This window comes from Akkermansia sp. N21116, from assembly GCF_029854705.2.
Taxonomy (GTDB): domain Bacteria; phylum Verrucomicrobiota; class Verrucomicrobiia; order Verrucomicrobiales; family Akkermansiaceae; genus Akkermansia.
This window is the reverse complement of the sequence record NZ_CP139035.1, coordinates 749,729-807,399: the sequence shown is the minus strand read 5'-3', so window position 1 is coordinate 807,399 and position 57,671 is coordinate 749,729. Positions and strand designations below refer to the sequence as shown.

Sequence of the window (57,671 nt, the reverse complement as noted above, 5' to 3'; positions counted from 1 at the left end):
CAAGCCCGACTCCTTTCCCTACCCACTCCCCCCCCCGGACGCAAGCGCAATATGTTTCACTCCTGTCATCGCGCGTAAGGAAAGCTGCCGGATTTACCCCTCAAATCGGGACAAATCGCCTCATAATTCGTCTTTTTTACACTCTTCGCTTGACATTACATCGATTTCAACCTAATTCAACCGCTCACAAATACGTTTTTTTAGCCATGGCAACGATGGAAGTTATTCTCGCAACAAAGATCGAAGGGCTCGGCGCAGAAGCCGATCTCGTGACTGTTAAGGCTGGCTATGGCCGCAACTGTCTTATCCCCAAGGGCCTCGCCTACGAAGCCACCAATTCCAACAAGCGTTTTATCACCAGCCTCAAGGCCAAGCGTGCCGAACGCGAAGCCGCTGAAAAGGCTGCTGCTGAAGAAGTCGCCAAAAAGATTAACGCTCTTTCCCTTGACCTCAATCTGGAATCCGGTCAGGACGGCAAGACATTCGGTGCTATTACCAACCACAATATCCAGGAAGCTCTTGCTGCCAAGGGTGTCGAAATCGATCGCCGCATGATCGACATCGAAAAACCCATCAAGCAAGGTGGTCTGCACGAAGTATCCGTCAAACTGCACACTCAGGTAACCGCTATCCTTAAGGTCAACGTCAAGGTCGAAGGCGCCGAAAACGCCCCCGCCCCTGCTCCCGAAGCAGCCGCCGAATAAAGGCTCCGTTTTCATTACCTTTTCCAAGCCTCTGTTTCCGTTCATACGGGACAGAGGCTTTTTCCTTTCTCATTCACCTGTTTTTCCTTCCCATTTCACGCAATCGGAGTCATAATACACGACAGGAAAGTATCGTGCCTCCGCAATCGTCTTTCCAAGAGCCTCACATCAACCCTGGGCTCCGCCCACGTTCGTATGATCCGGATTTATCGACAGACCGACAACGGAATCGACCGCACCACCAATGTGGACGTGGAGGAACTTGATTTTGAATCCATCTTCTGGGTGGATCTCCTCACTCCGGATCAGGACGAAATCCGCTACACCGAGAGCCTCTTCGGCATTGAAATGCCGACCTACGATGAAATGCGCGAGATTGAGGCCACTAGCCGTCTCTACTCGGAAGACGGAGCCCGTTTCATGACGACTACCGTCCTGAGCCGTGTCGACACGGAATCCCCCTCCTTGTCTGAAATTACCTTCGTTCTGATCGGACCGCGCATCATCACCATTCGCCATTCGGATTCTTACTCGTTTCGCGTCTTCTCTCACCAGCTCCTGCGTCGTTCGGAAATCTCGCGAGACCAAGTCTTCATCGGTCTCCTAGAAACCATTGTCGACCGTCAGGCAGACGTTCTCGAACGTTTCGGAGCCGAACTCGACCGCCTCTCAAAAACCATCTTCTCCCGGCAGGAAACCGAAGGAGGACGCCGCAAGAAAACCCCGGCAACCAGTACCCTCCGCCTCATCCTCCAGGATCTCGGCCGCGTCGGCGACCTTCTGACCCGGCAGCGAGACTGCCTCGTCAACCTGCTGCGCCTCCTTACCTTCGCCAGCAACCAGGAAGCCTACGACGATTCCGGTACCAACCTCTACGTCAAACTGCGCCCGCTGAGCCGCGACGTATCCTCCCTTTCCGAATACGCCACCTTCCTCTCCGGCAACGTCAACTTCATGCTCGACGCCGTCCTCGGACTCATCAACATCGAGCAAAACGAAATCGTCAAAATCTTCACCGTCGCTTCCGTCATCTTCATGCCCCCTACGCTCATTGCCAGCGTATACGGGATGAACTTCAAAAACATGCCGGAACTGGAAACCTCCTACGGTTACTTTTTTGCCCTCTTCGGCATGGCTATTTCCATCATCCTTCCCTTGGCCTACTTCCGCGCGCGAAGACTCATTTGAGCCATTCTCCCTACCGCAACAGCGCTATCCGGCCCGCTTCCGCTCTTTATACTTATCTTACCAACACCATTCCCTACCTTCTATCATGCCCGAAACTCTTGAAAGCCTCGTTGACAAAGCATCCGTCGTCGTCAATGCCCTGCCCTATCTTCAGGCTTATCGTAACAAAATCTTCCTGATCAAATTCGGCGGCAGCGCCATGGATAACCCCGATCTCGTCCGTATCCTCTTGAAAGACATCGTCTTGCTCGAAGTACTCGGCATCAATCCCGTCGTCGTTCACGGCGGAGGCAAGGCCATTTCCAAAGCCATGGCCGACTCCGGCCTCGAAGCCCGTTTCGTCAACGGCCTTCGCGTCACCAGTCCCGAAGCCATCTCCATCGTCGAACGTACCCTCTCCGGAATCATTAACCCTGGCCTCGTCCAGACCATGCGTGAATTCGGAGGCAAAGCCGTCGGTATCCCCGGTACGGATATCTTCATCGGCGAACGCCTACAGGAAAAAGACGAAAACGGCACCCCCATCGATATCGGAGAAGTCGGCAATGTCATTGGCTCCCTTCTGCCCCGTATCACGGAAGCCCTCGATATGGAGATCACCCCGGTCATTTCCCCTCTAGCCCGCGAACTGGGAACCCATAAATCTCTTAACGTCAATGCAGACCTTGCAGCAGCAGCTCTTGCCAAAGAACTCAAACCCGTCAAATTGATCTATATCTCCGACGTTCCCGGTGTCCTTAGGGACCCCAGTGAACCCACCAGCCTCATCAACTCCCTGACTCGTTCTGAAGCCCTAGAGCTCATTGAGGACGGAACCGTCAAAGGCGGCATGATTCCCAAGATCTGCTCCGCTGTCGATGCCCTCAATGCCGGAGTTCGCAAAGTCCACTTCGTCGACGGCAGAGTCCCTCACAGCCTTCTTCTGGAGATCTTCACCAACGAAGGCATCGGCACAGAAATCATTCGCCAGCAACGCTAAAAAAACTACATGCTATCCTAAAAGCCGGAAGCTCCCCAGCTCCCGGCTTTTCTTGTAACTAAGCAAAACATCAGCGTGGAGACAGATATGAAAACGATGATGATTTTCCCAATTTTTTAGCAAATAAACGCTGAAGCTCTTCTTTACTCATTTTGTCTACCAATCCGGTAGATTACAGTTTCCCGCCGATTTTCTGGCTCCCCACTCCTCCTCCGCAAAAGGGACAGTTCCTCGGGCTCCATTTATATACTAGCGACGAACGCTAATACTCTTCGCGAATATCCTGACGGCAGGAGCAGATTAAACGGCAATGTCAAATACACGGCCCCCAGCCAATGCGGATTATCTTGTCATAGGTTTTCCATATTTCTTCATTAAACAACAACAGCATTATCCGTCTCCCGCCATCTTCTTACCTACTCCAACAGAAAGAGGGCCATGAAAATACAAACTTCCACACAGTCCTACGAAGAACCAAAAAATTCGCTTTCAGAATCATCCTATAGTCAGGGATAGTATAATTCGTCAGCAAATCAACTCTTTGGAAAAATTTATTTTACCGCTGATTAAAATCTGGCACAGATTCCACCAAATACCTGTTTTCTGCAAAAAAATTGACATTAGGAAAAATAAACAAATACTGTAGTAGTGGGTTGAGAGAAATCCCTATTTCCCGTCACCCGCTTATTATGAATAATTTAATAAAATAAAACGATCATGTCTACCACTATTGCCCTAGTTGCCGTTCTGGCTCTGCCTCTGGGATCCCAGGCCGTTTGTGCACAGAAAAACGATCCCTCTACATACACTCAGACGTCCCCTCAATGGAGCATTCTGGTTTCACCTGGAACATCCGAATCATCAACTCCTTTGGAATATACTGCCCCCGACGGACAGAAAGCATATTTCAAGCAAATCACCTTCCGCAATCAGAATGGGAAAAACATCTCCGTCATGATTCCGGATGGCAATACCGAACACAAAATCCTCGTCAACGACAAGCTCAATATGGCCTTTATCGGAGACCAGACGGACAATGCAACAGCCGAGTTTTTCATCATTGATCTGGCTCAAGGAAAAACCTATGCCATTGATACAAAAAAACTCTATGTCGAAATGGAAAAAAATGAAGCTGACATATCCAGGAGTATTCCACGGTATGCCCTGACACAAGTTACCCTGAAGAACACCACCGCGTGTGCTACCATCATACGCCGCTACACTCCAAAAGGCGGCAGTCAAAAGGAAGAAGCGACATTCCACGCTCAGATCAGCCTGGAAATACCCAAGGATATCTCCTGCGAACCCACCGCCTTCAAGCCAGTTCATTCCGGTCCCGAAGTACAAATCCTGCACAGTCCCCAACTGCAGATGGATCCTGTTCCTGCCCTTTGAACAATAGCTCCCTTGCTACCAATTAATCTCAAAAGCCGTTCCCTCCGACATGGAAGGAACGGCTTTTGGCAAAACGACTGAAAGCCGAGACTTTAGAAGTGTCCGTTGCAAGGACCGGTAGCCCACTTCCAAGCGGTTTCCACGACAGCCTTGGCATCCTTGTAGCGGGCTTCCCATCCGAGGATGTCCTTGGCCTTCTTGGGGTTGGCAATGAGGCGGGCAGGATCGCCTTCTCGGCGGTCTCCATACTGGACGGGAACTTTTTTACCGGTAACCTGTTCGGCCATATCGATGATTTCCTTGACGGAGAGACCGATACCGGTACCGAGGTTGAACCAGTTGGTTTCTCCTCCCTTCATGAGGTAATCGACAGCACGCAGGTGGGCGTCGGCCAAATCATCAACATGGATATAGTCGCGGATGCAAGTGCCGTCCGGGGTATCGTAATCGGTACCGAAAACAGTGATGAACTCGCGGTCTCCGGTCAATGTCTGAAGGATGATCGGGATAAGATGCGTTTCCGGAGAGTGATCTTCACCGATCATGCTGTCCAGGCTGGCCCCGGAAGCGTTGAAGTAGCGAAGGAACACGCTCTTAAGCCCCCAGGCGCGGTCACAGTCCTTGCAGACGCGTTCGAGCATAAACTTGGAGCTGCCGTAGGGGTTGATAGGATCCTGCTTTTCCGTTTCGGGAATCGGGATCTGAGATGGCACACCATAGGTGGCACAAGTGGATGAAAAGACAAAGCGCTTAACGCCGGCATCCTTCATAGCGCCCAGAAGGACGAGAGGACGAGCGATGTTATTCGTGTAATACTTCAGCGGATCTTTGACGGATTCTCCTACTTCGATGAAAGCAGCAAAATGAATCACGGCATCAAAACCGGCGCCCATCAGCAGGGGATAGACCACGGAAGGATCTCCCAAATTACCGCGGACGAATTTGACCTCGGGATCGACAATGGCCTCACGGTGCCCGTAGGAAAGATCGTCAAGAACCGTCACATCATGCCCCGCCTTCACAAGCTGACGCACCGTGTGCGAACCAATATATCCGGCGCCGCCGGTCACAAGTACTTTCATGGTGAGAGAAAATTCGTTCTGAGGTCATTATGCACTCTGCCGGGGCGGGGCGTCAACGCAATCCCGCCGCCCGGACGGAGATAATTCGGCAATCGTAGAGGGATTTCCATGTCAGTCCACCCACTCAAGCCGGTTGAACTCATGAATTTGGCTGGAGATTAGAACGGACATCACGGATACTCGCAGCTATGAAGTCCCGGGATATCCGTTCTGTCCTCGATCACCATGATGTCAAGCCGAGCAAATCGCTCGGACAAAACTTTTTGACGGATGAAAATGTCGCCCGCTGGATCGTGGATCAATTGGAAATCACCCCCGGCGATTGCGTTGTGGAAGTAGGTCCGGGAACGGGTGCCCTGACGGAACACGTGGCCCCGCTATGCAGGAAACTCGTTCTCGTCGAGTTCGATGCCCGTCTGGCGGCCTATCAGCGCGAACGTTGGCAGGATTCCCCGCATGTGGAAGTCCACCATGCCGACGGGGCCTCGTGGGATCCCCGAGGTCTCTTTGCCGAAGCCCCCGTAAAGTTTCTAGGCAACCTCCCCTATTCCGCCGGAGGAGCCATCCTTCAGAATTTCCTTGCGAAACCCAGCTCCGTTTCCCGGGCTGTCGTCATGCTGCAAAAAGAATTCATCGACCGCATTCTGGCAACGGACGGCGACGATGCCTACGGACTCCTCTCCTTGAGAATTCAAAAGAATTGGATTCCCAAAGCCCTGAAAACCATCCCCCCGGAAGCCTTCCACCCGCGGCCCCGCATCGACTCCACCGTCATGCTGCTCACACCCCGAGACCCGGCGGAATTCCCCCCCTACGACGACCGCCTCCTGGACGAATTGATGCGGAAAGCCTTTGCCCAGAGGCGCAAGCAGATCAAAAAGCAACTGCCCCAGGCCCCCCCCTGGAACGAAGTCGCCGCCGCCATCGGAGTGCCGGAAACAGCCAGGCCTGAAGAACTCTCTCTGGCCCAATGGATCAAGCTGTCCACCCTGTACGATACACATCCCCTGGCTGCTATCCCCCAGAAAGACGATGAACTCCTCAGCATCGTCGATGTACACGACATAGTCGTTGGAGAAGCCTCGCGCAAAGCCGTTCATAACGAAGGCATGATCCACCGGGCCGTCCACATCTTCGTCCGCAACAAGCATGGAGACATTCTGCTCCAGAAGCGTTCTCCGTGGAAAGACCGCCATCCGTCCGTGTGGGATTCTTCCGCCGCCGGGCATGTCGATTCCGGAGAAACCTACAACCAGTCCGCCCGACGGGAATTGCAGGAAGAACTCGGCATTGTCGACGCTCCCCTGCTCCGCGTCGGACACCTGCCCCCATCGGAAGAAAACGGACAGGAACACGTAGAACTCTACCTCGCCGAACATTCCGGAAAAATCAAATTCCCGGCAGCAGAAATCGAGGCCGTCCAATGGCTGCCCGTTGCCACCATCCGGGCATGGATGCAACGCAGACCGCAAGACTTCGCCGGTTCCTTCCTGGAATGCTGGGATTTGTTCCTGACCGCAGGACAAAACCTCTCCGTTCCGTCCGAAAACAAACCATCCCCCCCTCCTCACCCCAGTCATCAACCTTCAAACAATCCGTATTATGATTAATTCAAAAAATATTACGCCGGAACAAACGGAACTTCTGCGCCAATGGGCAGCCGAAGGGCTTGATCTGAACCAGATTCAGAAAAAAATCAATCAGGAATTCGGCATCAGCATCACCTACATGGACACCCGTTTCCTGCTTATGGATCTGGATATCCAGCTCATCCAGCCCAAGAAGGAGGAAGAATCGCCAGCCAATGCTACCGACACACCGCTCGGAAATACCTCCCCTTCGCTCCCGGGATCAACCTCGGTCACCATCGACGAAATTACCCCCCCTCATGCCTTGCTGACCGGCAAAGTTACTTTCAAGAGCGGTCACACGGGAACTTGGAGCATCGACAAAATGGGCCGTATCGACTGGGCTCCTATCTCCGGAGAACCCACCGACGATGACCTGCAAGCTTTCCAGACAGAACTCCAAAAAGTCCTGCGCCAGCAAATGGGCGGATTCTAACCCTCGCCGCCATCATGGAAATCCCCGACGACATCATTGCCGACCTCATCCCTGCCGTCCGCTCGCAGTTGGATAACGCCGAACCTCCATTCGTCAAAAACACACTGGACCGCCTTCTCAAGGAAGGCATGGACGAAGATGAGGCTCTCTTCATGATGGCACAAATCCTGGCCATCGTCGGAAACGATATGCTCATATCGGGCAAGTCATTCGATATCAAATCATACGAGAAATTATTAAAGAGTCTTCCCCTGCTTCCTGACGAATCCGGCGACATGAACTGACGGGCTTCAGGATATACGCTCGACATTTCTCTTTAATACCCATAATATTTCTTATCTAGATTTTATGGCCAAGAAAACATCAGAAGCCGCCACACCGGAAGAAAAACCGGTCAAAAAGACTGCGACTCGCAAGACCACGACGACAGCTAAAGAAAAAGCTCCCAAGGTTGACAAGAAAGCTGCCGGGAAAGACACAGCTTCCAAAAAAGAAGCAAAGTCCTCCACTGCATCGCGCAAGTCCGTTGCCGCCACGAAGAAAGCCGATGCCGACAAGGCAACCAAGGCTGCCGTGACCGCCCTTGAAACCAAATCCGCCCCCGCCGAAACGGCATCGCAGGAAAAGGTTCAATCAGCCCCTGCCGCTCCCTCCAAAAAGAACAGGCAGAGAAAACAACCGGCTCCCCAGCAGACACAATCCGAAACGCAAGCTCCCGAAACATCGGCAACCCCGGAGCCGGCTCCTCAAAACCAGGCAGTTCCTGTCCAGGCCCCCAAGAGCACGGTTGCTTCGGAACAGCGTTCCGACGATTCTGCTCAGCCGCAGAAACAACAGAAACATCAAATCAAGGTTCGCCGGGAATCCTTCCCTCCCAAACATCAACAGTCCCAGCAACACCAGGAACAGCCCCGCACTGCCACGGTTGATGCCGAAGTAACCGATCAGGAAGCCGGCTACTTCGCCCAGCCCGAAACAGTAGGAGGAGGAGATCTCGGCGCCGGCAAACGCAACAAACGCCGCCGCAACCGCAATAAACAGCGGGGCAACGGTAATGAAGAACAGCGCCAACCGCAACAACAGTCGGATTCTCGCGGAATTAACGCCAAAAAGCTCGCTAAAAAGGCATGGAAAATCTTCCTCGGAGAAGTCACGGAAGAAGGCCTTGCCCTGATGGATGACAATACATCCCGCGAAGCCGCCAAACGTGCCTTCCGCGTGGCCGAATTCTTCCTGCAAGAAGAATCACGCCGCAGAAACGCTGAAAAATTCCAATCCCGGGACCAACGGCCCGCACCCGTCCAGCAACCTGCCGAAGCAGATACGGACGAATCCCAGACCGAAGAAGCCTGAGAACGGAAGCAAACTTCCAAAAACAGCAAACAGCCTCTTTTCCACATCGGGAAGGAGGCTGTTTCTTATCACAACTCCGTTTGACAACTTATTCCCTGTTCCGGGAATCCATCACAATTGTCACGGGACCGTCATTGCACAGGGAAACCTCCATATCGGCTCCGAAACGCCCGCAAGCAACCCTGCCGGGCATCTCCTCCCGCAGCAGTCCTAGAAGTTCTTCATACAAAGGTACGGCATAATCGGGCCTGGCAGCACGGATGAAAGACGGACGGTTCCCCTTCTTCGTCGAGGCATGCAGGGTAAACTGACTCACCACCAGGATCTCGCCCCGGACATCGCGGAGGGAACAATTCATCTTTCCCTCATCATCGGAAAAAATCCGCATATCCAGCATCTTCCGGACAAGCCACTCCGCATCTTCCCGGGCATCCGCCTCCTCAATCCCGACCAGCACCATCAGGCCCTTCCCGATCTTGGCCACAAGCACCCCGTCAATAGTCACGGAAGCCTCGCTCACGCGTTGAATAACAACTCTCATACTTGCCTGAGACTATTTGTTGACGATCTGAACTGCATTCCCCTGACGAACCAGCAGGGCCACCTCATTGCAATCCTCCCGGCGCAAATAGAACCCCGGAGACCTCATTTTACCATCCTTGCTGACGTCAATCACCCATGAACGCTCCTTGGTGCCGATCACGAGCTGCTTGTCCGCAGCGGCAAATTCGGGAGAATAGCTCCGCAGATCTTTCCCCGCTTCAATAGCATTTTTGGCTTTAACCGTCACGGCGGCATTTTCCTTCCCCACATCGCGCATCATCAGAATAGGATAGGATTTGATAAACTTCTCTCCATCCCAAATGGAAAGTTCTTTGGCGGGCACATTAATCAGGAGCCGAAAGTTCAAATCCCTTACTTTCAGTTTCTGCCCCTGCACCAGAGCGGGACGGTCCACAAACTGGTTCAAATGCATGATAAAATCCAGCGGGCATTTCGTCTTGTTGGAAATGCCTATCCAGGAGTCGCCCCGTTTGACCACATATGTTTCACTGGCACAACGGGCTGGATCCAAGACCTCGCGGATACGCAAGGAGCCCAGCATGTCACGAGCTTCCTGGCCGATCACCCCCTTTCTTCCAATCAAAGGTTCCAGCATGGAAGCGGCTTCCTCCGTCTTCCCCTCTGCCGCCAGTATGGCCGCCTGCTGTAATGCCTCGGGCCTACGGGGCCACAGTGAATAGTTCTCCTCCGCAACCACGACAGAACACCCAAACAGGCATATCGCCAGCCCCCATTTACAGCAGGCCTTTGCGACGGAAATCGAAAATATTGATTTCATGTGATTTTTGTACCATCTCTACCGTAAACTTCAAGAGGCAGACTTCCCAGGCATCGTCAACACCCTCCACCACGGCCCTCAGGGGATCTCCCGATGCCCTAACCTCGTCCACAAGACGTCCCTTAACAGCCTCGAACGGCTCGTGCACCAATTCCTCGGTTACCTCGGAACGCCGAAACTGAAAGCCATATTGCAAAAGTGTCTGCAGAGCGGCCCCATGGCGTGCAAGCCAATCGAAAAACTGCCGGGCGTCATCCCCGAACCCATCCATTTCAATCTGCTTATACATATCGGGGCGGATAATTTTCGGCTTTTCCGCTTCTACCCATCCGCTACGGATGCGAGTCACATTGGAATCATCCATTAATCCGCTCACAAGGAGGAAGGAAAAACGAGTATCACCAAACGTGTCAATGCGGCGATCCGGAACATACAAGATGTTCGTGGATTCGAGGGCGTACTGGATATCGTCTTCGGAGTACATAGGGGGGAAACTCTCGTGAATGAAGCCACTGGGAACCAGTCGACAATAAAAAGGCGGTCCCGCGTTGACCGGGGAACCGCCAGTGGGAAATTATTTTCCCGTCATGGGAAAAGTAAAATGCTTATTATTCGGCTTGGGCTTTTTCGATATAAGCAACGACGTCCGCAACGGACTGAAGCTTTTCAGCATCGCTATCGGGCACTTCGATGTCGAACGCGTCTTCAAAAGCCATCACGAGTTCTACGGTATCCAGAGAGTCGGCACCGAGGTCCTCGATGAACTTTGCGTTAGTGGTCACTTTATCGGCTTCAGCGCCGAGTTGCTCGACGATGATTTCCTTCACCTTTTCTTCGATGCTATCAGACATTGTGTTAGGTTGTTAGAGTTACCCGCTTTTACAGTGGCACTCTATGTTTGGCAACACATTTTTCAGACTTCCTTCAAGAAAGGGACGAGCAAGATCCCTTCTACGAAAAGAGTTTTCCACCGTCAGGCAGGGGGATTTAACCCGGCGATCACTCTCAATCCATTGAGTGTCAGCAAAGGATCAACGTGGTCGATTCGGGGTACGCCCTGTGCAATCAATTCGGCGTCGCCACCTGTTGCAATGACAATCGGAACTCCATCCATCTCCTTCTCCAAGCATTCCAAAATCTCTTTCACCAAACCGCGGTAGCCGTAAACGGCCCCGGAATGCATAGCCTCCTCCGTACTTCTCCCGATAGCATACTTGGGTTCATGGGGATCAATTGCCGGAAGAAGGGCCGTATTCCTGGCAAGGTAATCGCCCATCGACGCCAGCCCGGGAGCAATAGCTCCCCCCTTGTAACCGGTCTCACGGGAAACAACATCGAACGTCACTGCCGTCCCGAAATCCACTACAATGGCGGGCGCTCTGTAAAAAGCAACCGCACCGGCCGCATTCACCAACCGATCCGCTCCAATCTGACGAGGAAGGGGGTAATCAATGCCTACCCCCAAATTCGATTGCCACGTCACCATATGGTAGGGACGAGGCAGCCAATCTGCCAGTAATTCCGATACCCGGGGTACCACGGATGAAAAAACGGCATAATCATATCGCAAATGGCCTAGTTCCCTGGTCAGGCGTTCTTCGTTAATCTCGCGAGTCGGGATGACGATGCGCGTCTCCAGAAGGCGATCCGGCTCGGAGAGAACAAACTTTGTCCTCGTATTTGAATTATCAATCAGCAGGTAGCTCACAACCCACTTCAATTAGAACGGGAGGAGCACAACTGCAAGGCCAAAGAAGCCACCATGCCGCTTCCTCCTGTCATCCCCGCATCCAGCAGGTTTTGGTGCATGCGGCGCCACAGCTCGCCGTCATCGCCCAGCATCGCCCTCAAAGAGTCTTCCATTTCACCGGAAGATCCTACGTAACGCCCTCCGCCAAGAATCTCCAGCAGAGCGACATTGCCCTCTTCCTGTCCTGGAACCAGATAATTCACCAGCATGGGACGTCCTGAGGCAATCACCTCATGCGTCGTCGCTCCGCCCGCCTTGCCGATGACAAGGTGGTGGCTCGCCAGAAAATCAGGCACGCGATTCGTCCAGCCGACAAGACGAAAACGGGCAGGATAGTCCAGGTTCTGCCGGATCTTGTGCAGAACAGGATACAGATGCCGGCTACGCCTTCCCATGATGCACGTTACCCGAATATCCGGATGAGCATGGAAAATTGCCCTGAGATCGGATTTGATCCTCTCAGTTCCCCCTCCGGCAAAATACAGGATACGGAAGGGACTCCCCGGTTGCCACACCATCCTTTCACCGCGGCTCCGTTGCACGACCGAGGGAGACACAGGAAAACCCGTCACCTTGATCTTCTCCTCGGGTACATCACGCCGGACGAGAACATCCCGGGTCCATGGATCCGTCACACACCACATCTCGCTCCTGCTGCACAGCCACGTTTTGTTAATTTCCAGAGAATCCGTCACAACCGTCATATAGGGCACACTTCTTCCCCCCGTCTGGAAAATCTTGTCCAGCAAATGAGGATACAGCATATAGGTACACACAATCGCATCCGGCCTCCATCCGCGAACCAAACTGGACAAGTAATTTTTCACGGCAGCCATCATCGGATACTCCGATCGGGAAAGATCCAGACTATCCGTCCAGTCGTAAGCCTGACGCCACAACAAAGGTGCCCGCCGAATCGTCCATAAATACCCGGCACGGGACCAACGGAAAAAAAACGGCATACTCTCCTTGCATGGATCGACAATGCGGCATTCGGCCTTTCCGTCCAAAGCTTCGGCCACACCACGTGCCGCGCTATTATGGCCATCACCGTAGCCGGATGTCAGAATCAGGATGCGAGGGCTGGAATTCATCAGGGAAAAGCATGAAGAAATTTACCTCCGGACACAACCTAAATCGGCAAACATTGTCACACCCCGGTCGCAATCCCCTCCAAAACAACATTCCGGTCAGCTGTCAGAACTTCTCCCTGATAAATAGATCCCTTCTTGAAAATCGCCTTGCCTGTTCCAGGAAGACTCCCCTTCACCTCAACCCCCGGACCAATAACCCAATTCCCCCGGAACGGTACACCCCTCCCCTTCTTCGACATTCCTTGGCCGACCTCGGTAAAATCGACGGCAGCATGCTTCCCGGAAGAAGAAGCGTCTGTATTCATGATGAAAATATCCGCCTGTCCCGTCAAAGCCGCCATACCACCCTTAACATCCGGTCTTGCAACCGCCACACAAGATCCGCCCGACAATTTCCACTCCTGACGACCGGATAGTTGCAATGCCGAGGCAATCAGCAATTTCCTTCCCTGCTGTACTTCAATCCCGCCCGGACCTACAACCAAACGTTGCGAAGCGCCACCGGCAATAGCAACCGTATTCACAGACGGATCCTCGACACGGATGCCAAAAGCCTTGAACGAATCCACACCTTCTCCAATCCGGCTCGGCAAAATAGAAGAAGCCAAATCCCATACACACACCTTCTTTACAGGTACTTTCCCATCCATCCAGGCGTCGGGAGCATTCAAAGGCAGATCATAGCGTCCACTCCGGACACTCCCCACCGATTTCCCTTTCAGATGCCCCATAGCATAGGCAAAACGCGCTCCGATCACCAATTGAGAACATCCATCATAGTGTACCCCCATCGAATCGCCGGAAGTCAACTTGGGAAGATCCCTCGTAGGAGCATAACCGAGAGCAGGAGAAGATGCCGCGAGAGAACGCATCACCTGCCAAGTCGTCTTGCCATCCACCTCCGTATCGCGGCCATTCAGCATCCCGTTCGTATTCCCGGTTAAAGAGTCCGTCACATTCTTCGTCCCCCAATTCGCATTCTCTCCAATCACAGCACACGATTTTGCCAAAGGCGCAGTATCTCCCCATCCTTTCAAATCTTCCGCCAAATGCTTGAGAAGTTCCTTGAAACGCAGGGCGGCAGCCGGCACAGCATCCCCTGAATCACTCTCACCCTGCAGATAAAGAAGTCCGGCAAATTCAATTTTCCCATACTTTTTTCCCTTCAAGGCAGAACTTGCATTCTTCACGGCCCCCACCAGCAACCGGTAAGCCTGTCCATTCCGCATCCAATGTCCATTGTCGCCACCATCGCGCGACGCCTTCACAATCGCCACATCGGCATCGTCAAACCATCCCTTTTTCTCCAAAACCGCGGCAAATCCATACTCTGGCCCCATACACAAATTGCCATTATAAGAAGGGACCGCAGGAACAACCATTCCCCATTCTTGGGAGGCTCCGGAAAAGACTCCCTCCTTCTGTCCGAAATTTTCATGCCAGTACATCGTCCTTTTCGGCTTGTACTTTTCCAACATTTCCGCAGATGCAGGAGATCCCTTCACGGCTCCCAGTGAATTCGATTGCCCAGTCAGTAAAAAAATCTTCAAATCCCGGCCATTGACCGGTATCGCAAAACACCCCAGCAAGAAAAACAACAACAGCTTCATGATAATGGAATGGAAAAATAGTTCAAAACAGCTCCAGAGTCCATATCTTTTCCGCTCTTCCCGAGATCATTTCGATTTTTCTGCATTTGTCACATTTCGCGGGGATGAGGATTCGAGTATAAACAGAGAAGCCCCGCCTTGCATGGTGACAAGGCGGGGCTTCATAATCAATCCCGGCGACGACCTACTCTCACAAGAGCTATACTCTCACTACCATCGGCGCGCCAGCGTTTCACTGCCGGGTTCGGAACGGGACCGGGTGGGACCACTGGGCTAAGATCACCGGGCTTCAGGGCGGAGGCTCCCGTTTTCTGGGGAGGGGGGGGTGTCCGTTCTGCCTGCCCGGGGGTCTCTCGGGGGGGGGATGATGGGGATTGATCTTCTTCTGTTTTGGACGCGGAGGCAAGGGAAAAAGGGGAGGAAGCCGGGCTCGAAGCCTGACATCCGCGTGGCGGGGTGTTTCTGCTGTTATGGGTCTTACTTTCCACTCTTTCATACCATGCAAGGCTTCTTCACAATACCTTCACATGAGGATTGCTCCCTTTCCTAAAAGGGAGGAATCAAGTCTTTCGGAGTTTAGTATCGCTCGGCTCAACACATTGCTGCGCTTCCACCTGCGACCTATCGACGTGGTCGTCTTCCACGTTCCTATGGGGAAAATTCATCTTGGGAGGGACTTGGCGCTTAGATGCTTTCAGCGCTTATTCCTTCCGCACTTAGCTACCCGGCCGTGCATTTGACAATACAACCGGTGCACCAGTGGTGCGTCAGACCCGGTCCTCTCGTACTAAGGTCTGAACCCCTCAATTTTCCAACGCCCACAGAGGATAGAGGACCGAACTGTCTCGCGACGTTCTGAACCCAGCTCGCGTGCCGCTTTAACCGGCGAACAGCCGGACCCTTGGGACCTTCTCCAGCCCCAGGATGCGACGAGCCGACATCGAGGTGCCAAACCACGCCGTCGATATGAACTCTTGGGCGTGATCAGCCTGTTATCCCTAAGGTACCTTTTATCCGTTGAGCGACGGCAATTCCACTTTCTACCGCCGGATCACTTGGGCCTGCTTTCGCATCTGATCGACTTGTCGGTCTCACAGTTAGGCTGGTTTATGCCCATGCACTCGTCACGCGGTTGCCAACCGCGCTGAACCAACCTTCGCGCTCCTCCGTTACTCTTTGGGAGGATACCGCCCCAGTAAAACTGACCGGCTGACACGGTCCCCTGGCCGGTTTCACGGCTCAGCGTTAGATTCTCCAGTCTCAAAGGGTGGTGTCTCATTGATGACTCTTCCGGCCCCTAAAGGCCGGCTTCAACGTCTCCCACTTACTCTGAGCATTGAGACCGAAGAAACAATGACAGCTTACAGTTAAGGTCTATAGGGTCTTTCCGTCCTTCTGCGGGTAGGCGGCATCTTCACCGCCACTACAATTTCACTGAGCGTCTGGTTGAGACAGTGCCCAACTCGTTTCACGATTCGTGCAGGTCGGAACTTACCCGACAAGGAATTTCGCTACCTTAGGACCGTTATAGTTACGGCCGACATTCACCGGGACTTGGGTTCAGAGCTTCGCCTTGCGGCTAACACCTTGCCTTAATCTTTCGGCATTGGTCACGTGTCACACCCTATACTTCGACTTGCGTCTTTGCAGAGTGCTGTGTTTTTGATAAACAGTCGGTTGGGCCATTTCTCTGCGGCCTGCATCTCTGCAGGCACCCCTTCTTCCGAAGTTACGGGGCTAATTTGCCGAGTTCCTTAACCAGAGTTCACTCTTGCGCCTTGGTATATTCTACCCACCCACCTGTGTCGGTTTGCGGTACGGGTTCCTTAGCATACGCTGGGGCTTTTCTTGGCACTCGCTTTGATGGTGCGGCCAGTCCGTAAACCGGCCTCGGAATTCAATAACCTGTCCATCTCTACTCATGCGTCCCCCCAGTTTAAGGGTCGGAAGCTCAGGATTATTAACCTGATGTCCATCGCCTACGCCTCTCGGCCTCGGCTTAGGTCCCGGCTAACCCAGGGACGAATCTCGTTGCCCTGGAAACCTCGGGTTTACGGCGGCCGGGGATTTCACCCGGCTTAACGTTACTCATGTCTGCATACTCACTTCCGTGCTCTCCAGGGTCAGTCGCCATCGCCCTTCAACGTACACGGAACGCTCTTCTACCACTCCTCCCTTGCAGGAGAAATCCAGAGCTTCGGTACAACGTTTCATCGCCAATCATTTTCGGCGCAGGATCACTCGATGAGTAAGCTATTACGCATTTTTTAAATGGTGGCTGCTTCTAAGCCAACATCCTCACTGTCTGTGTAATCCCACATCCTTTCCACTCAACGTTGTTTGGGCACCTTAGCTGCTGGTCTGGGTTGTTTCCCTCTCGACAATGAAGCTTATCCCCCACTGTCTCACTGCTACGCTCCATTGTGCGGTATTCGGAGTTTGATAAGGGTTGGTAGGCGGGTGTGCCCCCTAGCCTTGTCAGTGCTCTACCCCCGCACATCAGCACGTAACGCTGCACCTAAATGCATTTCGAAGAGAACCAGCTATCACGGGGTTTGATTAGCCTTTCACTCCTACCCTCAGCTCATCAGAGAACTTTTCAACGTTCACCTGTTCGGTCCTCCACGGCGTTTTACCGACGCTTCAACCTGGCCAAGGGTAGGTCACCTCCGCTTCGGGTCCAGTACCTGCGACTAAAAACCGCCCTGTTCGGACTTGCTTTCGCTTCGACTCCGGGCCGGAAGCCCTTAGTCTTGCCACAGACACTGACTCGCAGACTCATTAAACAAAAGGCACGCCATCGCAGCTTGCGCTGCTCTGACACTTTGTAGACATACGGTTTCAGGTTCTATTTCACTCCGCTCACAGCGGTTCTTTTCACCTTTCCCTCGCGGTACTTGTTCACTATCGGTCGCCGACTAGTATTTAGCCTTGCGCGGTGGTCCGCGCGGATTCATACACCGTTCCACGTGTGGTGTATTACTCAGGAGTCCACTAGATCTCACAAAAGATTTCGCTTACGAGGCTTTCACTCTCTCCGGCCAGTCTTTCCAAACTGTTCTGCTATCTTTCATGATCGATCATGGCGTGGTCCTACAACCCCGAAAGAAGTACTTTCGGTTTGGGCTCTTCCGCTTTCGCTCGCCACTACTTACGGAATCGATTTCTCTTTCTTTTCCTCCGCTTACTGAGATGTTTCACTTCAGCGGGTCTCGCGATCGTTGTCCTATGTATTCAGACAACGTCAACCGGGCTTTCCCCCGGTTAGGTTACCCCATTCGGATACCCCCGGATCGTAGCTCATTTGCAGCTCCCCGAGGCTTTTCGCAGCTTATCGCGTCCTTCTTCGCCTGTCGGCACCAAGGCATTCACCGTACGCCCTTGGTTTCTTGATTCCATTCCTTCAGAAAGGAAAGCAAGTCCCCATGTGATGATACTGTTAAATCTTGTATGCTTGCGTGTTATTCAATATGTGTTTTGTAGTTTCCCACTTCAGGGTTTTCTTGATCTCCTTTGAAAATGTCTCACGACTTTCTCCTAGGTACAAGAACCCTTTTGCCACGCGGATGTCAATCTTCGCTTCGCTTCTTTTCTTCTCCGGGCTTATGAGCCGGCTTGTCTTTATATGGTGGGCCTGACAGGACTTGAACCTGTGACCCCGCGCTTATCAAGCGCGTGCTCTAACCAACTGAGCTACAGGCCCATGGTTTTCTCTATAGGCCAAGTCTTCCTTACATGCCTTTTTCCTTAAACTTCCTACCTTTCAAGGGCTTTACGAGGTTTGGGGTGGTGGAGGCACGGGGACTCGAACCCCGGACATCCAGCTTGCAAAGCTGGCGCTCTACCAACTGAGCTATACCCCCAATTGGATCCGGTTACGGGTTGGTTTTTACAGGAAAGGTCGTCACGCACGTCGTACTTGCCTTGCGCTTGCGCTTCAAGGACTTCTTTTTCTTACACATCTTGTAATATCGTTGCCGGGCCTTGCGAACCCGGCTTTCCCGTCCCTAAAGAACGGGATCGACCTGGACAGGAACTCTCGCCCCTGTCTTTTCTCCATAGAAAGGAGGTGATCCAGCCGCAGGTTCCCCTACGGCTACCTTGTTACGACTTCATCCCAGTTACCAGTCTCACCTTAGGACCCTGCCTCCTTGCGGTTGGCTCTAGATACTTCGGGTGCGACCGGCTTCCATGATGTGACGGGCGGTGTGTACAAGACCCGGGAACGTATTCACGGCGCCGTAGCTGATGCGCCATTACTAGCGATTCCGGCTTCGTGTAGGCGGGTTGCAGCCTACAGTCCGAACTGGGCCCAGTTTTCAGGATTTCCTCCGCCTCACGGCTTCGGCCCCCTCTGTTCTGGGCATTGTAGTACGTGTGCAGCCCTGGGCATAAGGGCCATACTGACCTGACGTCGTCCCCACCTTCCTCCCAGTTGATCTGGGCAGTCTTGCCAGAGTCCCCACCATAACGTGCTGGTAACTGGCCACAGGGGTTGCGCTCGTTGCTGGACTTAACCAAACATCTCACGACACGAGCTGACGACGGCCATGCAGCACCTGTGTAACGCCTCCGAAGAGTCGCATGCTTTCACATGTTGTTCATTACATGTCAAGCCCAGGTAAGGTTCTTCGCGTTGCATCGAATTAAGCCACATACTCCACCGCTTGTGCGGGTCCCCGTCAATTTCTTTGAGTTTTAATCTTGCGACCGTACTCCCCAGGCGGCACGCTTAACGCGTTAGCTCCGGCACGAGGGGGGTCGAGTCCCCTCACACCAAGCGTGCACCGTTTACTGCCAGGACTACAGGGGTATCTAATCCCTTTCGCTACCCTGGCCTTCGTACCTCAGCGTCAGTTAATGTCCAGGAACCCGCCTTCGCCACGAGTGTTCCTCTCGATATCTACGCATTTCACTGCTACACCGAGAATTCCGGTTCCCCCTCCATTACTCCAGTCTCCCAGTATCATGTGCAGTCCAGGGGTTGAGCCCCTGCCTTTCACACCTGACTTAGAAAACAGCCTACGTACTCTTTACGCCCAGTGATTCCGAACAACGCTTGAGACCTCTGTATTACCGCGGCTGCTGGCACAGAGTTAGCCGTCTCTTCCTCTTGTGGTACTATCAACATTGCTGCTTGCTCCCACATGACAGGGGTTTACAATCCGAAGACCTTCTTCCCCCACGCGGCGTCGCACCATCAGGGTTGCCCCCATTGTGAATGATTCTCGACTGCTGCCACCCGTAGGTGTCTGGACCGTGTCTCAGTTCCAGTGTGGCCGGACATCCTCTCAGACCGGCTACCCGTCATCGCCTTGGTGAGCCGTTACCTCACCAACTAACTAATAGGACGCGAGCCCATCTTCAAGCGCATTGCTGCTTTGATCTTTCGACCTCATGCGGTATTAATCCCAGTTTCCCGGGGCTATCCCCCACTCGAAGGTAGGTTGCTCACGTGTTACTCACCCGTGCGCCACTGAAGAATATTAGCAAGCTAGCATTCTTCCGTTCGACTTGCATGTCTTATCCACGCCGCCAGCGTTCGTTCTGAGCCAGAATCAAACTCTCCATCAAATAATCTATCTATTTGAAATTGCTGGACCAACAGGATCCATTTCCTGGATTCTGTCAGCGCCATGCCCTTTCGCTACACCAGGGATTCTCAACCCTGGCTTCTTCGCTGAAAACAAGCACGGCGCGCGTCACGACCTTCCCTTCCCCATTTCCTCCTCCAAACGCTCCCTCTCAGACAGGTTGTCCTTGTGCTCGAAATCTCGCTCACCTCGCGGCTCGCTCAACCCCTCGCATCTCGGCGTTTCGGAAGTCATTCCCTTTGACAAGCTTCTCTCCGCTCCGGACAAGCGCCCCTTTCTCGGAACCTTTTCCTTCGCTCTCACCCGGCCGGCCAGCCCTCCGTCCCTCTCGCTTTCTTCAAGCTCCGGGTCGTTGCAGGTCTGCCCTTTCGGCGTGATCCCCTCGGTTGGGGTGCCGAGAAATCTACATGAATCCCGGAAAACGTCAACATCTTTTGAAAGTTTTTTTCTCCACCAAATCCTCATCACCTACAAAATACTCTCGATATCAATCAGATATAAAAAAATTATTTTTCTCCAACAACTCTGCCGTTTATACGATTCACGGTTCGTTTCCACTCCAGACTGTATCTTTTTCCATATTTTGCCTGCCTTCTTGACCCAAGGCACAAAAACAGCCATGATAGAGGCCATGGAATTATTGTCCCTCCAGGAATTGATCGCTCTTCCCGCCGACTCTCCGATAGCCGCAGAAATTCATGTTCAATTGACTCAGTGTCTGAAAAAGACGACTCGGAACAACAAGCCTTATCTGGACGTCACCCTGGCCGACGGAGAACAATCCCTGACGTTGAAAGTCTGGGAGGACAAGCCATGGTTCACCGATTTCATCCAGTCCCAGCCAAAATCTTTCCTCTCCATCAAAGGAATTTGGAATAAAAACAGTTACGGGCACGAGGGCAATGATTTGCAAATCCGCCCCCTCTCTCCGGAGGAAACCGATATGCTTTTTTTAGGCAGTCCGGAGTTGAAGAACAAGCAGGATCGCGACTGGGAATCTATCGTGGAGCTGATAGGCAGCATGAGCGACCCCCGCTTGCATGCTCTTTGTACCCTATTTTGCACCAAATTCAGAGATCGACTGAAGAGAACGGCAGCCGCCCGCAACTACCATCATGCCCGAAGGGGAGGAATTATCGAACACATCGGGGGGATGATGCGTTGTGCTCACGCGGTTTGTTCCGTGTATCCGGACTTAAACCGCGACCTCGTTCTTGCCGGATGCCTCTTCCACGATTGCGGAAAACTCTGGGAAAATTGCTATCCCGAAGGCGATTTCTCCATGCCTTATACGGAAGTAGGCGAACTGCTCGGCCACATTCCATTCGGCATTGAACTGGTCAATAAACTCTGGGCGGAGATTATGGACAGCCCGGAAAGTTCCGGATGGCTGGCTCTTGACCCTCCATCGGCTCTCGTACGCCTGCACCTCCTGCATATGATTGCTTCCCATCACGGCGAGCTGGCTTTCGGCTCCCCCGTCCCCCCCAAGACACCGGAAGCAGCTGTCCTGCACTACATCGACAACCTTGACGCCAAGGTGGAAATGTTTCGTTCCGCCTACACGACGAGCGAACAACTCTCCCCCCATGTCTTCCAGCGCAAAGCTCCGTTGGCAGGCAACGAAGTCCTCCCTCTGCCCGCCTATACAGAACTTCCCCCGGCACCCGCATACACGGAACCGGAGGAAGAACCAAACGGGGAAACCTTATTCTGACAAAAGCGCCTCATCACTCCTTCAGACACGGAGCGTTTCGACGGCCGTTGCCATTCTTTCCAAAGCATCCAGCATGGAGCTTCGCTGGGTGCCGAAGTTAAACCGTACACACTGGGGAGACCCGAAATCTGCACCATCGTTCAAAAAAACACCGGCTTTCTCTATGAAAAATTCCTGCGGATTGGAAAGCCCCAGTGCCGAGCAATCCAGCCAAGCCAGATAAGTGGCCTGCATCGGCACCATACGAATATCAGGCATGCGTTCGGACACGAACGCATAGAGAGTCTCGCAATTTTTCCGCAGGTAAGCCAGCAGGGCATTGCGCCAAGGTTCCCCCTGTGAATAGGCGGCACGGGCGGACAGGTAGGCGAAACAGTGGATGGAGGGCTGGAGATGGTCGCGCGTGCGATCAAATTTCTTCCGTAATTCCGGGGATGGAATCACAACCATGGTATAGCCGATACCGGCGATATTGTAAGTCTTGCTGGGCGCCGTCATCATGATGGTACGCTTGAGGTAGCGCTCCGGCAGAGAAACAGCCGTCTCGTGAGTGACCGAGGTATCCATCATGAGGTCACAATGGATTTCGTCCGAGCATAGAATCAAATCATGGCGTTCGCAGAAGTCGGCCACACGCAACACTTCCTCGCGCGACAAAACTTTCCCCAATGGATTCTGAGGATTGCAGAGAATGAACATCTTCGTGTCCGGGCGTACGGCTTCTTCCATGGCATCCCAGTCGAACAACCATTCTCCCGCTCGGAAAATATGAGGAACTTCGATAGACTCGCATTTGCCATGGGCATGCGCATGACGGATCGGAGGATACACGGGCGTACAGCACATCACCGAGTCTCCGGGATCGCACACGGCCATGACCGATGTGCTCAAGGCCGGAACGCAGCCTCCCATGTGCAGGATCCATGAAGGATCAATATCTGCGCTATGGTTACGCTTCATGTAGGAGACAAGGACGTCCGCCATATCGTCGGGAGGCAGGGTGTAACCGAACACGCCGTGCTCCACCCTGTCCTTGAGGGCATCAATGACACAAGCCGGAGATTGAAAATCCATATCGGCAATCCAGGCCGGCGTCGTTTCGGGATGAAGATCCCACTTGACGCTGTCGGTTTTCCGACGGTTAATACAGCATTCGAAAATAGAGTCGTCGATATTATTGTGCATTGGTTTTTAATGATTCAAAAGTTGACTGCCACAACGCAGCAAAACGGTTGCCGAACTCACGGACAAGATCGGCCTCCCTCTCCGGGGGGGGCTGAATTTCACGTGCGAGGCAAGTCATCCTCACCCCCTGGATTCCACACGGGGTAATCCACTCAAAAGGAGGTAAACTGGAGGGAAGAATATTCATCGCAAAACCATGCATGGAAACCCACTTCCTGACACCCACTCCAATGGAGGCGATTTTCCTGTCCTCCACCCACACCCCGACAAGCCCTTCCCTCAATCCGGCAGCAACCCCCCATTCGGAACACGCCGCAATCAACGTTTTTTCCAAACTCTCCACGTATCGGTGCAAATCACGGTCAAAGGCATCCAAATGGAGAACCGGGTACCCGACAAGCTGACCAGGGCCATGGTAGGTCGCCTGGCCCCCCCTGTTGATCTCACGGACAGGATAGGGAAGATGAGCCGTGTCACGAAGACTCGTCCGGTCACGCGTCCTGCCGATCGTATAAACGGGAGCGTGTTCCAGAAGCAGCAAGTCGGGCTCCTTGCCGGGACATGCCTGATGTTCGGTAACAAGACTTTCCTGCAATTCGAAAACCTCGTCGTAATCACGCAATCCGGGTAACCAAACTACATTCATGAACCCAGAAAAACCAAACAAGCATTAACGACACCCCAACGCCGTCTTATATTGTAGAATCCCAGAACAAATGGATTCGGCAAGGAAATCCCTATAACTTTCCGTGCGAGCCAATGTCGCTTCCCGAGCATTGGAAAGAAAGCCACATTCCACCAAGATAGCTGGATGCTGGATCGTGCAGAGCACCGAATATCTGGCGCGCTTGATCCCGCGGTCAAACGGCCTCATCCCCTTGGTGACGGATTTCTTCCCTCTTATCAAATTCCCCTGTACAGCCGTTGCTAACGCAATATTGGAACTATCTTGCGAATTACCGGCAAGCGCTTCCCGACGCACATTGCGGGACATGGAGGAAGATGTCCCGGCCGGAGCCAAGGTAAAGGTTTCAATGCCATTGGCAGAAGACGAGCCGTCATTGAAATGGATGCTCACAAACACAGCATTGCGGTAACGGTTGGCAATTTGTACGCGTTCCTGAAGGGTCAGATAACGGTCAGTCTCTCGTGTCATGACCACCTTGTAACCAGCCTTGAGCAATTTACTGCGTAAAAGACGCGCAACTTGAAGATTAAGGTCTTTTTCCAAAGACACTCTATTTCTGGCTCCACTGTCATGACCTCCGTGTCCCGGATCAATTATTACAGTATCCAGCATTCTGCCATTACGAATATATTTAGGGCGTAGAACCGGATCGACAATCTTCGTCACATCAATCCGCGAAATAAGAAGCCCTTTGACCGGATCCTCAGCAATCGGATAGGAAAGTACAAATTTGACACCGTTCATGTACATATCCTGAGAGGCAGGTCGTACCTTGAGCCGATACTTCTTCATTTCGTACACCCGCGAGGAACCTTCCTTTTTCTCCAGAGAAAACCCGTAGAAGGAGCGCAAACTGGACATCGTCACGTAGGAGATCCCATTCTTTTCGACAAAGTCCCACCCCAAGGCACGTGCTCCCATTGCCACAAGAACCAGGGCAACGCAGCAAAAGACCATGAATGTATGTCTGAAACCTGCCATACGGAGAGAGATTGACTAAAATTATCGTTTTTCACTTCCTGCCTCAAGAGGAAAATAAGAGCTTTCACAAATTTCACGGCTTGATTTCTTAAAAAATATACAGAAATATGCAAATGTGAGCATTCCTACAAACCTTGAAGCATTCAGGAAGACCGTTCTGACAAGGCCTCTCCTGTTTGCCGCCTTGGCGCTAGTTACGGGAATTATGGCCGGAAACGGTTCCCGGGGATGGATTGCCGCAGGCCTCCTGATTTCCTTTTTTCCCATAGCAGTCAGCCAATGGAGGCTCGCCATCCTCTGTCTTCTCTGCGTCCTTGCCGGATGTCTGCGGATGGACAGTCTTCAGAGGCAATCGGCCATGTCGTTCACATCCCGCCTGAACAATCCGGATACCATTACCTCAGTCACAGGATCCATTACAAGAATCTACACCTCGACAGCATGGCTGGAAACCGATGACAACCATGAAAAGCTGGAAATCCGTTTCCCGGAAACATCTTCCCCATCCATCGGAGAACACTGGACCTTCCGGGGCATGGCTATTCCTATTGATCCTCCCCGTACTCCGGGAGCCTTCGACCGCCGCTCCTGGCTGCTCAGCAATGGAATCGCTTGCCGGTTCAACGCCTTCGAAGGAAGTCTGTCCGGAAAAGGACATTTCAAAAGCCGGCTACTGGCCCTCTCCGAAAAATGCCGCCATGCCGTTGCCGGCATTCTATCCGAACACGGAGCCAGGAAAGACATCCCGACGCAAATTATGATTTCGGTGCTCCTCGGGGATAAAACATCACTTCCGAACGATGTCATGGACGACTTCCGCACCAGTGGCAGCCTCCATATTTTCGCAGTCAGCGGACTCCATGTCGGCCTGGCCGCCGCCATCCTCTTCTTCTTTCTCTACCTCCTGCCCATTCACCCGATCAAAGCCAAAGCCCTCTCTCTGATTTTGCTGGCCGTGTACGTATTCATCACCGGCATGCCAACCTCCGCCGTCCGCGCCTACATCATGATTGCCTTTTTCGTGCTGGGAATGTGTCTCCGCAGGGAAACCCATCCACTCAACACCCTGGCCCTGGCAGCCATCGTCATCCTGTGCGTAGATCCACGGCAATTATTCACCCCCGGATTCCAGCTTTCCTTTCTGATTTTCGGAGCTATTGTCCTGACTGCCGGACTGGAAAACCGCTTACGGCCCTGGTGGAATCCCGATCCCTTCATCCCTCCCAGAATCTACTCCGCCACAGAACGATTCCTCGTCCGCCAGGAACGCAACACAAGATTGATTCTGGCGGTTTCCTTTGCCTGCTGGCTGGTTTCCATTCCCATTACTGCCGTTCACTTCGGAACGTTCAACTTGTATTCTACGCTAGCCAATCTCCTCATGGCGCCGTTCCTCGCTCCCTTGATGGGATTCAGCATATTAAGCATCCTCATGCACTGGCTCCCCATGGCCTCAGCACTATTCAACGCCTGCGCCCGCGTCCCTGCCGCCATTCTGCTCTCCGTCTCGCAATGGATTGCCGGCCAACCCAATGCCCTTATGCCCTGGACGAACGGAGCCTCTCCCTCCGAAGCCATCGTCCTGGCTCTGCCGGGACAAGCGTATTGCATCGCCCTAGGCAACCCCGGAATTCTCATCAATTGCGGCAACGAATACGCCGCCCGACAAATCGTCACTCCGGCTCTCAGAACCTGCGGTTTCCTGCCCCGTTACCTGATATTGACACAGGCCTCACTTCCTCTGACCGGAGGCAGACAAGCCCTGTTGCAACAGTGGCCGGACATCCAACAGCTGGATATCTCCCGCATGACAGACACAAAACCGGTCATCCTCCGGCACAAACGCTCCGGATGTTTCACCATTTATCCGGCCCATAAAACCTTCTCCACCGGGATCGCCGCAGACAATACTCCGACCATCCTGTGGGAAAACCACGGGAAACGTCTTCTTTTCATTGGAGATGCCCCCATGAGCAGCCTTCTCATGCTGCCGGAACACTCCATCCACGCGGATGTTATCCTTATCGGTCGCAACCGTCACGATCCTATAGACGCCCCCGAATGGATACTCCGAACCGGAGCCAGGGATATCGTTTGCCTTGGGGAACGGGAACCGGCATTCGACCAGCTTCCCAACTCCGTCAGAATCCATCACCTCACATCACACAATACACTAATAATAAATATGAATCATAATTCTCCATCCGTTACCCCATGGCGAAATAACGAGTTGGGACATGAAATTTTCCCACCTTCAACGGCAGGCCTTTACTCTCTTACAACCGAACCGTAAAGGGTAAATCCCGTCGATTCTTCAATCTTCACCGGCACGATTTCTCCTATCATCGCGGACAAGCCGTCCAGAATGACAGGCTTATTCTGGGACGTACGGCCCGTCAACCTTTCGCGGTTTGTTTTGGACGGGCCTTCGACAAGAACCTCCTGCTCCGTTCCTACCAATGCATTATTGCGCTCCACGGCAATTGCATTGACAACCGCCAGGAGATCCTGATTCCGCGCCTCCTTGACACGTTCCGGCAATTGTCCGTCCATCTCGGCAGCGGGCGTTCCGCGACGGGGAGAATAGCGGAAAATAAAGGCGTTGTCGTAGCGGATGCGCTCCACCGCCCGGCGCGTTTCCAGATAATCCTCTTCGGTTTCACCGGGGAAACCAACAATAATATCCGTCGTAATCGCCAGATCAGGTCGTGCGGCTCGCATTTTTTCGCATAATTCCATGTAGGCTTCATTCCTGTATGGACGGCGCATAAGCTTCAGGATGCGGTCGCTTCCGCTCTGCATCGGAAAATGGATGTGGCTGCACAGTTTAGGCAAGTACGTATACGCCCGAACCAAGTCGTCACGGAACCCGATGGGATGTGGCGACGTGTAGCGAATGCGTTTCAGTCCCTCAATGTCGTGGATCCGTTCCAGCAGACGGACAAAAGCCGACTTGCCTTCCTCAAGGCCGAATTGGCGCCCGTACCTGTTGACGATCTGTCCGAGAAGGGTGACCTCTTTGACCCCGTTGTCCACCAGCATCTTCACCTCATCCACCACGTCGCCGATCGGACGGCTGCGCTCCGCCCCGCGCGTGTACGGAACGATGCAGTAAGAACACTTCATGTCACAACCCTGCATGATGGAAACAAAAGCCGAAGAACGGACACCGGGATCGACATGGTCCCGGATGGCATTCTGGGAATCCTCCTCCTCGTCTACATCACAGACGTGGGAACCCTGAAGGGAAAGCGCCAGATTATCCATCCGGCGTTCAAGACGGCTTTTCAGGATATCGTCCACATAGCGGAAAACCTTGTGGTACTTCTGCGTCCCGATGACGAGATCCAGATGAGGGAGTGATGAGAACAACTCATCCCGGCGGCTTTGGGCCATACACCCCATCATGGCATAGACGACATGGGGACGGTTTTTCCGGAACTTGCCCATAATGCCCATTTTCCCAAGAGCCTTCTGTTCCGCCTGATCACGCACCGAACACGTATTGATCAGGATGGCATCAGCCTCTTCCTCTTGATCCGTAATCGTATAGCCTCCCTGAATGAACATGCGGGCCACCTGTTCGGAGTCGCGCTCGTTCATCTGGCAGCCGTATGTCTTGATGTAAACCTTGGGCATGGAAATGGAAAGTTTGGATTCTTCAGCCGCGTACAAGCGTCACGACGCATTCCAGATGCTTCGTCTGCGGGAACAAGTCAAAGGGCTGAACGGACGTCACCCGGTAACCGGCTTTGTCAAATTCCGCCAAGTCACGTATCTGGGTTGACGGATTGCAGGACACATAAACCACCTTGGCCGGGGCAAATGCAAAAAGCTGGGTCAGGAAGTTCAAATCGCATCCCTTCCTGGGAGGGTCGATGACGACAGCCGTCTTGCCGGACGGAAAAGTCACCTGTTCGAAAATGGCACTCGCATCCGCGGCAAGGAACTCTGCATGGTCGATTCCGTTCGTCCGGGCATTGCTACGAGCCCAATCAGCCGAACTTTCGCTCACCTCAACCCCCAGTACTTTTTTGAACCGGGAGGCAAGCGTCAAGGCAAACAACCCGGAACCGCAATAGGCATCCACCAGATATTCTTCCCCGCCGGAGGAGGCTTCATCTGCCACATACGATGTAAACAAGGGCAGAATGTACGGATTATTTTGGAAGAAGTCTCCAGCCAGGAAATGGAATTCGAGGTTCCCTACCTTTTCGGAAGCGATACTCCCGTTATTGGTAATAACCGTCCCCTCGGAAGCCCTCATCAGGATGGTCGCCCCTTTCTTGAACTGGGATGCCGCTTTCTGATAGTTCTTCCGCACTTGCGGCAAAGCCTCGTTGATACATTCCAGAGCAATTTCACACTGCGGCACATCGACAATATCACGCCGGGAACCAACCCTCAGGAAGCCAATCGGCCCCAGGCCTGCCTGAGAATTCTTCGGCTTGTCGAAATGGGGGGTAATTTTCGAACGGTAGTGATAACGGACGGGCGAGGCTATCGCCGGCTTGACGTCAAGCGTCAGCCCGGCCTGCAAACGCAACAGGTCGGCAACCTGGCGGGTCTTCCACTCCAATTGCTTGTCGTAGGAAAGATGCTGATACTGACAGCCTCCGCAAAAACCGAACAACCTGCATTGCGGCTCCACCCGGTCAACAGACGGAGTCAGTACCTCAACCAAATCGGCGGAGGAACAATTCTTGTCATTGCGCCACACCCTGGCCTTCACACGATCACCGGGAAGGGCAAACGGGACAAAAATCACCCAGCCGTTGTCACGGGCAATGCCCTCTCCGGAATTAGACAATGATTCAATCTCCAATTCCAGTTCATGATGATAAGGGTATGGCTCGGGATGAAATTTTTTCGGGGGTTGTATATCGGCCATGAGTCAATGGGAAAGAATAATCGAGGAGTAGGGAAATGAATCAAAAAGTAGAAACGGGAGAAGGCGAAGCAGCCGCAGGATTGATCTTGCCATCCAACGTCAGAGGCAGAACATCGGGAAGAGTCGGAGTCCGGAGACCGTTCGGAACCTCTCCGGGCAGCGGCCCAGAAGGAATGGCGTAATCATCCGGATCGGCGGACGGATCCCGGACTTCAGAAGGCAACGACAAAATTCCAAGGGAACCGGAAGCCCCCGCCCCCTGGCTGCCGGGCAAGACAACGGGAACCACCCGGCTGTCCTCTCCATCCTTTTTGTCAGGAGAGGCTGCAGGCTGTTCAGGAGCAACCTTCGCCTCTCCATCGCTGGCAGGAGGCGTCTGGTTTGTGGAGCAGGAAGAGAAGGACAGACTCAGCAGTGCTCCGGCAATGAACGTCACGTGTCTCATGAGGCCTGATTGTTGCAAGAGGGAGGCCGGGACGCAACACCAATGTCACTCCTTCATTCATTTTTACCATCAATGCCGGTGAATATGATGGCACGGATCGAAGAGATCGTGTTCAATAGATTCATCCATATGCACCCGACTATGAAAAATGGCACTGTTTACCTGGTAGGCGCCGGTCCCGGAGATCCCGGGCTCATGACCGTCAAGGGCAAAGAATTGATCGAAGCTGCCGATGTCCTCGTTTACGACGCTCTCATCTGCCCCGACATCCCGACGTGGGCACCTTCCGGATGCGAACGCATATACGTCGGCAAGCGCTCTTCCAACCATGCCCTTCCGCAGAATGAAATCAACCGTCTCCTTGTCCGTAAAGCCCAAGAGGGGAAAAACGTCGTACGCCTCAAAGGAGGAGATCCCATGGTTTTCGGACGAGGAGGAGAAGAAGCCGAAGCTCTCCAGCAAGAGGGGATTCCCTTCGAAATCGTTCCCGGCATCACATCGGCCATCGCCGGCCCGGCCTACGCCGGCATTCCGGTCACACACAGGAAGCATTGCACCCAATTCACCGTCTTCACCGGCCACGAATCGCCCGATAAACGGGAATCCATACTTGACCTCGAAGGAATTGCCAAAGCAAGCGGCACCAAAATCATCCTCATGGGCATGAGCCGCCTCGGCGAAATCATGAAAGGCCTCATTGCCTGCGGGCAAAATGCCGACACTCCTGCCGCAGCTATCCAATGGGCCACTACAGGACGTCAGAAAACGGTTGCCGGTTCCGTCAAAACACTAGACCAACTCGTCCGGAAAGCCGGACTGTCATCACCGGCCGTCATCGTCATCGGCGATGTCGTCCAGGAACGCGCGTCTATCAATTGGTTTGAAAAACTGCCACTCTTCGGCAAACGCATCGTCGTCACCCGGACAAGGAAACAAGCCGGAGGTCTCAGCAAAAAACTCCGTTCACTGGGTGCCGATGTCATTGAGCTGCCCACCATCCGGATCACCGATCCGACCGATATCAGGAGCTTCGCTGAAACTGTCGTCGATGCCCACTCTTACGAATGGCTCATTTTCTCCAGTCCGAACGGCGTCGAACGATTCTTCAAAGCCTTCTTCGCCGCTTTCAACGATATCCGCCACATCGGAGGAGCCCGCATTGCCGCCATCGGCCCGGGAACGGCAGCCAAACTTAAGGAATACGGACTTGCTGTCGACCTCATGCCTCAGAAATCCGTTGCGGAAAGCCTGGTCAAGGCCTTCAAAGATGCCCGACCGGAAATCGGAGGCATCGAACACAGGACCATACTGTGGATCCACGCCGAAGGAGCAAGAAACGTCATCGCCACGGGACTTGCCGACATGCAAGCCATCGTCGACGAATGTATCGCCTATAAGACAGTCGCCGAAACGGACGACATCCAGGGAGCCCAGGAACGCCTCCGCCGCGATGGGGCGGATATCATCACCTTCACTAGTTCTTCTACGGCGGAAAACTTCTTCAAGCTTGATCTTCCCTGGCCGGACAAATGCAAGGCAGCCAGCATCGGCCCCGTTACGACCAAGGCTCTTACGGAACTTGGTCATGCACCTTCCATCAAGGCTTCGCAATACGATATCGACGGACTTGTGGCCGCCATCGTCAAAGCCGTCGGCAAGAAGTAACCGTCCCAATCCCATCCCAAGGAAACATAAAGGGCGAAGAGGGTACTCCCTCTTCGCCCTGAAAATGTCGGTACGTTGCAGAAATAGCCTTAACGCAACCCCATGATCTCCAACTCCGCATTATTCTGCGTTCTGGCGATATTCTTGAGCAGCAGTTCCAAGCCTTCCCAGCCGGGCAGCACGGCCAACTGGCGGCGTACCTGGAGGATCTTCTGGAACTCCTGTTCGTTATACAGGCGGTCATCATTACGAGTACCGCTCTGACTCAGACTGATAGCGGGATAAATTCTGCGTTCGGACAATTCCCTGTCCAACCGGATTTCCATATTCCCCGTTCCCTTGAATTCTTCAAAAATCACTTCATCCATACGGGATTCCGTGTCGACAAGACAGGTCGCCAAAATCGTCAGGCTGCCCCCCTCTTCCACATTGCGGGCAGCTCCAAAGAATTTTCTCGGTTTTTCCAGAGCATTGGAACCAAGACCACCGGACATAATGCGACCTCCGCTCTGGTTAGCATTATAGCCACGCGACAGGCGCGTCAGGGAATCCAGAAGAATAACGACGTCCTTCCCCTGCTCCACCAGACGCTTGGCCCGTTCAATCACCAGATCGGAAACCTGGGCATGGCGGCGCGAAGGTTCATCGAACGTAGAGGCAAACACGGACACTCCCACCGTTTCTTCAAAGTCCGTCACTTCCTCCGGCCGTTCATCAAGCAAGAGGACAATCAGTTCAATATCACGGTAATTGGCGTGAATCGAACGTGCGATCGTCTTGAGCAAAATCGTCTTTCCTCCACGGGGTGGAGCCACAATCAAGCCGCGCTGGCCCTTGCCGAAGGGAGTCACCAGATCCAGAACCCGCATCGCCGGTGAATCGATTTCTTTATTCTCCAGAATAATGCGTTCCCGCGGAAACAACGGCGTCAATTTGTCAAAGTCCTTCACGGCGCGATATTCCTCGGCAGGGATACCCTCCACCTCCAGCACTTCGCAAGCAGACAGATATTTGTCATGCGGACGCAACCGGCGCAAACGAACCTTGACCATATTACCGACTTTCAGGCCATGTCTCCGAATCAACTCACCCGATACATAAATATCATCGGGAGACGTGCGAAAACTCTTCACCGGATCACGCAACATGGCATAATTATCCTTGGCCTGCTCCATGACTCCCTCTACAACCAGGTCACGCCCTTCACGCAGATACAAGCGGCCCAATTCAAAAACCAATTGGGATTTCGTCAGTCCGCCGATATTGCGAAGCGAAGTATTTTCGGCCATTTGCTGGAGCTCCGTCATGGAATGCAGCCTCAGTTCATTCACGGAAAGAATGGGCAACGACTCCACAGAAGAGACAGCTTCCGCAATTTGCGAAGGTTGGACACTATCTGCATATTCGGGACTCGCCCCATCTGTTGGGACAATAGTTTCCACAGCTCCCCCCGGAACGGCGTCCTGGACGGGGTCCTCCTGATCAAGGTTCAATTCCTGTTGTTCTTCATTCATGAAAAAAATGATGGTATAAACGTTCTGTCTGGCTGTAGAGGAGAGATTCGGGTCCTTCATTCCAAAGAACCATGTCCGCCCGAGCCAGCTTTACGGATAATGGCAACTGAGCTGAAAGAATCGACTGGATCAATTCACCGCCAAATCCGTTTCGTCTGGCTAAACGCATACGCTGGGTTTCCGGAGATACACCCACGACACATACCGCGTCTTGACCATAATCCGCCCCTCCTTCGAAAAACAGAGGGACATCAATGACAAAACCCTTAACAGCTTCATTCTGCCGCATGGCATCCACCCGTGCAAGACATTCTTGTTGCAGTACCGGGTGGATTAACGCCTCCAGGCGGGAACGTTCCTCCGGATTTCCAAAAACAAGTTCCCGCAACCAGGAACGATTGACGGAACCGTCGACCTGCAGGCAATCCGGTCCAAAGGCTTCCAACAACAGAGGCGCCACACTACCGCTTTCATAGAGACGTCCCACTTCTCTGTCACAGTCAAAACAGACAATCTTCCCATTCCCCAGAGCCAACAAATGCCGGAGAACGGTCGACTTACCGGAGGCCACCCCTCCTGTCAATACAAGCACTTTCATCATCATTGCGATAGATTGGCTTTCTTCTTCCTATCGTTCGGATCACGTTCATCCCACAGAATAAAAAGCAGGCACAGGATAACCTGTGCCTGCCTGCAAAACAAGCCGTATGGCTGGCAATCTCCTTCGATTACGGAACCGGCGGAAGAAGGCCGGAATCAGCTCCACCGATCATGGCGGTATCGCCAGGGGAGGCAGGGGTATCCGAAGCGCCACGACCACGAATCGGCTGGCCGGTAGCATCAATGATCTGACCTGTCACGAAGATCATCAGATTCTTCTTGATGTGGCTTTCGGAATTACCGCGGAAGAAGCGGCCGACAAAGGGAAGATCACCGAAGATCGGTACCTTGTCTTCAACCATCTGGACATTTTCGGAAATCAAACCACCGATGGCAACCGTGTGACCGTCGTAAACGAACAGGCTGGTCTTCACGCTACGAGTGGAGAAGATGGGCTGTTCAATACGGTTATCCGTCAACGTGATGGAAACGGGCTGACCGTCGCTGCCGACACCAGTGGACTGAATCGGACTACCGTAGTTGACGAATCCTTCGAACTCAATAATGGAAGGTTCGAAGCCCATTTCAATCACATAGTCGTTTTCACCGACCTGGGGTTGCACCTTGAGAGTCACACCAACAGGTTTCATTTCGAATTCCGTCGGAGTCGTCGGCGTCACCGGGAACGAGTTCACGGTGGGCTGGCTCGAACCAGTCAAACCGTCGAGAATCGACGAACCACGATAACTATCATTGTAGTTGTTACCCGTGCTCTGGGGAAGTTGCGGGGGTTCGAATGCAGTCGGGTAGATAAACTCGCGAATAATCTGGATGGTTGCTTCATCACCGGGCTTGGCCGTCACGCTGGGAGCCGTCAAAACATCGGAACCCTTCTTCTGGTTCAATCCACGCATAATAGCCTGGAAAGCACCTTCATCGTAAATACCGGTCATGGACAGAATGCCGGGAGCCGGATTAATAGCAGTAGCTTCCGTACGATTCTGAGTACGCAACAAGTTATCGATGCCGTCTCTGGAAATGGCAGCGCTACCGGAGCGGACACCACCTGTAGCGAGACCGTTCAGGTTATTAGCCGAATTGATCGGCCAATTGCCGACATTCGAGTTCGGAGCAGAAACGAAGTCATTGGACGTCAAGCCGGAATTGGAACCATTGCCACCACCGACAAAGAGGGAACGGGAATCATTGGCGGAGAACGGAGTCACCACCCAGTCAAAGCTGAGTTCATCCGTGTTTTCCTGAGTGATTTCCACAAACTTGGTCATGATTCTGACCTGCTTGTTCTTGCCCTTCAGGTTTTCAATCAACTGCTCAACCATATCGAGGTTGGCCGTGGAGTTGCGCACCAAAAGGGTGGAGTTACCTGCGAAGTAGGAAGCAGAAGCTCCATCAGGGAAGGAAACGCCAGCGTTCTTCAACAAGGTCGTCACCGGGGGCCGAGGACGGATGCTGGAGGAACCACCGGATGACGATGTATCGGCAAACGGATCGGCCGCTGCACCGTCTCCGGATTCACCGGAAGCGGAATCCAGAGAGGAAATAAAGTTCGGCGGAACAGTGAACGTACGGGTGTAGAAATCCGTATCATTGCCACCGGCAGGAAGAATAGCGACAGCATAGTCTTCCACCTTATAACGCAGTCCGGCATTCTGGCAGATGAATTTCAGCACTTCGATCATCGGAACGTTGCGCAACTTGAGCTGCTTGATACGCTTGGTCTTGAGCTCAGGAGCGGGAGCGGGAGCGGGAGCGGGTGTTCCGGCATCGGCCCCTTCGGTTCCTTCGTCAAAGGAAAGATCAAGAGAGGTTTCGGTAGGAGCTGGACTGCCGCCAGCCTGGGAATCACTGATCACAAAGTTGATACCGCGTTCGCCATTCGCACCGGGATTATTATCAAGCTGCTGGGAACGGTTTCTCAGGAATTCAATGGCTTCTTCAACAGTCGTGTCCTCAAAATCGACAACAGGAATGATGATCGACTTGAGTTTCATCGTATTGGCCGTAGCACCATATGCTTCCACCGGCTGGGAACCGCTATTGTCGCCGTCTGTAGGCACTTCCAGAGGAAGAGGAGTTTCCCAAGCCTTGGTTACTTCGGCGAGCATTTCGGCACGAGTCTGATCGTAGGCGGCACGGTAGTACTGGTCGCGGCGGCGATCCACCGTTTCCATACCACGACGGGCGGCCGTATTGTACGGATCAATGCGGAGCACTTGCTGGAATTTGCTCTTGGCAGCGTCAAACTGTCCCAAGTCAAAGAACCCGTATGCCATGCGGAGCTGCTTGTTGACTTCTTCCACATCCTTGACGTACTGAGGAGTCTTGGCCGGATTCGTGCGGACAGGATCGTCCAGGTAATCAAGTTCACGCTGGGCAAGCTTGTTGCAGGGGTTGATCTTGAGCGCATCCATGAGAAGCTGGCGGGCTTCGTCATACTGGCCGATCTTCACATACTGCTGGGCAAGGGCAACGCTGGCTTCCCCAATGCTTTGAACAATGAAAGCGCGGCGGGAATCCGTAACGGGAGCCTTGGGCAGAATGTCGAGAGCACGGTTGTATTCATCCAGAGCTTCCTTGTACTTCTGGTCGCGATAGTACTGGCGGCCTTTTTCCAAGGTACTCATGGACTCCTGCGTGCGTTCTTCACGACGAGCCTGAGCCCTGCGGGCGATATCGGACTGACCACCGCCATAGTAACCGGCGGCAGAGGTACCGGCGGCGCTGGAGGCGCCTACGGCTCCGTAGTCACCGGCCTGCACAAAGGGGCAGGAGGCAGCGATGGCCATCAAAGCGATGAGGCTTCGCTTGGAATGATAGAGAGGTGCTTGATCCATAGTTAGGTAATTCTTTTTGCAGATTTTCGAGATTTGTGAAGCTTTTTTTTCAGAAAAGCGCCGATTTGTTTATTATTTGCTCAGGTTCCAGGTTCTGTTCTTGCCATCGATTTCGGCTTTGAGAATAGCCGATCTCGACTTAAGGTCAACGGTTTCCAAAGTGTAAACCGTCTTGTCGTCACCAGGAATCGTGAAAGTTTTTCCTTCTTCAACCTTGATGGTTTCACCAGACTTGGGTCCGGCGGAAATAGTTAACTCAACCGATTTATCTTGGATAACGGCAGGATATTTATTCCCCTTCCGGATCTCGTAAATGGTTCCTGCTTTCGTGGGTTTTAAATCTTCCACGATAGCAACAGACTCATTTTCCTTGATTCCGGTTTTGGACTCAAATTCCTTTTTGGTTACTTCCTTCAACTTGAAGCGCCCCGGATCCTGCACGGCAGGTTTACCTTCTTTGGGCGTGGGCATGGTGGCGTCAACTTTAACGTCTTCACGCCACAATGTGGCACCATTACGCGCCAGCGCCTTGAAGGTGTAGTCGGGAGGCATGTCGTCGGAAGAGAACACGAGCTGATAGCCGGTAGCAGAAAAGCCGGTCAAGCCAAGTTTGGCAATCAGCAGAGGATGACTGTTGGGGTCTTTAGGATTCGTCTTGGCTTCGAATTCCTCTCGAATTGTAAATCCATCTCCATCGGGATCCTGCGTCAGCGCATCGGAAAAACGGAGGATATCCGCCAAGCCGTTCTCCAGGAACCATGTATTGGGAATCGGAGGATGAATGGGAGGTCCGGCATTAATATCGATCGGAGTCGTATCACCAGACTTCAACCACAGTTCCGGAGCAACGAACAGATCGAAATTCTGAGCACCAACCTTGGGACGTTTGATCTCATGATTTTCGTTCAGATAAGCCTCCAGCTCCAAGGACTGATCCACTCCGGGAACGGATACCTTGCTACTGGAAACGGCCGTGTCTACCTTGTAGGTCTCATCGAGATTGACATAGGTCAATGCGCCAACACCGAGACCAGCCAGGCCCAGGATTCCGCCGACAGCAAGAGCTACTTTATCGTATTTTTCTGAAAAAGACATAACTTGATTCTATCGATGGGGGTTATTTGTTCTTGGTTGCAGTTTCGGGCTGTTCAGGGAAGTAGATGAGACTCACGACCAAATGGACATTAACTTTCTCATTTCCCAGTACCTGGCGAAGGATTTCCACCGACTTGGGTGCATCATCCTCTTCATTGCTGTCGGCCGGCCTCACATCACGCTTGACCTCTCCTGTTCCCACTCCTCCGGCCAAAGATATACCGGGAGAGGAAGGTTTGACAGCCGAGGCCGCCGCAGAGGCAGTCTTGGGCTTCTCATAGGAAGGAGGCGTCTGGATTTCATTCTTAACGCGGAGAGCGGAAATCGTGAAGAGATATTGGTCGTTCGTCGTAATATCATTCAGGAACGTAGCCACCGATTGGCGGTCTCCCATAAATGCGACTTCGAAGGTCAACGGCTGCCACAACTCGGAAGAAGCTTTTTTACCTCCACGAGGACGGGCAGAAACTTCCGGCCTGGCGTTACTTTTAGCCTTGGTATCTGCGCCCACTGCTTCAATTGCAAGAGGAGCACGGTACACGCGCATGAATTTGCTCACTCCACTTTCGGCAAGCTTGGTCAGGAAGTAATTCATTCCCAGACGCTCAAAGTTTAACATCGGAGCTGCCGTCGAAGGCGGAGCCGATGCCATATAGGCATTGAAGCCCATATACTGCGCTTCAGGAGTCACAATAATGTTCTTGGCCGCACAGGCATTCTTCCAATCCGCCGTCATCTTTTTCAAGTCATTCTGGAACGCCTGGGCGTCAATATTCTCCAAAACGCAATTTTTGCGGAATGGAGCATAAAGAGCCTCAATAGACGACATGCTTTCCTTGTAATCCTTAAGGATTTCCGACGATTGCTTCAACACCTCCTCAGTAGGAGGCATGACATCCCGGGCCATGGATTGAATGCTGCCTTCCGCCGAACGGATTTTTTGCTGAAGTATTTCGGCTTCCGAATTCTTGGAGATGCCCACGGCGGCAATGCCCGCTACGAGAACAACCCCGATTCCTCCGGCAATAATGGATGCTTTGTTTTCTTTGATCCAACTGCTCATAATAGTGTTCGTTTAACTTTTACCGTGGGTGATTAGTTCTGTTGTTCTTGAGTCGTAACCGGCAAGGGACGCTTGAGAGGCAGCACCAGAGAGAATGACTTGACGAAATTATTGCTCGTCTTGGCATCGCCTGCAGCAAGAACCTGTCTCATTTCCAAAGGAGAGCCATCGGGCTTCTTGAAGGTAAACAGGGACTTGTCTCCATTGGCTTCGATCTTCTTGCGGATGTCCTGAATGACGGATTCTCCTCCCAAGGCATTGCGAACAAAACCTTTCAAGAGAATGGCATTGACTTCAAGCCGCTTGGGGGCACTCGCCTGACCCGCCCCCGGGCGTTTGGCAGCAGCCGAAGCATCCGGAGTAGTAGGAACGACAATGGAACTGGCCTTTTCCGTCGCAAAGGTATCCTTCACGATGGCATCGCCCGACATTCCGTCAATGTTGTTGGGATTGTAATTGGTCAACGGCGAAAAATCCGTTACCCAGAAAGCATCGCTAGGAGCCGTATCCACAAACTCGGAGAGCAGGGACGAATAGCCGTAACGTTGCAGGGAAAGAAGTTCGTACTGGGCCAACTTGCCGTTGAGATCGTTGATGGCAGTCTTGTTTTTCGCAATCTTGTTTGCCAACGCCTGCACGCTTTCTTCTTTTGCACCAACGACTTTTTCCACTGCTACGGCACGTTCCAGACTCATGAAGGAAGCTGCCGTATAAATACCGGCACCAATCACGGCGATAACAACTCCCATGATCACCTTTGGCAACTTGCGCTTGGCCTCACGTCTTCTACCGACAGCAGTCGGAACCAGATCGATATTGATCGCAGCACGTCCCACGGCATCCAATGCGGTACCGACAATGCCGCCCAACATGTATGCCTCGGCAGCCACTTTGTCCACATTGACCTGCGAACCTACGCCCACATTGTGCAACGGATTGAAGAATGCAACCGGGATTCCCAGACGTTCTTCAAGGAATTCTTTAGTATAGGGAAGAGAAGCTCCGCCGCCGCACAAATATGCCTTAACAGGGGCACTACCATGCATCTGGGCCCGGTAATGGTTCGTCGTACGCTGGATTTCGGAAGCAAGGCGTGTCATCGCATTGCGAATACTCGTAGCCAAGGCAGCCACTTCAGGATCCATTCCCTCAGTCTGTCCATTAGTCATGGATACGAGGCCCTTGGTAACCTTGGCCTGTTCAGCCTCCATAAAGCTCGTATTAAACTCACGGGCAATAGCCGACGTAATGAACACGCCGCCGGCTGAAATACTGCGGGTAAAGAAACGGCCTGCCTCACAGTAGATCAAGTCCGTCGTCTTGGCTCCGATGTCGATAATCATCGCCGGGTCATTGTCATCCGGGTAACTGTCACGATACGCATTATAGATTGATGCCACAGCGCAATCAACCTGGCCGGTAACTAATCCGTGGGACTCGACGACATCATCAAGACTATTGAGGGCGTCCGCCTTGACAGCGACAAGAACAGCTTCCTGCTCCAGTCCGTTGGAAGGAAGAAGATGGTAGTCCCAGATTACTTCATCGATCGGGAACGGTACCTGCTGCTGGGCCTCAAACTTAACAAGCTGGGTCACATCGGCATTATCGATCGGGGGCAGTTTGATGAAACGGATGAAAACGGATTGTCCGGAAACGGAGTAGTTGACCGTACTGCCTTTAACTTTGAGTTCGCTGACAAGCTCTCCGATGGCGGAACTCATCTGTCCAAGGCGCATGGATTCCTCGGAAGGATCAAGATCAAGGACTCGCGATCCATAACGGCTCAGGGCCAGACCGTTCTTGCCGGAACGGGTAAAGACGCCCATCGTTACCCGTTTGGACCCCACGTTTAACGCTACAATTTGTCGGCTATCAGACATGTACTGGTGGTGTTAGGATTTCGTAATATACTGAGAGAGATAACATAAGTATTTTGATCATGCAACAGGGTTACTCGGTAGCACCGCCTGAGGAATTCTCGTCGCTCTTGGGGGAGATTTCCGGGTAACGGTCATACCAGAGCATCATGAAAGGAGTCTGGTTCTTGCTGAGAAGAGGATAGTTTTCGCTGAGGGTAAGAGATTGGCTCTCCCACCAGTTTTTCTTGCGCCCTCCCGTTTCCGGATAAATGGTCTTGTCACCATAAGAAATAGAAATTCCTGTCTTTTCGAAGAGAGAACCCAGCACGGTTTCCGAACCGGTCAGACGTTTGACGGAAGAGGGAGAAAGGAAAACGCAGGCGTAGAATGTTTCCCCGACAGGGACATTCACATAGGTAATTTCCTTGGTCAACAGGAGGGTCCCGGCAGGACGTTCATCCGGGGGAGTTTTGACAGCCACATAAAATTTGACTTTCAAATCGTTGAGAAACAGAGGCGCCTTCCTGGTTACAGAATCCCGCGCATCGACTTTGATAGCAGCTTCGAGGTAGGCCCATGCCTTGGGCTTGAATCTCATATCCCTCGTCTGAGCCTGGATTGTCGGGGAATCCATGGACTGGACACGTTCAATCTTCACGGGGCCGACCACCTTCACCACCGTTTCTGCCTGAGCAGAGCCCGAGAATAGAGAAAAAGCGCCAGCTACGGCCAACATCATTTTAAGAGCAGTCTTCATAGGAGAATTCAATTCTTATCTCTACTACAATAAATCCCCCCCCATGGCTAGCAAAAGCTTCCAATTTCTCCTCCTTTAGCAAAAAAAAGCATTCTCAAGCCCTCTGAAGGCGGGTAAACCGCGATTTTCCCTATCTCTACCGAATTACCATGCACGCATTCTTGGTTCTTGACCTCAAGCCATCGTAATTCCATTCTGCCCCCGCCATGGAACCTTACGATCTACTGGAAAATTTTTCCAATGCCTCCGGCATCTCCGGCCATGAAGATGAAGTGAGAGCCCTATTCGTCTCCTCCCTCCAGGGATGCGGTCGCTTCTACACCGATAAAACAGGATCCACCATCTGTGAACACGGAGACTCCGGCCCGCGCATCATGCTGGCGGCGCACATGGATGAAATCGGGTTCCTCATCCAAAACATCACTCCGCAGGGATTCCTCCAGATAGTCCCCATCGGAGGTTGGTGGACGCATACCCTGCCCAGTCAACGCGTCATCATTACCACTCGTTCCGGCGAAAAAATCCGAGGAGTCATCGGTTCCAAGCCTCCGCATCTTCTACCCGAATCCCAAAAGAAATCCCTGATGACCATGGAGGCCCTCTTCATCGACATCGGAGCCGAATCTGCCGACCAGGCCATCCATGAATTCGGTGTTCACCCCGGGGATCCCGTCACCCCGGACTCCACCTTCACCTACCTCCGCAGCAAAGGAAAAGTCATGGGTAAAGCATTCGACAACCGCGCAGGCCTCGCCGCCATGACCGCAGCCACCCTCAGCCTCACCCGAAGCGGTCACCCGAACATCCTCCTTGCAACCGCCACCGTCCAGGAAGAAGTCGGTATCCGTGGGGCCAAAACAGCTACCCAGGCAATCCTCCCGGACTGCGCCATCATTCTGGAAGGCCCTCCCGCCGACGACACTCCGGGGTTTGCTCCGTCGGAATCCCAAGGGAAACTCGGAGGAGGCGTCCAAATCCGCCTTTACGATCCGACCGCCATTACCAACCCGCGCCTCGCCCGCCTTGTAGAAGAGACCGCCCTCAACGCCGGCATCCCCTACCAGCTCACCGTCCGCCGATCCGGAGGTACCGATGCCGGAGCCATCCACCTCTCCGGACAAGGAGTTCCTTGCATCGTTCTTGGTATTCCCGCACGCTATATTCATGCCCATAACGGCATCATGTCACTAGCCGATTTTGACGCGGCCATCGCCCTTTGCGAAGCCCTTGTCCGCCGTCTGGACGCCAAGGCTGTTGCCTCCCTCACGCAATATATATAAAAACACAAGCGGCTCCCATGTTCGCCACATACATCCACGACCTCAACCCCATCCTCCTCCAACTGGGAGAAACGATCGCCATACGATGGTATGGCATTGCCTACTTGATGGGCTTTGTCGCCGGGTACTTCCTCCTCAAGTACCTCTCCGGAAAAAACCTTTATCCCATCGCCCAAGAGAGACTCTCCGACTTCATCACCTGGACCGCCGTCTTCGGCGTACTTCTCGGAGGCCGTCTCGGCTACGTCATTTTCTATTGGATCCCCAACCGGGGACTGGACGCTTTCCTGGCCGACCCTCTCACCGCCGTCCGCGTCTGGGAAGGAGGCATGGCCAGTCACGGAGGTATCATCGGAGTCACGCTTTTCACTCTCTACTATGCGCGGAAGCACGGCATAAACTGGGTTGCCATCACCGACGGACTTGCCATTGTCGCTCCGGTAGGGCTCTTCTTCGGACGCATGGCCAACTTCATCAACGGAGAACTCTATGGACGCATTATCCACAGCCACTCATGGGTCGGCATGAAATTCCCCGCCGAATTGCATGAAAACATGCAACTGCGCCACCAGGCTCTTCAAAAAATCTACGACGAATGCCCCGACTCCATCCTCCAAAACCTGGCAGCGGCATCTCCTTTGCCCGACCGAGCCGACGCCTATTCGGCCCAATGGATGATCGAACGCGTTCGTGATACCCCGGCCATCAAAGACATCGTCGGATCCGTCCTGCCCGAACGCTACCCGTCTCAGCTTTACGAAGGCCTGGCCGAAGGCATCATCCTTTTCACTGTCCTTTGGGGTATACGTATCCTCTACCCCAAAGCCTACAACGGCATCTTCAGCGGCATTTTCTGTTTCCTCTACGCCATAGGACGAATTATCGTCGAAAATTACCGGGAGCCGGATTCCCCTGTCTGGTTCAATCTCACTCGGGGTCAATTCCTTTCCCTCTTCCTCTTCCTGATCGGAACCGGCTTCTTCATCTACGCGTTCAAAACGAAAAAAACCGTCCAGGCCGTCAATTAGCCAGATCATCCAAAAACTTTTTTCTCCAAATACAAAAAAGGGCTTGATCCGACTACATAAAACAGGTAGATTCCGCCCGCACCACGTGAACGGGTAGGTTCCGGAGCGGTCAAACGGGGCAGACTGTAAATCTGTTGTCTTTCGACTTCGCTGGTTCGAATCCAGCCCTGCCCACCATTGTGGTTCAACAAAGCCCTTCGTTAGAAGGGTTTTTTTATTGCCTTAATCAGGATAACGGACCGGATTTGCCCCTTTCTCCCCAATCGTCCGTGTAATACAACGATTTATCATGGTAATAGGAAACAATTGACGTATCATGTGCTTGGCAAATGAGACTTGTATAACCCAGTCTCCCTCTTGCGCCCGGGCTAATCCATACCAATCGTTTATCCATGAAAACGCATCACATTTGGAAGAAGTGTCATATCGGGATTCTGTGCATCGTATGTGCGTTTTTCATTGAAGTGAAAAGCGCGTCAAGCGCAGAACATACCGAACATTCCCTAAAACGGGCCGTTGAAGGAAACTTCCTGATGGGAGTCGCCCTCAACACCCGCCAAGTTAACGGACGGGATCAACAGGCAACCCGGCTCATCAAGCAGCACTTCAATTCCATCGTAGCAGAGAATTGCATGAAGAGTTCCGCCATCCATCCGGAAAAAAACCGATTCAACTTTGCCGATGCAGATAAGCTGGTGCATTTCGGCGAAGAAAACGGCATGGCCGTCATTGGTCATTGCCTCATCTGGCATTCCCAACTCGCTCCATGGTTCTGTATTGACGAAAACGGAGCCAAGGTATCTCCCGATGAACTTAAAAAACGCATGAGGGACCATATCCATGCGGTCGTAGGTCGCTACAAGGGACGCATCAAAGGCTGGGACGTTGTCAATGAAGCTATTGAATCCAACGGTTCCTGGCGCAAAAGCCCCTTTTATGAAATCCTGGGAGAAGAATACATTCCCCTTGCCTTCCAGTATGCCCACGAGGCAGATCCCCAAGCCGAGCTATACTACAACGACTACGGCATGGATGCAAAAGCCAAGCGCAACAAAGTTGTGGAACTGATCGGAATGCTCAAAAAGCGGGGTTTGCGCATTGATGCTGTCGGCATGCAAGGCCATATGGGGATGAAGTATCCCGAATCGGACAATTTCGAGAAAAGCATCTTGAGTTTCAGCAATGCCGGAGTCAACGTCATGATTACGGAATGGGATATGAGCGCCTTGCCAAACGTTCAAACCGGTGCCAACATCGCCGACACGGTCGCTTATCGGAAATCAATTGATCCATACACCGATGGTCTGCCGGATGCCATATCGCAAGCGTGGAACAACAGGATGAAAGAGTTCTTCAATCTTTTTCTGAAACACTCCAATGTCATTACACGTGTCACGGTATGGGGATTGACGGACGGAGACTCATGGAAAAACGGATTTCCCGTCCGGGGCCGCGTAGATTATCCCTTGTTATTCGATCGACACTACATGCCCAAACCTTTCGTTCAGGAGATTATGGAACACCAAGCGGATCCCTCAAGATAACTCCATGATTCACCCGCCCCGCCTATCCCTCGCCAAGGAAACAGATCTACCGGATATCTTGAACCTCCAGTATCTGGCCTACCGCAGCGAAGCGGAACTGGTCGGAGATCACCGCATTCCTCCCCTGTTGGAAACTCTGGATGATTTGAAACGCCAATATGAAACCGGCACAATCATCTGTTCCATGCACAATAATGCAGGACTCCTCATCGGCTCCGTCCGAGGTACAATTCGAGACAAAAATCTTTTCATCGGCAAAATCATGGTCCACCCTCGCTACCAGGGGCAAGGCTACGGGAAGCAACTGTTGAATTATATAGAGCACAAAGCTCCCGATACCGTCGTTCGCTTCGAACTTTTCACCAGCAATCTCAGCAAACGCAATCTGTCCCTCTACCTCTCCATGGGGTACTCTGTTTTTCGGGAACAAGCTGTCGCACAAAGAAAATGGACATTCATTTTTATGGAAAAAATCATATCAAGGGCCATAATCTTCCCCATCCGTGAAGAGCCATAAATTCCACTGCAAAAACCACAATCGCCCCTAATTCTAAAAAAAACTTTCAACGGGAAACTCTTCGAGTACAATACATGCGATTTATGAACTGGCTCCTATCAATTGCACTGCCTGCGGCAGTATTCGCGACCTGTGCCTCCTCTCAGGAACAAACTCTTAAGGAACAGGAACAACGCCCCAACATCATTATGATCATCACAGATGATCATGCCTATCAAACTCTTGGCACCTGCGATAAGGATTCTCCAATGCCTTATCCCAATTTCCACAAAATGGCAGATGAAGGCATGGTCTTTGATCGCAGTTACTGCGCCAACTCGTTGTGCGGTCCATCCCGCGCCTGCATTTACACAGGGAGGCATTCCCATATGAATGGCTACCTGTTCAACGAACATGCCAAGCCTTTTGACGGTTCCCAGCCCACCTTCCCCAAAATGCTTCAGAAAGCCGGCTACCAAACGGGGCTTGTCGGCAAATGGCACTTGGAATCCAACCCGACCGGATTCGACTACTGGGAAATCTTCCCCGGTCAGGGCAACTATTTCAATCCCGACTTCATCACTCCCGGAAAAGACGGCAAAAGGATCGTCACCCGCGTCCCAGGCTATGCCACCGAGCTCGTAACCCAAAAGAGCATCGACTGGCTGGATAAGCGAGACAAGGACAAGCCTTTCATGCTCGTCGTCGGCCACAAGGCACCGCACCGCAACTGGTGTCCGTCCATCCAGAACCTGGGACGAGCCAAACAATTTGCCGACACGATTGATCCCCCCTCTAACCTGAAGGACGACTTTTCCGACCGTCCCGACTTCTTGAAAAAGACGGAACAAACGCTCGCCAACCATTTCGATGTATGGTCCGACGAACACCTTATCAAAGAAGTCGTTCCGGAAGACATCCGCAAAATGATCGTATGCCCCAAATACGAATGGCCTATGCCCGAATGGGGGCGGATGAACCCTGAACAGAAAAAAGCCTGGTACGACTACCATAAGGCCCGTACCGAAAAACTAGTTAAAGATATCAGAAGCGGCAAAATCAAGAACAAGGACGATATCCTTCTTCAACGCTGGCGCCACTACATGGAGGATTATCTCGGCACCGTCCTGTCCGTCGATGAAAGCATCGGCCAACTCATGGACTACCTCGACAAAAACGGTCTTGCCGAGAATACTATCGTTCTCTACTGCGGCGACCAAGGTTTCTACATGGGCGAACACGGCCTCTACGACAAACGCTGGATTTTTGAAGAGTCCTTCCGCATGCCCCTCATCATGCGCTGGAAGGGGCATATCGCACCCGGAGTCCGTTCCGAAGCCTTCGTTCAGGAAATCGACTATGCCCCTACCTTCTGCGATGTAGCCGGTATCGCCACGCCAGAAAACATGGCAACCTTCCAGGGGAAGAGTCTCACTCCGCTCTTTAAGACCGGAGAACACAAAGACTTCTCCGACCGCCCCCTGTACTATGCCTTCTACGAAAACCCGGGCGAACACAACGCCCCCCGCCACGACGGGCTGCGTTCCGGCAAGTACACCTTGTCCTACCTCTGGACCAGTGATGAATGGATGCTTTTCGATAACGAAAAAGATCCTGCTCAGATGCACAATGTGTACAACAAGCCGGAATATGCCGAAGACACCCGGAAACTCACCGAACTCTACAAACAACTCCGTCAAGCATATCAGGTGCCGGATGGATTCCCCGGAGCCAAAGGCAAACTCAGCGTCACCCCCAAGTGGGACTGTGCGCCCAAGGGGAGTAACGCCAATCCCGAACCCGCCTCTACCAACTAATAAAATCAGCACAAATACGATTCCAAAGTCCCCCGTCCCAACCTTGCTTTCAAAAGTCCGGACGGAGGACTTTTTCACATCCGACTCCCCGCCATGAAAACGTACATAGCACTTATTCTGGAATTGTTCTGCCAGCTTTGTCTCGCCGACAGCCTTTATAACATCATCCCCGAACCTGCCGAGGTTACCCCCGGTACCGGCACTACAAAAAACCTCAGCGTCATCCGAGCCCAGAAAACAGCAGGGCTTGGGGATGAGGGATATACCATGGATATCACACCTGGAGGAGTCATCATCCAATTTTCCACTCCCGATGGGCGGGCCATGGCGACAGCCACCCTCTTCCAATTGCGGGACCAACTCTCCGATACCCCCCAAGGCATCCCCTGCGGTAAAATTGCAGACCGCCCCAACTTCCCTTGGCGCGGCATGATGGTCGACGTCGGACGGTATTACTACCCCATGTCCGAGCTTCTCAAGTTCGTAGATGCCATGCACTACTACAAATACAACGTCCTCCACCTGCACCTCACGGAAGACCAGGGATGGCGTCTACCCGTCCCCGGCTACGATAAATTGCGCACCATCGGAGCCGTCCGTCCCTCCGCTCCGAAAAACCAGAACAATTCCCTGCTCGCCAACGAAGGAATGTACACCAAAAAGGAACTCGCCGATCTCGTCGCCTACTGTGCCAAACGCGGGATCAAAGTTCTGCCGGAAGTTGAAATGCCCGGCCATAACATGGCCCTGGCCGCTTCCTATCCCGAATTCTGCTGCAACAGTAAAAAAGCCCAGGTCTGGACGCATGGAGGTGTTTCCTCCAAACTCATTTGTCCTCAAAAGCCGGCTACCAAAAAATTCATCACCGACGTCTTCAATACCCTGGAATCCATTTTCCCGTTTACCTATGTCCATATCGGCGGTGACGAATGCCCCATGGGCGATTGGAAAAATTGTCCGGACTGTCAAAAAGCCAGGGCAGCCAAAGGCCAGGGCGACGACGTCCATGCGGAAATGAGCGACTTCACCACCTCCCTCACCCAACAGCTGGCCCAAAGAAAACGTAAACCCATCCTTTGGTACGATATTAACAAATCGTACTATCACAAGGGGGAAACCGTCATGTCCTGGCTGCCGGGAGAATTCCCCCGTTGCATCGACAAAACTAAAGAACAGGGTATCGATCTTATCGTCACACCCCAGTTCAAATACTATCTGGCACGCTGCCAGTTTAACTACCCCAAGGGGGATCCCCGCTTCAAGCCGGAAGGCAGTCCCATCCTGCTAAAAGACTGCTACAACTTCGATCCCCGCAATGGACGAACCAAGGAAGACACCAGTCACGTCAAAGGCATCCAACTCTGCATGTGGGCCGAATGGATTCCCTCCGCCGAACTCCTGATGTACATGACCTTTCCCCGCGCCATCGCCGTCTCCGAAAACTGCTGGGGAGAATTCAGCAAGCACCCCTCGCTGGAAGAATTCGAGAAAAAGCTCGAATCCCACAAAAAACACTTTCAGAAACGCTTCGGCTACACGTTGGAACGCAATATGACCAACAAACCCTTGCGCGAAAATTCCATCACTCAGAAGGAAATCAACCGTATCAACTCCAACTACGAAAAAGGCCAGAGACAGGTCTCCTGAAGTCATTACCGGCTTCCTCTAGATACCGAAACTCAAAAAGAAGCGGAGCTGAGCAACGCAGCTCCGCTATTATTTATCAAGCCGAAACACATGTTTAGGGAAAGACAGGAGGTTTCTGCCCGGCAGGCAGGCCGGTATCCTTCCCATCCGTCAGCCAATCGATCGTAACGGGCACGAATTTCAGATTTTTGATGTTATTCGCATTTTCCTCATAGAGCACCCCCACCACGCCGGGAGCCACCATCGCCGTACTGGAATAGGCAAAACCGCCCTTGCCAAGCAATTTGCTTACAGGCCATGTTTTACCGTTGTCGTAGCTCATGGCAATCGTACCTTTGACGCGGCGTCCAGCACCGGGAGCGGTAAAAATCAAGCGACTTTTATTCCCATAGGCCGTCTGGTCCGACAGAGAATACGTCATCAGGGAATTCTGTGTACTGTCACAAAATAAATCCGGAGCATCCTGTACCTTGCCCCATGTCTCACCTCCGTCTTCCGACCAGACGATACGACGGCAATTGCCGCCACCCCAATGGCGAGCTACCATGACAACGCCACCGTTATCTGTTTCGGCAATAGAAGTCTCATTCACCATTCCCTGCTGATTCGTCGTCGGGTTGCCAAGTTTCCAGTTCTTGCCTCCGTCATCGCTGTAAATGCAAGAAATCACCCACTTCCCGAAAGGGCCTTCATTCGCCGGTATCAGTAGCCGTCCACGATGAGGAGCATTCTTCAATTGCACACCCGCATTAGGGCCGAAAGCCATAATATCCACTCCGGCAGGCCGCTTAGTAGTCTGAGTTATCTCTACAGGCTTGCTCCAGGAAGTCCCACCATTACGGCTCTGAATCATGAAATTGCGAATACACCGCGAATCATCCCACCCATCGGGGATATTTCCTTGACGCTCCGACACTCCTTCCGGATACCGCTGGAAAACCACTGTGATTGTCTTACTCTTTGCATCATACACTGGGCTGGGATTATTAAAAGTCGCACCATGTGATTTGGCAATCGCCCGCGGACGGCTCCATGTTTTACCTCCGTCCTTGCTGCGGCTCATAATGATATCGTTCTGACCTTGGTCCGTATTTTTGTACCTCCCCTCAGCAAAGGCAATCAATTGCCCCGGTCCCATACTGATCAGGGCAGGAATACGGATCGAGGCGTAGGAATTGCCATGACCTGCACTAAAAACATTGACCGCCCTGTCACAGGGGAAAACCTCCTGAACCGCCTCTTGAGTAAAAACGGGCAATGCCACAGCGCATATGATACCGGCAACCGATCTGACAATAGATTTCATCATGCCCTTTATCATATACGCACACCTGGCCCGGCACAGCATCATTCCAGCTCCATGATAAAAGACCATATCCAAACCAGATATCCTGCCCTTTCATCTCACCAGTACTGTCCGGATGAAAACAGCAATCGGGCATGAAATCGACTTACCGTAAATTTTCATATCAAATCAGATTAATCTAAATATATGACAATAAAGAATCTATCTCACTCCCTTATCATTTTATGGATGATAATTAGAAGCATCATACACGTATCATCCTATCTTTTCTGATAAATAAAAAAGCATTCATCCGTATTTTTTTAAGGTTTCCCCACTCACTCCGAGCACACACCAAATAAGATATTCCGACCGCAATCACCTCCATCTTCCTCAATCCATACTCTCATGATTTTATGAAAAGTCTCTTTTCAATCCTTATTGGCCTTCATCTCTCCTTCCTCTCTCCGGGGACAGAATACCACGTATCGCCGAATGGAAACGACAACCATGCAGGTTCGCCGGAAGCTCCCTTGAAAACCATTTCCGCAGCTGCCCAGAAAGCAGTTCCGGGAGATGTTGTTACGGTTCATCAAGGAACATACCGGGAACGCGTATCGCCGCCCCGGGGGGGAGAATCTGCGGACAAGCCTATTGTTTACCAGGCAAGTCCGGGAGAAAAAGTAGAGATCAAGGGCTCGGAAATCATCAAGGGATGGAAAAAAGTAAATGAAACTACCTGGAACGTCCAGATTCCCAACGAATTTTTTGGCAATTTCAATCCCTACTCCGACAACATCCATGGCGACTGGCTCAGCAGAGGCCAGTGGTGCCACAGCGGAGACGTTTACCTGAACAACAAAAACCTGCTTGAGTCACAGGAGCTGGACGCCGTCCTGAACAACAAGGGCGGCAAGGCGCTCTGGTTCTGCAAAGTGGAAGGCGGCACCACCACAATATGGGCCAACTTCAACAGCAATCCCAATGAGGAAACAGTAGAAATCAATACCCGCCAATCCGTCTTCTATCCGGAAAAGCCGTTCATCAACTACATTCACGTTCGCGGGTTTGATATGAGCCATGCCGCCACGCCCTGGGCCCCCCCCACAGCGGAACAAATCGGCTTGATAGGCACCCATTGGAGCAAGGGCTGGGTCATTGAAAACAACACCATCAGCCACTCCAAATGCGTCGGGCTCACCCTGGGCAAATATGGAGACGAATGGGACAACAAATCCGAATCGGAAGAGGGATTCGTCCAGACCATTGAACGCGCGTTGAAAAACAAGTGGGACAAGGAGCACATCGGCAGCCACATTGTCAGGAACAACACCATCTCCTGGTGCGGTCAGGCGGGAATAGCCGGAAGTCTCGGGGCCATTTTCAGCAGGATCGAGAATAATACCATTTTTGAAACGGGGCTCCACCAGCCCTTCTGGGGATATGAACATGCCGGAATCAAACTGCACGCTCCGGTGGACGTCGTGATCGGCAAGAACCATATCTATCGTACGAAAACGGGAATATGGCTCGACTGGATGTCGCAGGGAACCCGCGTTACGAAAAATTTCCTTCATGACAATAATGTGGGCGACCTGTCGTATGAGGTTAACCATGGCCCGATTTTGACAGACAACAACATCCTGCTGACGGAGGCACTGAATCAAATCAAGCTCTCGCGCGGCGCGGTTTTCGTGAACAATCTGATGGCCGGCAAACTGTATCCCACGGGAGACGAGGATCAGCGAAAAACACCCTACATGTTCCCTCACGATACCAAAATAGCGGGACGGCACAGTTGTCCATGCGGCAACTCGGCTTTCTACGGCAATATTTTCACGACCATGGATCTCACCCCCTACAACGCCTGCAAAATGCCGGTAACCATGGAAAGAAACCTGTTCCTCCTGCAGTCCATCCCCTCCAAATTCGAAAAAAATTCCTGTGTCAAATCCGGGTTCGACCCCGGTATCAAGGTCATTCAGAAAAAGGACGGCTGGTATCTGAAAATCAATGTTCCCGAGGGATGTCAGCAGATGGGAACCGACAAGGCGCTGAGCAGTGCGGATTTGGGCAAAGCTGTCGTTCCCAACCAGAGTTTTGATCAGGCAGACGGCACCCCTATCGTTTTTGATACGGACTATCCTGGAAACAAGAGAAACTTCCCCGGCCTCTGTCCCGGCCCTGTCGATTTCACCAGATCCGGCATTCAGGAAGTCAAAGTATACCCCTTGAAAGACTAAACCAGACCGGTCATAAAGGCGGATCATATTTTCATTACGAATCTCTCGCCGGAGTGAACCCTCATTAGCCCCATACCATCAAAAATATCATGAAAAACTTTATCCTGCCTTTCTTCATGGCCGTTTCCGTTTTTTGTGTTTCGGCGGCGGAAGAAGCTCCGGAAGAATCCCTTGAGTGTAAAATAACCAATTTTTACAAATACCGGGACGACCACAAGCCCGGACGTGAGATACTCGTCACATACAAGGGGAAAACGCCTTTGCAAAACGGCAGTCTGGAAATATCGGTCAACGGCAAGCAGGAAAGCCTCCCCGTGAAAAACAACGGAGAGGCCGCCCTCTCCGTCCTGCTGCCCGAAAATGTCGGCTTATCGGAGGACGCCCGGGTAAAAATTGATCTGATCCGGGAAAACAACCGGACTCTATCCAAAGAGATAGTCGTTCCCAAATTGCGCTACTGGAACGTTTACATCTATCCTCATTCCCATGTGGACATCGGGTACACGAATACCCAGGACAATGTGGAAATCATTCACAAAAGAAATCTGGAATACGCCATGCAACTGGCGGAAAAAACCAAAGACTATCCGGACGGCGCCCGGTTTGTCTGGAACCCGGAAGTCACCTGGCCCATCGAGAGATACCTGGCAACGGAACCCCGGGAAAAAGGGGAAAAACTGCTTCAGGCCATTGCCCGGGGACAAATCTCCGTCGATGCCGGATATGTCAACACCAATACCAGCGCAGCCAATGAAGAGGAATTGCTTGAGCTCTTCCGATATGGAAAAACGCTGGAAAAGCAAACCGGGAAGAAAGTGGAGACCATGGTTCAGGTCGACATCCCGGGAGTCTCGTGGGGAGTGGTGCCCGCCGCCGCTCACATGGGGATAAAATATTGCCTGGCGCTGTTCAACGGCTCGGACAGAACCGGCCTCGCTCACGAAATAAACTTCCATCCCTTCTGGTGGGAGAGCGCCGACGGCAAATCAAAAATCCTGTTTCTGCAGCCGGGAGACTATACGCCGGGAGCTAAAATAAAAGGACACATGTTCTGGCCCAAAATGGCCGGTCAGACCGATCCCGAAAAACTGTTGAGATTCGTACAGACCGACAATCCCCGAGCAAACTTCATTGATTCCTACCTGGACAAGAAACTTCCCGAACTGGAAAAAACGGACACCTACCCGTATGATATTTTTCCCATGACCTGGTGCATTGCGGACAATACACCCGTTGACTTCGATCTGCCGGAAGCCGTAAAAAGCTGGAATGCGGAATATGCCTATCCCAAGCTCCGCATTTGCACGGGAACGGACATCATGCAAGCTTTTGCGAAAAAGTATGGCGACCGCATTCCCGTCATGAAAGGAGACTTCACCGAGTACTGGACGGATGGACTCGGCTCCCACGCGGCCTACCCGGGACGCAATAGGGAAGTGAAGGAACGCCTGCTGCAAGGAGAAACCCTGTGGAGCATGTTGAATCCGGGAAAACCCGTTTCCCGCAAAACAGTGGAAGAGATATGGAGGAATATAATCCTGGGAACAGAACACACCTGGGCCTATATGAGACCGGAGCAGCAGCCTATCTGCGACGAAATCCTGAACAAAAAACTCGATTATTTCAGAAACGCGGAGAAATTATGCACACTTTGGCTGGATTCCATTGTCAGCGGCATACGCCGTCCGTCGGACACCATTTGCGTATTCAACACCCTCTCCTGGAAACGGAGCGGTCTTGTAAAACTCTCTCCCGAGGTTTGCGGAGGCCATACATCGGTTGTAAATGAGGAAACGGGAGAACAAGTGCTTTGCCAAAAACTTTCAAGTGGAGAGCTGGCCTTCCTGGCAGAAAATATTCCGCCGCTGGGCGCCAAAAAATTCCGGCTGGAAAACCAACAGGAACAAACGGTTCCTCCGGTGAAGAATGCCGCCCCCGTTCTTGACAACGGATCCGTCGTCGTCAAATTGAACCCGGCAACGGGAGATGTGGACAGCCTTGTCCATGAAGGACAAGAATTTGCAGACAAACAAGCCAAAACGGCCATCAACAGCTTCCGTTATCTCAAGGGCGCGGATTCCTCCGACAAGGCGATCAAGGATCACCACATTAAGATAACGGCCAGGGAGCAGGGCCCCCTCATCAATACCCTTCTCATAGAATCCCAGGCGGAGGAATGCAGCTCGCTATCCAGGGAAATCACTGTGGTAAAGGGACAGCCTGCCGTCTCCTTCCGCAATACCGTAGATAAAATAGCCGTAACCGCCAAGGAAGGCGTTCACTTTGGTTTCGGTTTCGATATTCCCCAGCCGAGAATCAGGGCGGACATTCCATGGGGGGCCATGGAATTGGAAAAAGACCAGCTTCCCGTCGCCAACAGAAACTGGATCGCCGTCCAGCGCTGGCTGAACATCTCCAACAAAAACAAAAACATAACGTGGTGCTCCCTGAATGCGCCGGTTTTCGAATCGGGAGACATGACCGCTAACATCCTGGGGGGAGCCTTTGGTTCTCCTAAATGGCTGAGAAAACTGGAACCGTCCGCCACCCTTTATTCCTGGGCGCTCAACAATCACTGGCACACTAACTTCCCCCTGTCACAGCAAGGAAAGATCGAATTCAAATACAGCGTCCTCCCGGCAAAAGGCGTCTATGACGCGGTAAAATCCAATAGATTCGGCCTCGAACAATTCCAGCCTCTTATTGCCGTTCCGGTCGATAAAGAATATGAATGTCCCCAAAATCTGGTGATCTCGGGAGATGACGCCGTCATGATCACAATGGTAAAGACCATAAACAAGGGAGTCTCCCGGATTATCCGCCTGCGCTCCGTTTCGGACAAGGAGAGCCAGGTCAAACTGACCTGGAAAAAGGATCAGCCCAAACGTGTTTCTCTTTGCACGTTCAACGAAGAACCGGGGACGTCCGAAATCCACAAAGGAAATGTGACCATTCCCGCCCGGGGATTCGTTACGGTCAGAGCAGATTGGCAACCCCAAGCAGAAACCCGGCAGCAGAAAGAATAAATTTACTCGTCACGGCAACCTCAACAGGGGCGAAACACTTCCGGAACAATTTCAAAAAAAACGTATTATGAGAAAGATTTTTAATTAATGCCGAACATTTTTCCGGCAAAACTTAAAAAGAGCAGTTACTTCATCATGCACATTATCCCCATTCCTTTTACCCGGATTCTTCTGACGGGATTCGCGTTTCTGCCCCTGTACGCGGCAGAATACCACGTCTCCCCACAGGGAAACGACAGCCACGCAGGGACAAAGGAAGCCCCCTTCCAGACTATCGCCGCCGCCGCGCAAAAAGCCGTCCCCGGTGACGTCATCTCCGTACATGCGGGCACCTACCGGGAAACCGTCAATCCGCCCCGTGGCGGTCTCTCGCCGGAAAACAGAATCACCTACCAGGCCGCTCCCGGCGAACGGCCCGTCATCAAGGGATCGGAAATCGTCAAGGGCTGGGTCAAGTCGGACACGCCCAACGTCTGGAGCCTGCGCCTGCCCCACTCCTGGTTCGGCAAGCATAATCATCCCTTCCGGGAACAGGTGGAAGGGGACTGGCTTGTCAAGAACGGCCGAAACCACCATACGGGAATGATTTTCCTGAACGGTAGGAGCCTCTTTGAGATGGATACGAAGGCCAAGGTTCTCAAGCCCCGGCCTATCGGCAGCGCTGTGTACAAGGATGATTCCCTGAAGGTCTGGTTTGTGGAACAGGATGACGAAGGCGTCACCTTGTGGATCAACACGCAGGGAGCCGACCCCAACCAGGAAACCACGGAGATCACCACACGCTCCACCTGCTTCTACCCGGAAAACGAGGGTGTCAACTACATCACTCTCAAGGGCTTTGAAATCTGCCAGGCAGCCACCCAGTGGGCCGCGCCCACCGCTCATCAGATAGGCATGGTCTCCACCCACTGGAACAAGGGCTGGATCATTGAAGACAACATTATCCACGACTCCCGCTGCAATGGCATCACGTTGGGCAAGGAAGCGGCGACCGGGCATAATCCTGCCACGACTCAACGAGACAAGGACGGAAGCGTCCACTACATAGAAGTCATTTTCAATGTCCTCCGCAAAGGCTGGAACAAGCAGAACATAGGCTCCCACCTCGTCCGCAATAATACGATCTACAACTGCGAGCAGACCGGCATCTGCGGCAGCATGGGCTGTGCTTTCAGTGAAGTCACGGGCAACCACGTTTACAACATCTGGGTACAGCGGCTCTTCGCCGGATATGAAATGGCCGGTATCAAATTTCATGGAGCCATAGACACCACCCTGTCAAACAATCATATCCACCAGGCAGGACGCGGCATCTGGCTGGACTGGATGGCCCAGGGCGTGTACGTCACAGGAAACACCCTGTACGACAACGATCAGGATGATCTTTACATAGAGGTCAGCCATGGACCGGGGCTCATAGACAACAACATCATGCTGTCCCGGAAAAATATATATTATCACTCTCAAGGCTACGCGTTCGCACACAATTTCTTTGGCGGTTTTCTAGACATCCGCCCGGAACCTCATGCCCGTTTCACCCCCTATCAGTTGAATCACTCGACGGAAATCATGGGACTGGATCGCATAAAATCCGGAGACGACAGATATTATTATAATATATTCGCTCCCCTCCAGGGACAGAAATCAACCGGACTGGAAGCTCTCGCCCATTACCCTTTCCCTTCGAAAATTTGCGGCAACCTTTATTTTGCAGGACTCAAACCGGCTCCCGGAGAAACGGAAGCTGTAGAAACATCCCTTAAGCAGGAAGACATCAAACGTCAGTCTGATGAAAAAGGAAAACTTCTCTCTCTGACATTGCCCTGGGATAA

General features: G+C 52.6%; 43 protein-coding genes, 3 tRNA genes and 3 rRNA genes (1 of these 49 cut by a window edge). 21 read left to right on the top strand and 28 right to left on the bottom strand.

The genetic code is table 11. From position 1 onward, the window contains the following. Positions 1 to 206 precede the first annotated feature (206 nt). The 4 genes from rplI (at position 207) to QET93_RS03030 (ending at position 4,266) form a co-directional block, all read left to right on the top strand. A complete protein-coding gene (gene rplI, locus QET93_RS03045) occupies positions 207 to 704 on the top strand; it encodes a 50S ribosomal protein L9 (RefSeq protein WP_280125413.1) in 498 nt (165 codons plus the stop codon). 195 nt (positions 705 to 899) lie between these two features. Further along, the gene (locus QET93_RS03040) at positions 900 to 1,892 is read left to right on the top strand and encodes a magnesium transporter CorA family protein (protein WP_280125412.1); all 993 of its coding nucleotides are present in this window, start codon (positions 900 to 902) and stop codon (positions 1,890 to 1,892) included. Positions 1,893 to 1,977: 85 nt separating this feature from the next. Then, the gene (argB, locus tag QET93_RS03035) at positions 1,978 to 2,871 is read left to right on the top strand and encodes an acetylglutamate kinase (RefSeq protein ID WP_280125411.1); all 894 of its coding nucleotides are present in this window, start codon (positions 1,978 to 1,980) and stop codon (positions 2,869 to 2,871) included. Positions 2,872 to 3,588: 717 nt separating this feature from the next. Further along, positions 3,589 to 4,266: a hypothetical protein gene (locus tag QET93_RS03030; RefSeq protein ID WP_280131398.1), complete on the top strand. Its 678-nt coding sequence runs from the start codon at positions 3,589 to 3,591 to the stop codon at positions 4,264 to 4,266. A gap of 92 nt (positions 4,267 to 4,358) precedes the next feature. On the opposite strand, the gene galE is transcribed toward QET93_RS03030, so the two are convergent. After that, positions 4,359 to 5,348 carry a UDP-glucose 4-epimerase GalE gene (gene galE / locus QET93_RS03025; protein WP_280131399.1) on the bottom strand — a complete coding sequence of 330 codons (990 nt, stop codon included), beginning with the start codon at positions 5,346 to 5,348 and terminating at the stop codon, positions 4,359 to 4,361. 188 nt (positions 5,349 to 5,536) lie between these two features. Here galE and rsmA point away from each other — a divergent pair, with 188 nt between their 5' ends. The 4 genes from rsmA (at position 5,537) to QET93_RS03005 (ending at position 8,765) form a co-directional block, all read left to right on the top strand. Then, positions 5,537 to 6,958, top strand: a complete 1,422-nt coding sequence (gene rsmA / locus QET93_RS03020; protein WP_280131400.1) for a 16S rRNA (adenine(1518)-N(6)/adenine(1519)-N(6))-dimethyltransferase RsmA — start codon at positions 5,537 to 5,539, stop codon at positions 6,956 to 6,958. Continuing rightward, complete coding sequence (locus QET93_RS03015; RefSeq protein ID WP_280125406.1) at positions 6,951 to 7,412, top strand: hypothetical protein; 462 nt, start codon at positions 6,951 to 6,953, stop codon at positions 7,410 to 7,412. The genes rsmA and QET93_RS03015 overlap by 8 nt, the downstream gene beginning before the upstream one ends. Positions 7,413 to 7,426: 14 nt before the next feature. Then, positions 7,427 to 7,696, top strand: coding sequence for a hypothetical protein (locus QET93_RS03010; RefSeq protein ID WP_280125405.1), 270 nt, complete (start codon positions 7,427 to 7,429; stop codon positions 7,694 to 7,696). 64 nt (positions 7,697 to 7,760) lie between these two features. Beyond that, positions 7,761 to 8,765 (top strand): hypothetical protein, encoded by a 1,005-nt coding sequence (locus QET93_RS03005; RefSeq protein ID WP_280125404.1) that lies wholly within the window; start codon positions 7,761 to 7,763, stop codon positions 8,763 to 8,765. An 88-nt stretch (positions 8,766 to 8,853) separates the two neighbouring features. Here QET93_RS03005 and dtd read toward each other — a convergent pair whose 3' ends face one another. From dtd to QET93_RS02940, 13 genes are all read right to left on the bottom strand, one after another. Then, a complete protein-coding gene (gene dtd / locus QET93_RS03000; protein WP_280125403.1) occupies positions 8,854 to 9,306 on the bottom strand; it encodes a D-aminoacyl-tRNA deacylase in 453 nt (150 codons plus the stop codon). A 12-nt stretch (positions 9,307 to 9,318) separates the two neighbouring features. Continuing rightward, positions 9,319 to 10,107: a LysM peptidoglycan-binding domain-containing protein gene (locus QET93_RS02995; protein ID WP_280131401.1), complete on the bottom strand. Its 789-nt coding sequence runs from the start codon at positions 10,105 to 10,107 to the stop codon at positions 9,319 to 9,321. Continuing rightward, the gene (locus QET93_RS02990) at positions 10,064 to 10,591 is read right to left on the bottom strand and encodes a hypothetical protein (protein WP_280125401.1); all 528 of its coding nucleotides are present in this window, start codon (positions 10,589 to 10,591) and stop codon (positions 10,064 to 10,066) included. Before QET93_RS02990 ends, QET93_RS02995 begins: the two co-directional genes overlap by 44 nt. A gap of 124 nt (positions 10,592 to 10,715) precedes the next feature. After that, the gene (locus QET93_RS02985; RefSeq protein WP_280125400.1) at positions 10,716 to 10,958 is read right to left on the bottom strand and encodes an acyl carrier protein; all 243 of its coding nucleotides are present in this window, start codon (positions 10,956 to 10,958) and stop codon (positions 10,716 to 10,718) included. A 122-nt stretch (positions 10,959 to 11,080) separates the two neighbouring features. Continuing rightward, positions 11,081 to 11,815 (bottom strand): type III pantothenate kinase, encoded by a 735-nt coding sequence (locus QET93_RS02980; protein WP_280125399.1) that lies wholly within the window; start codon positions 11,813 to 11,815, stop codon positions 11,081 to 11,083. 8 nt (positions 11,816 to 11,823) lie between these two features. Continuing rightward, positions 11,824 to 12,951, bottom strand: a complete 1,128-nt coding sequence (locus QET93_RS02975; RefSeq protein ID WP_280125398.1) for a hypothetical protein — start codon at positions 12,949 to 12,951, stop codon at positions 11,824 to 11,826. 56 nt (positions 12,952 to 13,007) lie between these two features. Then, positions 13,008 to 14,561: a sialate O-acetylesterase gene (locus QET93_RS02970; RefSeq protein WP_280131402.1), complete on the bottom strand. Its 1,554-nt coding sequence runs from the start codon at positions 14,559 to 14,561 to the stop codon at positions 13,008 to 13,010. 171 nt (positions 14,562 to 14,732) lie between these two features. After that, positions 14,733 to 14,848 (bottom strand): 5S ribosomal RNA (gene rrf / locus QET93_RS02965). 269 nt (positions 14,849 to 15,117) lie between these two features. Further along, positions 15,118 to 17,956, bottom strand: a 23S ribosomal RNA gene (locus QET93_RS02960). A gap of 231 nt (positions 17,957 to 18,187) precedes the next feature. Beyond that, positions 18,188 to 18,264, bottom strand: a tRNA-Ile gene (locus QET93_RS02955). 84 nt (positions 18,265 to 18,348) lie between these two features. Beyond that, positions 18,349 to 18,424, bottom strand: a tRNA-Ala gene (locus tag QET93_RS02950). Between the two features lie 199 nt (positions 18,425 to 18,623). Then, positions 18,624 to 20,135, bottom strand: a 16S ribosomal RNA gene (locus tag QET93_RS02945). The 16S, 23S and 5S rRNA genes sit together here with 2 tRNA genes alongside, the layout of an rRNA operon. A gap of 128 nt (positions 20,136 to 20,263) precedes the next feature. Further along, on the bottom strand, positions 20,264 to 20,623 hold the full coding sequence (locus QET93_RS02940) for a hypothetical protein (protein WP_322190094.1): 360 nt from the start codon (positions 20,621 to 20,623) through the stop codon (positions 20,264 to 20,266). 163 nt (positions 20,624 to 20,786) lie between these two features. Between QET93_RS02940 and QET93_RS02935 the strand changes: the two genes are divergently transcribed. Further along, positions 20,787 to 21,872, top strand: coding sequence for an HD domain-containing protein (locus QET93_RS02935; protein ID WP_322190093.1), 1,086 nt, complete (start codon positions 20,787 to 20,789; stop codon positions 21,870 to 21,872). Between the two features lie 21 nt (positions 21,873 to 21,893). Here the strand turns inward: QET93_RS02935 and QET93_RS02930 are convergent, their stop codons facing one another. The 3 genes from QET93_RS02930 to QET93_RS02920 are packed head-to-tail and all read right to left on the bottom strand — an operon-like array spanning position 21,894 to position 24,726. Continuing rightward, positions 21,894 to 23,057, bottom strand: coding sequence for a PatB family C-S lyase (locus QET93_RS02930; RefSeq protein WP_280131548.1), 1,164 nt, complete (start codon positions 23,055 to 23,057; stop codon positions 21,894 to 21,896). Further along, positions 23,047 to 23,703, bottom strand: a complete 657-nt coding sequence (gene lipB, locus QET93_RS02925; RefSeq protein WP_280131547.1) for a lipoyl(octanoyl) transferase LipB — start codon at positions 23,701 to 23,703, stop codon at positions 23,047 to 23,049. The genes QET93_RS02930 and lipB overlap by 11 nt, the downstream gene beginning before the upstream one ends. Positions 23,704 to 23,727: 24 nt before the next feature. Further along, positions 23,728 to 24,726, bottom strand: a complete 999-nt coding sequence (locus tag QET93_RS02920; RefSeq protein ID WP_280131546.1) for an N-acetylmuramoyl-L-alanine amidase — start codon at positions 24,724 to 24,726, stop codon at positions 23,728 to 23,730. 115 nt (positions 24,727 to 24,841) lie between these two features. Between QET93_RS02920 and QET93_RS02915 the strand changes: the two genes are divergently transcribed. Next, complete coding sequence (locus QET93_RS02915; protein ID WP_280131545.1) at positions 24,842 to 27,019, top strand: ComEC/Rec2 family competence protein; 2,178 nt, start codon at positions 24,842 to 24,844, stop codon at positions 27,017 to 27,019. On the opposite strand, the gene miaB is transcribed toward QET93_RS02915, so the two are convergent. Genes miaB through QET93_RS02900 form a run of 3 tightly spaced genes read right to left on the bottom strand, consistent with a single transcriptional unit; the run spans position 26,995 to position 30,062 of the window. Beyond that, positions 26,995 to 28,365, bottom strand: a complete 1,371-nt coding sequence (gene miaB, locus QET93_RS02910; RefSeq protein ID WP_280125216.1) for a tRNA (N6-isopentenyl adenosine(37)-C2)-methylthiotransferase MiaB — start codon at positions 28,363 to 28,365, stop codon at positions 26,995 to 26,997. The two genes, QET93_RS02915 and miaB, sit on opposite strands and share 25 nt — an antisense overlap. 22 nt (positions 28,366 to 28,387) lie before the next feature. Then, entirely contained in the window at positions 28,388 to 29,617 is a 1,230-nt protein-coding gene (locus tag QET93_RS02905; protein ID WP_280125215.1) for a class I SAM-dependent RNA methyltransferase, read from the bottom strand. Positions 29,618 to 29,657: 40 nt separating this feature from the next. Continuing rightward, on the bottom strand, positions 29,658 to 30,062 hold the full coding sequence (locus tag QET93_RS02900) for a hypothetical protein (protein ID WP_280125214.1): 405 nt from the start codon (positions 30,060 to 30,062) through the stop codon (positions 29,658 to 29,660). A 141-nt stretch (positions 30,063 to 30,203) separates the two neighbouring features. Between QET93_RS02900 and cobA the strand changes: the two genes are divergently transcribed. Then, on the top strand, positions 30,204 to 31,727 hold the full coding sequence (gene cobA / locus QET93_RS02895; protein ID WP_280131544.1) for a uroporphyrinogen-III C-methyltransferase: 1,524 nt from the start codon (positions 30,204 to 30,206) through the stop codon (positions 31,725 to 31,727). A gap of 89 nt (positions 31,728 to 31,816) precedes the next feature. Here cobA and rho read toward each other — a convergent pair whose 3' ends face one another. The 7 genes from rho to QET93_RS02860 form a co-directional block, all read right to left on the bottom strand. Next, the gene (gene rho, locus QET93_RS02890; protein WP_280131543.1) at positions 31,817 to 33,241 is read right to left on the bottom strand and encodes a transcription termination factor Rho; all 1,425 of its coding nucleotides are present in this window, start codon (positions 33,239 to 33,241) and stop codon (positions 31,817 to 31,819) included. Next, positions 33,234 to 33,845, bottom strand: a complete 612-nt coding sequence (gene coaE / locus QET93_RS02885) for a dephospho-CoA kinase (protein ID WP_322190092.1) — start codon at positions 33,843 to 33,845, stop codon at positions 33,234 to 33,236. The genes rho and coaE overlap by 8 nt, the downstream gene beginning before the upstream one ends. Before the next feature lie 124 nt (positions 33,846 to 33,969). Next, positions 33,970 to 36,696, bottom strand: coding sequence for an Amuc_1098 family type IV pilus outer membrane protein (locus QET93_RS02880; RefSeq protein ID WP_280131541.1), 2,727 nt, complete (start codon positions 36,694 to 36,696; stop codon positions 33,970 to 33,972). A gap of 72 nt (positions 36,697 to 36,768) precedes the next feature. Continuing rightward, positions 36,769 to 37,791, bottom strand: coding sequence for an Amuc_1099 family pilus-like system protein (locus tag QET93_RS02875; RefSeq protein WP_280131540.1), 1,023 nt, complete (start codon positions 37,789 to 37,791; stop codon positions 36,769 to 36,771). Between the two features lie 22 nt (positions 37,792 to 37,813). Then, positions 37,814 to 38,854 (bottom strand): Amuc_1100 family pilus-like protein, encoded by a 1,041-nt coding sequence (locus QET93_RS02870; protein WP_280131539.1) that lies wholly within the window; start codon positions 38,852 to 38,854, stop codon positions 37,814 to 37,816. Positions 38,855 to 38,886: 32 nt separating this feature from the next. Then, positions 38,887 to 40,737 carry an Amuc_1101 family PilM-like pilus complex protein gene (locus QET93_RS02865; protein WP_280125207.1) on the bottom strand — a complete coding sequence of 617 codons (1,851 nt, stop codon included), beginning with the start codon at positions 40,735 to 40,737 and terminating at the stop codon, positions 38,887 to 38,889. A gap of 70 nt (positions 40,738 to 40,807) precedes the next feature. Further along, the gene (locus QET93_RS02860; protein WP_280125206.1) at positions 40,808 to 41,473 is read right to left on the bottom strand and encodes an Amuc_1102 family pilus-like protein; all 666 of its coding nucleotides are present in this window, start codon (positions 41,471 to 41,473) and stop codon (positions 40,808 to 40,810) included. Between the two features lie 206 nt (positions 41,474 to 41,679). Here QET93_RS02860 and QET93_RS02855 point away from each other — a divergent pair, with 206 nt between their 5' ends. The 7 genes from QET93_RS02855 (at position 41,680) to QET93_RS02825 (ending at position 49,285) form a co-directional block, all read left to right on the top strand. Further along, positions 41,680 to 42,753 carry a M42 family metallopeptidase gene (locus QET93_RS02855; RefSeq protein WP_280131538.1) on the top strand — a complete coding sequence of 358 codons (1,074 nt, stop codon included), beginning with the start codon at positions 41,680 to 41,682 and terminating at the stop codon, positions 42,751 to 42,753. Between the two features lie 17 nt (positions 42,754 to 42,770). After that, positions 42,771 to 43,781: a prolipoprotein diacylglyceryl transferase gene (lgt, locus tag QET93_RS02850; protein ID WP_280131537.1), complete on the top strand. Its 1,011-nt coding sequence runs from the start codon at positions 42,771 to 42,773 to the stop codon at positions 43,779 to 43,781. Positions 43,782 to 43,872: 91 nt separating this feature from the next. After that, a tRNA-Tyr gene (locus QET93_RS02845) sits at positions 43,873 to 43,958 on the top strand. 215 nt (positions 43,959 to 44,173) lie between these two features. Then, the gene (locus tag QET93_RS02840) at positions 44,174 to 45,325 is read left to right on the top strand and encodes an endo-1,4-beta-xylanase (RefSeq protein ID WP_280131536.1); all 1,152 of its coding nucleotides are present in this window, start codon (positions 44,174 to 44,176) and stop codon (positions 45,323 to 45,325) included. Positions 45,326 to 45,329: 4 nt separating this feature from the next. Further along, entirely contained in the window at positions 45,330 to 45,842 is a 513-nt protein-coding gene (locus QET93_RS02835; RefSeq protein WP_280131535.1) for a GNAT family N-acetyltransferase, read from the top strand. Between the two features lie 83 nt (positions 45,843 to 45,925). Next, on the top strand, positions 45,926 to 47,638 hold the full coding sequence (locus QET93_RS02830; RefSeq protein WP_280131534.1) for a sulfatase: 1,713 nt from the start codon (positions 45,926 to 45,928) through the stop codon (positions 47,636 to 47,638). A 93-nt stretch (positions 47,639 to 47,731) separates the two neighbouring features. Further along, positions 47,732 to 49,285, top strand: coding sequence for a beta-N-acetylhexosaminidase (locus tag QET93_RS02825; protein ID WP_280131533.1), 1,554 nt, complete (start codon positions 47,732 to 47,734; stop codon positions 49,283 to 49,285). Positions 49,286 to 49,379: 94 nt separating this feature from the next. Here the strand turns inward: QET93_RS02825 and QET93_RS02820 are convergent, their stop codons facing one another. Further along, a complete protein-coding gene (locus QET93_RS02820; protein WP_280131532.1) occupies positions 49,380 to 50,594 on the bottom strand; it encodes a sialidase family protein in 1,215 nt (404 codons plus the stop codon). A gap of 392 nt (positions 50,595 to 50,986) precedes the next feature. Between QET93_RS02820 and QET93_RS02815 the strand changes: the two genes are divergently transcribed. The 3 genes from QET93_RS02815 to QET93_RS02805 all read left to right on the top strand — a co-directional run. Then, positions 50,987 to 52,813 carry a right-handed parallel beta-helix repeat-containing protein gene (locus tag QET93_RS02815; RefSeq protein ID WP_280131531.1) on the top strand — a complete coding sequence of 609 codons (1,827 nt, stop codon included), beginning with the start codon at positions 50,987 to 50,989 and terminating at the stop codon, positions 52,811 to 52,813. A gap of 89 nt (positions 52,814 to 52,902) precedes the next feature. After that, positions 52,903 to 55,839: a glycoside hydrolase family 38 C-terminal domain-containing protein gene (locus QET93_RS02810; protein ID WP_280131530.1), complete on the top strand. Its 2,937-nt coding sequence runs from the start codon at positions 52,903 to 52,905 to the stop codon at positions 55,837 to 55,839. Positions 55,840 to 55,926: 87 nt separating this feature from the next. Beyond that, on the top strand, positions 55,927 to 57,671 hold the 5' portion of the coding sequence (locus QET93_RS02805; RefSeq protein ID WP_322190090.1) for a right-handed parallel beta-helix repeat-containing protein. Its footprint extends 208 nt past the window's final position; 1,745 of the gene's 1,953 nt are visible here — the first part of the coding sequence; its start codon is at positions 55,927 to 55,929; its stop codon lies off the right edge, out of view.

Excerpts from the sequence above, each read along its gene's own strand:
- rplI (WP_280125413.1), top strand. The coding sequence starts at position 207 with ATGGCAACGATGGAAGTTATTCTCGCAACAAAGATCGAAGGGCTCGGC.
- QET93_RS03040 (WP_280125412.1), top strand. The coding sequence starts at position 900 with ATGATCCGGATTTATCGACAGACCGACAACGGAATCGACCGCACCACC.
- argB (WP_280125411.1), top strand. The coding sequence starts at position 1,978 with ATGCCCGAAACTCTTGAAAGCCTCGTTGACAAAGCATCCGTCGTCGTC.
- QET93_RS03030 (WP_280131398.1), top strand. The coding sequence starts at position 3,589 with ATGTCTACCACTATTGCCCTAGTTGCCGTTCTGGCTCTGCCTCTGGGA.
- galE (WP_280131399.1), bottom strand. The coding sequence starts at position 5,348 with ATGAAAGTACTTGTGACCGGCGGCGCCGGATATATTGGTTCGCACACG.
- rsmA (WP_280131400.1), top strand. The coding sequence starts at position 5,537 with ATGAAGTCCCGGGATATCCGTTCTGTCCTCGATCACCATGATGTCAAG.
- QET93_RS03015 (WP_280125406.1), top strand. The coding sequence starts at position 6,951 with ATGATTAATTCAAAAAATATTACGCCGGAACAAACGGAACTTCTGCGC.
- QET93_RS03010 (WP_280125405.1), top strand. The coding sequence starts at position 7,427 with ATGGAAATCCCCGACGACATCATTGCCGACCTCATCCCTGCCGTCCGC.
- QET93_RS03005 (WP_280125404.1), top strand. The coding sequence starts at position 7,761 with ATGGCCAAGAAAACATCAGAAGCCGCCACACCGGAAGAAAAACCGGTC.
- dtd (WP_280125403.1), bottom strand. The coding sequence starts at position 9,306 with ATGAGAGTTGTTATTCAACGCGTGAGCGAGGCTTCCGTGACTATTGAC.
- QET93_RS02995 (WP_280131401.1), bottom strand. The coding sequence starts at position 10,107 with ATGAAATCAATATTTTCGATTTCCGTCGCAAAGGCCTGCTGTAAATGG.
- QET93_RS02990 (WP_280125401.1), bottom strand. The coding sequence starts at position 10,591 with ATGTACTCCGAAGACGATATCCAGTACGCCCTCGAATCCACGAACATC.
- QET93_RS02985 (WP_280125400.1), bottom strand. The coding sequence starts at position 10,958 with ATGTCTGATAGCATCGAAGAAAAGGTGAAGGAAATCATCGTCGAGCAA.
- QET93_RS02975 (WP_280125398.1), bottom strand. The coding sequence starts at position 12,951 with ATGAATTCCAGCCCTCGCATCCTGATTCTGACATCCGGCTACGGTGAT.
- QET93_RS02970 (WP_280131402.1), bottom strand. The coding sequence starts at position 14,561 with ATGAAGCTGTTGTTGTTTTTCTTGCTGGGGTGTTTTGCGATACCGGTC.
- QET93_RS02935 (WP_322190093.1), top strand. The coding sequence starts at position 20,787 with ATGGAATTATTGTCCCTCCAGGAATTGATCGCTCTTCCCGCCGACTCT.
- QET93_RS02930 (WP_280131548.1), bottom strand. The coding sequence starts at position 23,057 with ATGCACAATAATATCGACGACTCTATTTTCGAATGCTGTATTAACCGT.
- lipB (WP_280131547.1), bottom strand. The coding sequence starts at position 23,703 with ATGAATGTAGTTTGGTTACCCGGATTGCGTGATTACGACGAGGTTTTC.
- QET93_RS02920 (WP_280131546.1), bottom strand. The coding sequence starts at position 24,726 with ATGGCAGGTTTCAGACATACATTCATGGTCTTTTGCTGCGTTGCCCTG.
- miaB (WP_280125216.1), bottom strand. The coding sequence starts at position 28,365 with ATGCCCAAGGTTTACATCAAGACATACGGCTGCCAGATGAACGAGCGC.
- QET93_RS02905 (WP_280125215.1), bottom strand. The coding sequence starts at position 29,617 with ATGGCCGATATACAACCCCCGAAAAAATTTCATCCCGAGCCATACCCT.
- QET93_RS02900 (WP_280125214.1), bottom strand. The coding sequence starts at position 30,062 with ATGAGACACGTGACGTTCATTGCCGGAGCACTGCTGAGTCTGTCCTTC.
- cobA (WP_280131544.1), top strand. The coding sequence starts at position 30,204 with ATGAAAAATGGCACTGTTTACCTGGTAGGCGCCGGTCCCGGAGATCCC.
- rho (WP_280131543.1), bottom strand. The coding sequence starts at position 33,241 with ATGAATGAAGAACAACAGGAATTGAACCTTGATCAGGAGGACCCCGTC.
- coaE (WP_322190092.1), bottom strand. The coding sequence starts at position 33,845 with ATGATGATGAAAGTGCTTGTATTGACAGGAGGGGTGGCCTCCGGTAAG.
- QET93_RS02880 (WP_280131541.1), bottom strand. The coding sequence starts at position 36,696 with ATGGATCAAGCACCTCTCTATCATTCCAAGCGAAGCCTCATCGCTTTG.
- QET93_RS02875 (WP_280131540.1), bottom strand. The coding sequence starts at position 37,791 with ATGTCTTTTTCAGAAAAATACGATAAAGTAGCTCTTGCTGTCGGCGGA.
- QET93_RS02870 (WP_280131539.1), bottom strand. The coding sequence starts at position 38,854 with ATGAGCAGTTGGATCAAAGAAAACAAAGCATCCATTATTGCCGGAGGA.
- QET93_RS02865 (WP_280125207.1), bottom strand. The coding sequence starts at position 40,737 with ATGTCTGATAGCCGACAAATTGTAGCGTTAAACGTGGGGTCCAAACGG.
- QET93_RS02860 (WP_280125206.1), bottom strand. The coding sequence starts at position 41,473 with ATGAAGACTGCTCTTAAAATGATGTTGGCCGTAGCTGGCGCTTTTTCT.
- QET93_RS02855 (WP_280131538.1), top strand. The coding sequence starts at position 41,680 with ATGGAACCTTACGATCTACTGGAAAATTTTTCCAATGCCTCCGGCATC.
- lgt (WP_280131537.1), top strand. The coding sequence starts at position 42,771 with ATGTTCGCCACATACATCCACGACCTCAACCCCATCCTCCTCCAACTG.
- QET93_RS02840 (WP_280131536.1), top strand. The coding sequence starts at position 44,174 with ATGAAAACGCATCACATTTGGAAGAAGTGTCATATCGGGATTCTGTGC.
- QET93_RS02835 (WP_280131535.1), top strand. The coding sequence starts at position 45,330 with ATGATTCACCCGCCCCGCCTATCCCTCGCCAAGGAAACAGATCTACCG.
- QET93_RS02830 (WP_280131534.1), top strand. The coding sequence starts at position 45,926 with ATGAACTGGCTCCTATCAATTGCACTGCCTGCGGCAGTATTCGCGACC.
- QET93_RS02825 (WP_280131533.1), top strand. The coding sequence starts at position 47,732 with ATGAAAACGTACATAGCACTTATTCTGGAATTGTTCTGCCAGCTTTGT.
- QET93_RS02820 (WP_280131532.1), bottom strand. The coding sequence starts at position 50,594 with ATGATGAAATCTATTGTCAGATCGGTTGCCGGTATCATATGCGCTGTG.
- QET93_RS02815 (WP_280131531.1), top strand. The coding sequence starts at position 50,987 with ATGAAAAGTCTCTTTTCAATCCTTATTGGCCTTCATCTCTCCTTCCTC.
- QET93_RS02810 (WP_280131530.1), top strand. The coding sequence starts at position 52,903 with ATGAAAAACTTTATCCTGCCTTTCTTCATGGCCGTTTCCGTTTTTTGT.